The sequence below is a fragment of the Lysobacter sp. A289 genome (assembly GCF_054072675.1).
The window spans coordinates 625,780-682,058 of the sequence record NZ_JBSVRN010000001.1 but is presented as its reverse complement, the minus strand read 5'-3'; the positions used below and the strand labels follow the sequence as shown (position 1 = coordinate 682,058).

Genomic DNA, 56,279 nt, shown 5'->3' with positions numbered 1-56,279 from the left:
ATCAATGGTGATGTGCAACAGCAGCAGCGCGAACGGACCATCCAGAATCTCAAGGACGGCAAGATCGACGTGCTGGTCGCCACCGACGTCGCCGCGCGTGGCCTGGACGTGGAGCGGATCAGCCACGTGCTGAACTACGACATTCCCTACGACACTGAAAGCTATGTCCACCGCATCGGCCGCACCGGTCGCGCGGGGCGCAAGGGTGAGGCGATCCTGTTCGTCGCCCCGCGCGAGCGCGGCATGCTGCGCTCGATCGAGCGAGCCACCCGGCAACCGATCGAGCAGATGGAATTGCCGACCATCGAGACGGTCAACGAGCAGCGCGTCTCCAAATTTCTCGACCGCATCACCGACACCCTGGCCGACAATGACCTGGGGATGTTCCGCGAGCTGATCGAGCGCTACGAACGTGAGCAGAATGTGCCTGCGGTGGAGATCGCTGCGGCCCTGGCCAAGCTGTTCCAGGGTGACCATCCTCTGCTGCTGGCCCCGCCGCCGCCGCGCGCGAAGTATGAGCCGCGCCCGGATCCGCGCGGAGCCAGTCCCCGCGATGTTGGCCATCGGGGCCAGCCGCCGCGCCCGCCGCGTCAGCAACGCACGGATCGCGATGCCGCCCCGCGCAGCTTCGACGAGCGCCACGTGGCGCCACCGGCTCGTGAGCCCCGCGAACCACGCGACTTCGGCAACCCGCCGGCAGCGTCCAGCCACAGTCCGCGTTCCAGCGCTCCGCTCCCCGATCGCAACCCGTCGATCAACGCCGCGGAGGCCATGTTCTCGGAGAACGCCGCGCCGCCGCATCGCGCCGGCTCACGCCCAGAGCCGCGCCCGGAGCCGCGCAACACCGAGCGCCGTCCGCCGGAACGCAACGCACCGCGTACGGAAGACATCGGCATGGAAACCTTCCGCATCGAGGTCGGTCACGATCACGGCGTGCAACCGGGCAACATCGTTGGCGCGATTGCCAATGAAGCGGACCTGGAAAGCCGTTACATCGGCCGTATCGACATCCGCGACGACTACAGCCTGGTCGATCTGCCCCAGGGCATGCCGCACGAACTGATGGAGCACCTCAAGCGCGTCTACGTCGCTGGCCAGCCATTGCGCATCCGCCATGCCGACGCTGGCGACGCCGGAGGCGGTCGCAGTGGCCCGCGTGCCAACGTCGCCGCGCGCGCCCCGGGCCCACGCGGACCGCGACCGCCGCATGCCGGAAAGCCGCATCCCGGAAAGCCACACTCGGGGCCCGCGGGCCGGTCGTCCGGTCCCAGGGATGGAAAACCTGCCGGCTTCGCGCCACGCAAGCCATTCAAGCCGCGCTGACCGGCGCGCCAGCCTCTGACAATGTCCGCTGGCTTTCAAAGCTCCGCTGGCGCCCGGTCAGCGGATCGACGAAAGCCAGCGATCTGGCCAGCAATTTCAGTGGGCGCGAGTAGTCATCTGCCGCGTAGTCACGCAGTACCGGGTAGAGGCCATCGTTGGTGATGGGGGCACCCAGTGCGGCCATGTGCACGCGCAACTGATGCTTCTTGCCGGTGACCGGCTCCAATTCGTAGCGCCATGACGTCGCCGACTGTGCGATTACCTCGATACGGCTTTCGCTATTGGGTTCGCCCTCGATTTCAGCCATCCGGAAGAACGGATCACCCGTGGCCAGGCAACTGCGCCTGCGCAACGGGAACGCCGTGTCCGGCAGTGGCGGCGCCAGTGCCTGGTAGCGTTTGTTGATCCGGCGCTCCCGAAACAGCGCCTGGTAGGTGCCGCGGCTCCCGGGATTGGTCGACAGCAGCACCAGGCCAGCCGTCGCGCGGTCAATGCGGTGCAACGGCACCAGATCCCTTATCCCCGTGCGCTGCATCAGCCGTGCCAGCAGGGTCTCTGCGACGAATCTACCGGCCGGCGTGACCGGCAGGAAATGGGGCTTGTCAGCGACCAGGATATGCTCATCGAGATGGACGATGGTCTCCTGGAACGGGATGCGTGGCTCATCAACCACTTCCCGGAAGTATTGGATCACCGCTCCCGTGCGATGCCTGGCAGCGGCCATCAGCGGTGTCCCGTCAGCATCCAGCACCAAGCCGCGCTGAAAGCGCTGCAACCATGCGTCCCGACCAATGGCCGGGAACCTGGCGCACAGCGCGTCCAGTACCGTCGGCCAGGGGCCGGCGGTCAATTGCAGCCGGCTGGCTGCCACGCCATCAGCATTGAATGGTGCCGTCTTCATCCGCTCAGCTTAGCCGGCGACCACAACCGGCAGCGGCAGGATCTTCGCGTGGCCTTCACGCCGCGTGCTGCCGGTTCATCTAGATTCAGGGTCGCAGGTGAGTCATCTCCGCGCATCTGGCGCGGTTCGACAACCGTTGGAGGTACGACCATGCCCAGGAAGCTTTCCTTCGCCATTGCCGCAGCCCTCGCAGTTGCAACATCAGGATGCATGCAATCCGATACCGATAATCCACGCTCGTCCACGGCGAGCACTACCGACACCGCCACGCCGCAAACGGCCGCCACGCCCGGTGAGACATTGGCCTGGCTCATCGCGATCGACCAGTACGAAATTACGGCCGCATCCCAGGCCATTGAAAAGCAGGTCGATGACGAGGTCGGCGCATACGCCGATGCAATGCATATCGAGCATCGTCGCAACCTCAGCCAGACACGGGCCTTGGCAGACTCCTCGGGCGTGGACATCACCGATTCGGAGCCCTTGAAAACCTACCGTGGGGAAACCGAACAAACGTTGACGCAACTGGGCACGCTGGAGGGCGAGCAGTACGCGGCCGCCTACCTTGCGGCGATGGTGGACAGCCACACCGATGCGCTGGCATTGATTGATGAGCACCTGGAGACCATGGCCGAAGGTGCAATCCGGGAGCACCTGCAGGCGACGCGCGATATCGTCGCCGCGCATCGCGAACACGCGCAGCAATTGCAGGGCGACGGCTGAGGCGGTTGTCCCGACGGCGCCTGCAGCGCCTAGAATGGCGATCCCCTTCGTCAGGCAGTCCATGTCCCCATGGCGCTCAAATCCACCGTCGTAAAGGCCGAATTGCAGATCAGCGACATGGATCGCAATTACTACGCCACCCACAACCTCACCCTCGCCCAACATCCGTCCGAGACCGACGAGCGGCTGATGGTGCGGGTGCTCGCCTTTGCGCTGCATGCCGACGAACGGCTGGAGTTTGGACGCGGCCTCAGCGACGAGGAGGAGCCGGGTTTGTCGCGGCGCAGCTATACCGGCGAGATCGAGTTGTGGATCGACCTAGGCCATCCCGACGAATCGCGGATCAAGAAAGCCTGCGGACGGGCCCAGCAAGTGGTCGTGGTCAACTACGGCGGACGCGCGTCGGATATCTGGTGGGACAAGACCGCCAGCTCGCTGACGCGCTTGAAGAACCTCACCGTGATCGACATCCCGGCCGAGGTGGTGGACGCATTGCCGGCAATCGGCGAGCGTGGCATGCGCCTGAACGTGCTGATCCAGGATGGTGAGCTGCAACTGATGGGCGAGCGCGGCAGCACGTCGTTGCGGCCCACGGTGCGGATGGCGCCGCGCTAAGCCGGGAGCGCGCGACGCGATGGAGCACTACGACGTCCTGGTCATCGGTGGCGGTGCCGCCGGGCTGATGTGCGCGATCACTGCCGGCCGGCGCGGCCGGCGAGTGCTGGTTATCGAACATGCCAACCGGGTCGGCAAGAAGATCCTGATGTCCGGCGGCGGCCGCTGCAACTTCACCAATACCGGCACCACCGCCGACAATTTCCTGTCGGGCAACCCACATTTCTGCAAGTCCGCCCTCGCCCGCTACACGCCGTGGCATTTCATCGAGATGGTCGAGCACCACGGCATCGCGTACCACGAGAAGGAGCTCGGTCAACTGTTTTGCGACGTGTCGTCCAAGCTGATCGTGAAGATGCTGCTGGACGAGTGCAGCAACGCTGGGGTGCGGATCGAGACCTCATGCGGTATTGACCGCGTGGTGCGTGGCGGGGATGGCGTGTCCGAGGAAGCCACGTTCCGGCTGCACACCGCTCGCGGGACATTCGCCGCACCGGCACTGGTGGTCGCTTGCGGAGGCCTGTCGATCCCGAGCATGGGCGCCAGCGGCTTCGGTTACGAATTGGCGCGGCAGTTTGGCCACGCCGTCCTTCCCACCCGCGCCGGCTTGGTGCCGCTGACCCTCAGCGGCAAGCACCAGGAACGCCTGGCCGACCTCAGCGGCGTCGCGCTGCCGGTTACCGCCAGTTGCAACGGGCAGGACTTCAACAACTTCATGCTGGTCACCCACCGCGGCATCAGCGGGCCATCGATCCTGCAGATCTCGTCCTACTGGCAGCCAAGCGACGAGCTCCAGCTGGATCTGCTGCCCGGGCGCGACGCACTGGCAACCTTGCAGCAGCTGCAGGCCGAGCGCCCGGCGGCCGAACTCAAGACCGTGCTGGGTGATTTGCTGCCCAAACGATTCGCCCAGCGGCTGTGCGAGATCTGGCTGGCGCACCTGCAACCGGCGCGACCGATGAAGCAGTTCAACCTGCCGCAGCTGCGCGAGGTCGCATCGCTACTGGAGCGATGGCCGTTGGTTGCCAGCGGCACCGAAGGCTACCGCACCGCCGAGGTGACCCTCGGCGGCGTGGATACCGACGGGGTCTCTTCCAGCACGATGCAGTCCCGGCATGTCGCGGGGCTGTACTTTGTCGGCGAGGTGCTCGACGTCACCGGCTGGCTGGGAGGCTACAACTTCCAGTGGGCCTGGGCCTCGGGTCACGCGGCGGGCAGCGCGGTCTAACCACGGCCAAGATTCAGGGCCGACGGTCAGTCGGCCTCGGCGGCGGCTTCGCGTCCCTGCTGGCGGATCAAAGCCTCTTCGCGGGCATCGCGGATCGCCAGTTGCACGCTGTCCAGGTCGGCGGTGGACTCGTCGAATTCAAACTCGCCGGTGAGCTCGCTGTCGGGCCGCAATTTGCCTTTCTCGTACAAGGCCCACATTTCTTCCGCGTAGTGGGTAGACAGCAATTCGGGGGCGATCTTGCCCAGGCACAAAGTGAGGTTGTTGACGTCGCGCTGCAGCATCTGGCGGGCGGCATTGTTGCCCGAAGCGCTGACCACCTGCGGGAAATCGATCAGCACCGGGCCTTCCGGGCCGACCAGGACGTTGTACTCGGACAGGTCGCCGTGGATCAGGTCGATGCACAGCATCTTCACGACCTGGCGGACCAGGTACCGGTGGAAACCGCGCGCCTGGTCCGGCGCCAGCTCGACCTCGCCCAGCCGCGCTGCCGAATGGCCGTCGGCATCGGTTACCAGTTCCATCACCAGCACGCCGTTGAAATAGCCTTTCGGGTGCGGGACCCGCACCCCGGCGTCGACCAGCCGGTACAGCGCATCGACCTCGGTATTCTTCCAGGCGGCCTCCTGTTCCTTGCGGCCGAACTTGGTCGCCTTGCCGATCGCGCGCGCCTGCCGGCTGCCGCGGACCTTGCGGCCCTCCTGATACTGCACGCGTTGCTGGAAACTGCGCTGCGCCATGTCCTTGTAGACCTTGGCGCACAGGATCTCGTGGCCGGACCGGACCACGTAGACCGATGCTTCCTTGCCACTCTTGAGCGGGCGCAGCACCTCGTCGATCACACCTTCATCGATCAACGGCTGCAAGCCGGCGGGAGTCTTCATTATTGACGTTCGGCCTTCGGAGGACCAAGCAGTATGGGCGATTTTCCCCTCCGGTTTAACCGCCGCCCCAAACCGACCCCGGTCGCGGCCGCACGCCCAGCAGATCGGCTAGGCTCCGGGTTCCGCTTTTTCAGTCTCCCACCCATGCGCCGAATGATTCCCCGCCTCGCCATCTTCACCATGATCATCGCGATGCTGGCCGCCTGCACACCGCCCCAGCCACCCGCTGGAGGAAGCGTGGACGAGTTGCAACGCATCGACCTGAAGACCGGCGGCGGAGAGGTGGCCGCTCCCGGAGACACCGTCGACGTCCACTACACCGGATGGCTGTATGACCAGGACGCTCCCGACCAGCAAGGAAAACAGTTCGACAGTTCACGCGAACGCGGCGAGCCGATCACCTTCCTGCTTGGTGCCGGCCGGGTGATCCGCGGCTGGGACGAAGGCGTGGCCGGCATGCGGGTCGGTGGGCAGCGGACATTGCTGATCCCGGCGGCCTATGGCTATGGACGCAAGGGCGCCGGCGGGGTGATCCCGCCGGGCGCATCGCTGGTATTCGAGGTCGAGCTGATGGCTGTGCAAAAGCAGGATTGACCGGGGATCGCAACCCGCCACTGCCATTACCGCCCGGTCAAATCGATCGCATGACCTCGGCGGCGATCTCGAACGAGCGTACCCGCGCCGCATGGTCGAAGATGTTGGCGGTCAACAACAGCTCATCGGGACGGTGGCGGTCAATGAAAGCCGAGATCCCCTGCTTCAGCGTCTCGGCATTGCCGACCACCGAGCAGGACAGCGCGCTTTCCACCCCCAACTTCTCCTGCGGACTCCACCACGAATCTATGTCATCGATCGGCGGTGGGACCAGTCCGATGTCGCCGCGGCGCAGTCTCACGAACGACTGCTGCTGACTGGTGAACAGCCGCCGTGCCTCCGCATCGGTCTCCGCCCCCACGACGTTGAGGGCGAGCATGGCGTGGGGCTTCGACAAGTGCGCCGACGGGGTGAAGTCGCGGTGATACAGCGCCAACGCCTCATCCATCGAGCCGGGCGCAAAGTGCGATGCAAAGGCGAATGGCAGGCCCATCGCCGCAGAAAGCCTCGCGCTGAACAGGCTTGAGCCCAGCAGCCACACCGGCACCTCGACCCCGGCGCCTGGCACAGCGCGCACCGGCTGGCCAGGCTTCGCCGGACGGAAGTAGCCCAGCAGTTCGGCTACATCATGTGGAAATGCATCGGCACCCTCGTGGTAACGGCGCAAGGCACGCACAGTCGCCTGGTCGGTGCCGGGTGCACGCCCCAGTCCCAGGTCGATCCGGTCGGGATACAGCGACGCCAGTGTTCCGAATTGTTCGGCCACCTGCAGCGGCGAATGGTTGGGCAACATGATGCCGCCTGCGCCCACCCGGATCGTCGACGTGCCGCCCGCCACGTAGCCGATCAACACCGCGGTCGCGGCGCTGGCGATACCGGGCATGTTGTGGTGCTCGGCGAGCCAGTAGCGGTTATAGCCAAGGCGCTCCGCGTTGCGCGCCAGATCCAGGGTGTTTGCGAATGCCTGGCGGATGTCGCTGCCTTCGGTAACGGGCGCCAGGTCGAGCAATGAATAGGGAGTCATTTGAAGACCAAGCTGAGGATGAACTTCAGATATGGGGCCTTGCAACGGATTCTCCATGCAGGGCTGCGGCGATTCGTGGATAATAACGATTCTCATTTACTACCATTCGAGGTGCTCACCGTGCGATTGCTGTCCTTGTCCGTCGCTATCCTGGTTTCCATGGCGGCGTGCTCCGCCGATCAATCGCCATCCACTGTCTCTGGCACCGACGCCGACGCCGGAGATGCGGCACCGGCGGAGCTGGTGGTCTACACCTCCCGCAACGAGCAATTGCTCAAACCGTTGTTCGACCAGTACACCGAGCAGACCGGCGTCAAGATCACCTACCTGACCGACAAGGCACCGCCGCTGATGGAGCGACTGAAGGCGGAAGGCAGTCGCAGTCCCGCCGATGTGTTCATCACCGTGGACGCCGGCAACCTGTGGCAGGCGACCAATCTGGATCTGCTACAGCCGATCACGTCGACGCGGCTGGAGCAGAACATCCCGTCGAACCTGCGCGACCCGGACAATCGCTGGTTCGGCCTGTCGGTGCGTGCACGCACGATCATCCACAACCCTGCGGCCGCCCCGGCCGACACGCTGTCGACTTATGAAGACCTGGCCGATCCGAAGTGGAAAGGCAAGTTGTGCCTTCGCACCAGCAACTCGGTCTACAACCAGAGCCTGGTCGCCACCATGATGGCCAGCCTGGGTGCGGAGAAAACCGAGCAGGTCGTGAAGGGCTGGGTCGCCAACCTGGCCGCGGCACCGATGGCCAGCGACAACGAGGTGATCGACGCGATTGCTGCCGGGCGCTGCGCGGTGGGCATCACCAACACTTACTACCTGGGCCGCGCGCTGCGCAAGGACGCCGACCTGCCGGTCACCGTGTTCTGGCCGAACCAGGCCGAGGGCGAACGCGGTGTGCACGTCAACGTCTCCGGCGCAGGCGTGACCAGGCATGCGCCGAGCCCCGAAGCCGCCATTGCGTTTATCGAGTGGCTGTCCGATGGCCAGGCCCAGGCGCTGTTTGCGGGCGAAAACCTGGAGTACCCGGCCAATCCTGCGGTCGCCATGGATCCGCTGATCGAGGCCTGGGGCGATTATCGCCAGGATCTGATCAACGTCTCCCAGGCCGGCGCAATGCAGGCCGAAGCCGTCAAGCTCATGGACCGTGCCGGCTATCGCTGATCCGCTCCAACGTCGGCACGCTCCCGGGCGCGTCCACCAGGTGATCGGCTTGCGGGGATGGACCTGGCTCGCGGTCGCGTTGAGCTTGCCGAGCCTGATCCCGCTGGCCGCCACTCTGGCGGCATTGGCACGACCCGACGGCGACACCTTGCAGCACCTGTGGCAGTACGTACTGCCACAGGTGACCGGCAACACCCTGTGGTTGCTGCTGGGCGTAGGCGCCGGCACGGCGATAATCGGCACGGCGCTGGCGGCACTGGTCGCCTTGTGCGAATTTCCCGGCCGGCGGGTGTTCGCCTGGCTGCTGGTACTGCCCCTGGCGGTACCGGGCTACGTGCTCGCCGTGGCCTTCATCGGGCTGTTCGACTACAGCGCGCCGCTGACCACCTTCCTGCGTGAATTCGCCGGGACGCAGCTGCCGGACATCCGCTCGCGCGGTGGCCTGATCGCCGTGATGACGCTGGCGCTGTATCCCTACGTCTACCTGGTCGCCCGCGAGGCCTTCGCCAGCCAGGGCGCACGGGCGATGGAAGCGGCCCGCGCGCTGGGCATGGGGCCGTGGCGCGCGTTCTGGCACGCCAGCCTGCCAATGGCCCGACCGTGGATCGCCGGCGGCACCCTGCTGGTGCTGATGGAGACACTGGCCGACTTCGGTGCCGTGTCCGCGTTCAACTACGAGACCTTCACCACCGCGATCTACAAGGCGTGGTTCGCGTTGTTCTCCACCGATACCGCGCTGCAGATCGCCGCCGTGCTGCTGATCGGCGTGCTGGTGCTGGTCGGACTGGAGGCCGCATCGCGCAAGCGCCAATCGTTCGCCCGCGTCGGTCTGGCCGAGGCCACCCGGATTCAGCTGGGTCGCCGTGGTTGGTGGGCCACTGGTGGCTGCGCGGTGGTGCTGTTCGCGGCGCTGGTCTTGCCGCTATCTCAATTGGCTTGGGATGGCCTGGCCCATCTGGCCGACCTCGACCTGCGGTACCTCGCCAGCCTGCGCAATGCGTTGTCGCTGTCGGCGATGGCCGCCGCGCTGACCACCGCCGCCGCGTTCGCGATCGCACTGGCGGCACGCGAGCAACCCGGCCTGCTCACCACCGCCATCACCCGCATCACCACCCTCGGTTACGGCTTGCCGGGGGCGTTGTTGGCCATTGGTCTGTACGTGCCGGTCGCGCAATTTTCGACCTGGCTGATGGAAACCCGCGGCTGGGATGTCCCGCTGGAGGGCGGCCTGCTGCTGTTGTTGGTCGCCTATGGCATCCGCTTCCTGGCCGTGGCCCACACTCCGGTAGCCGGCGGCCTGCTGCGGATCCGCCCGCAACTGCTGGAAGCCAGCCGCAGCCTCGGCGTGACCGGCGCGCGTCAGCTGCAGCAGGTGCACTGGCCGTTGTTGCGCGGCAGTTTCGCCACCGCCGCACTGCTGGTATTCGTGGACACGATGAAGGAAATGCCAATTACCCTGATGATGCGGCCGTTCGGCTGGGACACCCTGGCCACGCGGGTATTTGAGTTGACCAACGAAGGCGAATACGCCCGCGCTGCCCTGCCCTCGCTGGCGATTGCCCTGGCCGGCCTGATCCCGGTGATCGCACTGACACGGCGGAGCCGTCATGCAACTTGATATCGACGACGCTGCAGTCGGCTACGACGGCCGCATCGTGCTGGAAGGCGCCAGCCTGACCCTGGCCGATGGCGAGATCGGCTGCCTGCTCGGCCCTTCGGGCGCCGGCAAGACTACCTTGCTGCGCGCGGTGGCCGGCTTCGAGCCACTGATGCGGGGCCGCATCCGCGCCGATGGCCAACTGCTGGTCGGCGACGGCGTGCGACTGCCACCGGAGCAACGCCAGATCGGCATGGTGTTCCAGGACCACGCGTTGTTGCCGCACCTGAGCGTGCTCGACAACGTGCGATTCGGGTTGTTCCGCTGGCCGCGCGCGAAAGCGATCGCACGCGCCCGCGAGATGCTCGATCTGGTCGGCCTGGCCGACACTGCCAAGCGCCAGCCGCACCAATTGTCGGGCGGTCAGCAACAACGTGTTGCCGTCGCCCGCGCCCTCGCCCCGCAACCACGGCTGGTGTTGCTGGACGAACCGTTTTCCAGTCTCGATCCCGACCTGCGCGAGCGCCTGGCCCTGCAGGTGCGCGAGGCCCTGAAGGCAACTGGTATCGGCGCGCTGCTGGTCACCCACTCGCAGGCCGAGGCGTTCGCGATGGCCGACCGGGTCGGCGTGATCGGCCACGGCCGGCTGCAGCAATGGACCAGCGCCTACGACCTCTACCACCGCCCCGCCAACCGCTTTGTCGCCGGCTTCGTCGGCGAGGGCGTGCTGCTGCCCGCACGGGTCGTCGACGACGGCCATGTCGCCACCGAATTCGGCGTGCTCACCGCCGACCATCAACTGCTCGACCCGCCCGGCACCGACGTGGAAATGCTGCTGCGCCCCGACGACGTCATCCATGACGACGACGCACCGCTGCAGGCACGGATCGTGCGCCGTCATTTCCGCGGCGCGGACTTCCTCTACACCCTGCAACTCGACGGCGGCGGACTGGTGCAAGCACTGGTGCCCTCGCACCACGACCACGCCATCGGCCAGGCCATCGGCATACGACTGGATCTGGAACACGTGGTGGTGTTCGAGCAGCCGGAAAACGGCACGGGCAACGGCCTCCTGTCACCAGCGTAAAAGTGTTTCTGTGCGTCTGAACGAGCAAAGATCGAGTTGTTCGGGCTCCTTAGCCCGGTGACGGCTTGTCCTTCTCCACCGGTGCCAGTCGCAGATGGTGGAAATCGAAGCTGAAATCGGTCGCCGGTGAAATCGCTTCCATCCGCGCCTCGCGGATTTTCCCATCGGGATCCAGCGTGAAACTCAGGAAGGCGTCGGCATTCAACCAGCGCTCGTCCCAACGCACCACGAAGGTGTCGTTCTGCCACGGCTCCAGGCTGCCCACCAACGCCGCGGTATGGATGAAGCGGATCCGCAGCTTGCCGTCGTCCTGGCTGATCACCACGTCGCCATACCAGGGATCGCGGTAGGTATCGGCATAATCCGCCAATGGCAGCGAGGGTTTGGATTCCGCGTCACGCGCATCCAGGTGGGCTTGCCAGTCCTTGGCGGCCTTGTCCTGCGAGCTGCCCTGGGCAGCGATGTAGGCCGCCGTCCAGTCCGTTTTCGACGCGCCCAGGTAGGCATCCAGCGCGCGCATGGTCACCGCCTGGAACGCGCCACCGGCCTCGGCACTGGTCAACACGATGATGCCCAGCTCCTGTTCGGGGACCATGGTGATGCGCGAGACATACCCCGGCCAGCCGCCGGTGTGCCAAGCCAGCTTCTCGCCACGGTAGTCGGACAACGACCAGCCCTCGCCATAGCCCATGAAGTTGGGCGTGGCGGCGGCCAGTTCGGGAACCGAAGGCTCGCGGACCCGGATCGGTGTGAGCACCGACCACATTTCCTGCTGGCGCTTCTCGCTGAACAGCCGGGCAGGCTTCTGGCCGTCTTGACCAGCGCCATCGGCCGCTGCAATCACACCCTGGTCGAGCTGCACCTGCACCCACTTGGTCAGATCGTGGACGCTGGAGTACAGGCCGCCCGCTCCGGAAACATTGCCCCAGGACAGCTTTGGCGCTTCCACCAGCGTCGTGAAGTCGGCCTTTGAGTAGCCTGTGGCGACGTTGTCACCGGGCTTCAAATAGTCGCTGTTGAAACGTGTCTCATCCATGCCCAGCGGCTTGAAGATGCGCGTTTGCAGGAAGTCCTTGTAGCTTTGCCTGCTGGCCGCCTCGACCACCAGTTGTGCAACCCCGAACAGGATGTTGTCGTAGGCATACTGGGCGCGAAAGCTGGCATCCAGCGGCACATCCTTGAGCCGGCGCGCGACCTCCTCGGTGCTGTAATCGGTGCCCGGCCAGTACAGCAGGTCGCCGGCCCCCAGACCCAGTCCGCTGCGGTGCGCGAGCAGGTCGCGGATCCGCATCTCGGCGGTCACGTACGCGTCGGACATACGGAACCAGGGCAGGTGCTCGATCACCCGATCATCCATCTCCAGCTTGCCGTCATCGGCCAGCATCGACAGCGAGGCGGCGGTGAACGCCTTGGTGTTGGAGGCGATCGCGAACATCGTGTGCTCGTCTACCGGCTGCGTGCCATCCAGTTGGCGCATGCCGTAACCACGTTCAAGCACGACCTTTCCGTCTTTCACGATGGCCACCGCCATCGCCGGCACGTCGAACTGTTGGCGCACGTCCTCGATATACGCGTCGAAGTCCTGCAACTGCGCGGGCAACGCCGCGGTCGAGTTGGTCGCCGACGTCACTTCGCCCACGTGCGACGCGGTAGCCGCTTGTGCGTACGCGACAACAGGCGCGGTCATGGCCACGGCAAACATCACCGCAACCGCCAGTCCCCGGCGTGGGATGGTGTCAATCTGCATGCTGCCCCTGCTCCCGTTCGATGCGAAACGCCGACGATACCGCACCGATGCACTGCCCGGCAGTCTCTGCCGGACACGGCATAATGCGGGCCGGGCATCACACTGGATCCCCCGACACTTTTCACTGCGCACCTTGTCCCCGCGCGAGCACTTCACTGACGTGAGCATGCCCAAACAAACTGCCCTGCCCGGCCTGGTCATCATTGGCGGCGGCCCCGCCGGCCTGATGGCGGCCGAGGTCGCGCGCGCGGCCGGCATCGAGGTCGACCTGTTCGAGGCCAAGGGCTCGGTCGGGCGCAAGTTCCTGATCGCCGGCAAGGGCGGACTGAACCTTACCCACGACGAGCCGCGACCGGGCTTTGACGCGCGTTATCGCGAGCGCCGTGGCACGGTGGCCAACTGGCTGGACGACTTCGACGCCGACGCCGTGCGCAACTGGGCACGTGGTCTGGGCGTGGAGACCTACGTCGGCAGTTCGGGGCGCGTATTTCCACTTGACCGCAAGGCGGCGCCCTTGCTGCGCGGCTGGGTACGACGGCTGCGCGAGGACGGCGTGCGCTTCCATGTGCAACACCGCTGGCTAGGATGGACAGAAGACGGCGCGCTGCGTTTCCAGGCCGCAGACGGTGAGCGCCAGATCCACGCATCGGCGACGCTGCTGGCACTGGGCGGTGGCAGCTGGCCGCAGTTGGGCTCGGATGGTGCTTGGCAACCCTGGCTGCTCAATCGCGGCGTGGATGTCGCGCCTCTGGCACCGGCCAACTGCGGATTCGACATCGACTGGAGCGGACACTTTTCCAGCCGTCATGCGGGCGCGCCGTTGAAGCCGGTCGTCGCCCATTGGCGCGAAGCCGATGGCGAGCACGCGCTGCAGGGCGAATGCGTGGTCACCGAAACGGGGATCGAAGGCAGCCTGGTGTACGCCCTGTCTGCACAACTACGCGAGGCGATCGCGCGCGACGGCGAGACCACACTGACACTCGACCTGGCCCCCGGCCGCACGCTGGAACGGCTGCAGATCGACCTTGGCAAGCCACGCAACGGCCGCAGCGTCAGCGACCACCTGCGCCGCCAGACCAGGCTCGCTGGTGCCAAGGTGGCGTTGTTGTACGAGGTGCTGGGAAAGGAGCGCATCAGCGACGACGCCTTGCTGGCGCAGACAATCAAACGACTACCCTTGACCTTGCGCCGTGCGCGGCCCATCGCCGAGGTCATCAGCAGCGCCGGCGGGGTGCGGCTGGAAGCGATGGACGAGGCCCTGATGCTCACCCGACTGCCCGGCGTTTTCTGCGCTGGCGAGATGCTGGACTGGGAGGCCCCCACCGGCGGCTACCTGCTGACCGCATGCTTCGCCAGCGGCCGACGCGCAGGCTTGGGTGCCGTGGAGTGGCTACGTGCGAACCAAGCCCATTCAACCCACGCCGCTCCAATGTAGGAGCGGCTTCAGCCGCGAACAGGTAGCGATACGAGCGCCTGCACAGCTTGATTCACGCGTCACCGGCCAGGTCGTCGAGGATCGGGCAGTCCGGCCGGTCATCGCCGTGGCAGCGACGTGCCAGTTGTTCCAGCGTGCGCTGCATGGCCTGCATCTCCTCGACCTTCTTCGCCAGCTCGGCGGCGTGCGCCAGCGCCAGTTGTTTCACCTCGCCACTGGCTCGCGCACGGTCGTCCCACAGCGCGAGCAGGTTTTCGATTTGCTTGATCGGAAATCCCAGCGAGCGGGAACGATGGATGAAGCGCAGACGGTGCAGCGCGATTTCATCGTAGATCCGGTAGCCGGCCTGGGTGCGTGCCACTGCCGGCAGCAGTCCGATCGCTTCGTAGTGGCGGATCATCTTCGCCGACACACCACTGAGCGCGGCGGCCTGGCCGATGTTGTGCAGGCCGTCGGCAAGGGCATCGGCCAGTTCGGGCTTTGGCGCGCGTGGCGACGCTGAGCGGGGCTGGGCGATGCTGCTCATTGGTGCCTCCCTGGGGCGGCTGCCAGCGCCGGCCCGGCTTGCGGATGGAGTTCGCGATCGGTCTTGGCCATGTCAATCCTGCTCCTGAAGCGCAACCGCCGACTGCGGCTTCCAGCGCCGCAGCAGCAGGGTATTGCCCACCACGCTGACACTGGAGAACGCCATCGCCGCGCCGGCCACCACCGGGTCGAGCAGGCCCGCCGCCGCCAACGGAATCCCGACCACGTTGTAGATGAAGGCCCAGAACAGGTTCTGCCGGATCTTCGCACTGGTGCGGCGCGAGACCGAGATCGCGTCGGCGACCAGCCGCGGGTCGGAGCGCATCAGGGTGATCCCGGCCGCGTGCATGGCGACATCGCTGCCGCCGCCCATTGCAATGCCGACATCGGCCGCCGACAGCGCCGGAGCGTCGTTGATGCCATCGCCGACCATCGCCACCGGGCCGTGCGAGCGCAGTTCCAGCACCGCCTCGGCCTTGTCGCCGGGCAGCACGTTGGCACGCACGTCATCGATGCCAAGCGCGTCGGCGACGGCCTGTGCCGCGCCCCGGTTGTCGCCGGAGATCATCGCGGTGCGCAGGCCGAGCCGATGCAGGGTGGCGATCGCGGCACGTGCCTGCGGACGCGGCTCATCGCGGAACGCGAGCAGCCCGAGCAGGCGAACCTCACCCACATGCCGCTCGGCCAGCCACGACACGCTATGGCCGTGTGCCGCCAACTCATCGCCGCGCGCCTGCAAGGCACCGATATCGACGCCGGACTCCTGCATCAGCCGGGAGTTGCCAAGCAGCAGGTCGCGGCCTTCGACATCGCCCTCCAGCCCGCGCCCGGCCAACGCCCTCACCCCGCTCGCCTGCGGGAAGCCGGCCGGCTGTGCGGCCTCGACCACTGCGTTCGCCAGCGGATGCTCGCTGCCCGACTGCAACGCGCCCGCCAGTCGCAGCAGGGCGGCGTGGTCGCCATCGACCGCTACGTGTTCGGCCAGGGTCGGCCGCCCTTCGGTCAGGGTGCCGGTCTTGTCGAAGGCGATCACCTGCAACGAGCGCGCGGTTTCCAGCACTTCGGCGTCCTTGATCAGGATGCCGGCGCGAGCGGCGACGCCGGTGCCGGCCATGATCGCGGTCGGCGTGGCCAACCCAAGCGCACACGGACAGGCGATCACCAGCACGGCGACCGCATTGAGGATCGCCACGTTCCAGTCGCCACCCAGCACGCCCCAGCCCAGCAAGGTCAACACGGCAACGCCGACCACCACGGGCACGAACACCGCGCTGACCTTGTCGACCATGCGCTGGATCGGCGCCTTCTTCGCCTGCGCGTCCTCGACCAGCCGGATGATCCGGGCCAGCGCGGTCTCCGCGCCGACCGCGAGCGTGCGCAGCCGCAGCCGGCCCTCGCCGTTCACCGCACCACCGGTCACCCGGTCACCGGGCTGCTTGGCGACCGGCAGCGACTCGCCGGTGATCAGCGACTCGTCGGCGTGGCTGCGGCCTTCGATGATCTCGGCATCGACCGGAATGCGCTCGCCGGGTAACACGCTGACCTCATCGCCGACGACCACCTCAGCCAACGGCAGCTGATGCTCCACGCCGTCGCGCAGCACCCGCGCGGTGGCCGGGCGCAGCGCCTGCAGTGCACGGATCGCCTCGGTGGTCTGACGTTTGGCCCGCGCTTCCAGCCACTTGCCCAGCAGGACCAGGGTGATGACCACCGCCGAGGCCTCGAAATACAGATGACCGCCGCCGTGTCCCGCGTCGGCCAGCAGATGGAACACGCTCAGTCCATAACCCGCGCTGGTACCGAGCGCAACCAGCAGATCCATGTTGCCGGTGCGTGCCTTCAGCGCCCCCCAACTGGCGCGGTAGAAGCGCGCACCCAGCCAGAACTGCACCGGCGTCGCCAGGGCGAACTGCAGCCAGCCCGGCAGCATCCAGTCGCGGCCGAACGGCATCGCCAACATCGGCAACATCAACGGCGCCGACAGCACGATCGCGATGATGAGGTGGCGCAGCTCGCGCGAGCGACGCGGGTTCGCTGCCGCCGTCTCGCCCGATGTCGAAGTGGTGGTGTCGCCTGTCGACTCGTCCTGCGACAACCTCGCGGCGTAGCCGGCCCGGGTGACTGCGGCGATCAACGCGGCCGGATCGGTGCCGCCTACCGTACGCACGGTGGCGCGCTCGGTCGCCAGGTTGACGTTGGCCTCCAGCACGCCGGACGCCGCCGCGAGTGCCTTCTCGATCCGGCTGGCGCACGATGCGCAGGTCATGCCTTCGATCGCCAGATCGAGCGATTTATCCGCGACTTCGTAACCGGCGGCGCGTACTGCGGCGACAAGAGTCGATATCGGCACGTCCTCACCAGCCAGGATCTCCACGCTTTCGGTGGCCAGGTTGACGCTGGCCGCCTGCACGCCCGGCACCTTGGCCAGCGCCTTCTCGACCCGGCCCACGCAGGACGCACACGACATCCCGAGGACGTCGAAGCGCACGGTGCGCGGGTTGTTTGCATCGATGGCAGGGGTTGACATGCGGACTCCGAAGCTTGGCTTACGGACTATTCTGCAGCTTCCCATGGTGGGAAGGTCAACTGCATCACTCTCCGCCGCCAACTCGACGGACTTGTATCGCCTGTAATCGGCCGGGCCAGGCCGGGCCAAACCAGCCCGGTCAGATCAACGGTTTGAAGTCCATGGATGACCAGCCCTTTGGGCTGTTGTGGAGCGCTTCCCGGCTTCGCGGGAATGACGATAACTCCCTACCCTGCAGGCCCCGGTTCGAGCAACGGCTGCAACGCCGGATCCAGCGCAACCCGCTCATCGAACACGAAGCAGTGGCCGTCATAGCCCACCGCGCCCACCTGCTCGAAGTAGCCCAGGATGCCGCCGTCGAGTTGCAGCAGGTTATCCATGCCATCGGCACGCAGCCACAGCGCGGCCTTCTCGCAGCGGATACCGCCGGTACAGAAGCTGACCACGGTGGCGTCGCTCAACCCGTCTCGATGCGGCTCAAGGGCTTCGGGCAGCTCGGTAAAGTTGTCGATCGGCAGCGTCAGTGCGCCGGAAAATGTCCCGTAACCCACCTCTTCGCGGTTGCGGGTATCCAGCAACACCAGCCGCTTGCCGGCATCGTCGGTGCCCTGCTCGATCCAGCGCGCGAGGTCTGACGGCGCCACCACCGGCGCGCGGCCGGTCGCCAACGGCGAGGCGTTGTCGCGACGGAAGCTGATGATTTCCGGCTTGAGCTTCACCTTCAGCCGCGCAAATGGCTGTGCGTGGCTGCGACTGGACTTCACGACCATGTCCGCAAAGCGCGGGTCTTCGCGCAGCTTTGCCAAAAAAGACTGCACCGAAGCTTCCGCGCCGGCCAGGAACAGGTTGATCCCCTCGGGCGCGACCAGCACCGTGCCGCGCAGGTTGCCGTCCTCGGCCCGGGTACGCAGCTCGTCGACCAGGGTGTCGGGCTGGGCAACGACGGTGAAATGGTAGGCGGCGACATTCAGGATCATCCGCCAATTTTAACCGCGACCACGCTGTAAGCGCATGGCGGTCGGATCCCTTCTCATCCTGTAAATGTTGCCATCACTAACGTGTCCATAGGCCTGCGCGTTTGCATTCCGCGCGCACGACATCCCCAACCCACCGGAGACTACCGAATGAAGATCCAGCTCAATACCGACAGCAACATCCAGGGCGATGATGCCCTCGCCGCCCACGTCGAGGGGGTCGTCACCGATGCCTTGGGGCGGTTCAGCACCCAGGTCACGCGGGTCGAGGTCCACCTGAGCGATCTCAATGCCGCCAAGGGCGGCGGCGGCGACAAGCAATGCATGATGGAGGCGCGACTGGAAGGCCGCCAGCCGATGGCCGTCACCCACCAGGCCGGCACCATGCGTGCGGCCATCACCGGGGCGACCGGCAAGCTGCAACGGCTGCTGGCCAGCTCCCTGGGCAAGCTGGCCGCGCCGGAGCGCCAAGGCCGCCACGCTGCCCAGGCGGACGACCTGCAGTTGGCCGACGCCCCCTCCGGCGAGTCGATGTAGGTTTTCTGCAGAACCCATCGACCCGGTCCCGGCGGCGTAACCCGGTCATTGCGGCCGGACCGTTCTACACTGGCCCGCCGAATGCAGGTTCCATCGATGTCCGATCCATCCCAGGGCGACGCCCCACCGTCATCCGAGCGTTTATCGCGCAGGGTCTCGGCGTTGGCGGCATGTTCACGCGCGCAAGCCGAGCAGTACATCGCCGGGGGTTGGGTTCGGGTGGACGGCGAGGTGGTCGAGTCACCGCAATTCATGGTTGCCGGGCAATGCGTGGAGCTGGATCCCGACGCAGAGCTGGAAGCCGCCGAGCCGGCGACGATGCTGCTGCACAAACCGGCGGGCGTTGCATTTGAAGACAGCGCCCCATTGATCATCGAATCCAGCCGAGTCGAGGGTGACCACCGCCGCGGCATTCGCGTATTGCAGCGCCATTTCTCGCACCTGACGCCATCGATGCCGCTGGACAGTGACGCCAGTGGTCTGGTGGTGCTGAGCCAGGACCCACGCGTCCTGCGGCGGTTAAAGGAAGACGGCGCGAAGCTCGAGCAGGAATTCCTGGTCGAGATCAGCGGCCAGGCCGGCCCGTACACCCTGAGCCGCCTGGCACGGGGGCTGAGCTACCAGGGACGCGTGCTGGGGCCATGCAAGGTCAGCTGGCAGAACGAGATCCGCCTGCGCTTTGCCATCAAGGACGTGCGCCCCGGGCAGCTGCGGGACATGTGCGCGCAGGTGGGCCTTGAGGTGGTGGCGATCCGCCGCTTGCGGATCGGGCGGATCGGCCTGAACAAGATGCCGGCGGGCCAGTGGCGCTACCAGCCGGTCACCGATCGCTTCTGATCACGTTTGATCGCGGGTCAGTACGCGCCCATGTAATCGCGCTTGCCAATCTCCAGTCCGTTGTGACGCAGCAGGGCGTAAGCCGTGGTCACGTGGAAGAAGAACTGCGGCAAGCCATAGGTCAGCAGGTAATCCTGGCCGGTGAAGCGACGCTCCTTCGGGGTACCGGGACGGGTCACGATCTCGCGTGTCTCACTGCCGTCAAAGCGCGCGGCATCAAAGCTGTCGACAAAGGCAATGGTGCGCTCCAGCAAGGCCCGCAGCTGCTCGATGCTTTGCTCGTTGTCGTCATAAACCGGCACCTCGGCGCCGGCCAACCGCGCGGTGACCCCCTTGGCGAAGTCGCAGGCAATCTGCACCTGGCGCACCAGCGGCAGCATGTCGGGAAACAGACGTGCCTGCAGCAGCACGGCGGGGTCGATCTTGCGCTCGGACGCGTGGGCCTCGGCCTTTTCCAGGATCGCGGCAAGACTGCCGAGCATCTGCTTGAACACGGGGACGGACGCGGCGTGCATGGAAATGGTCATCGGGATTCTCTGAAGGGACAAACCTTGATGGTAGCCGCTCTACCTCAACGTTCCATCCCTGCACACCCGGCGCTGGCCGTGGCGCTCTAGAATTGACGGCCTTGTCGTCTTTCGGTCATCCAATGCCCCGTCGCGTGCTCAAGTTGTTCCTGGGGTTGATCGCCTACGGGGTGTCGATGGTGATGATGCTCCAGTCCGACCTGGGACTGATGCCATGGGACGTGCTGCACCAGGGCATCGCGTTGCAGGGCGACTGGCCGATGGGCCGGGTCACGATTGCGGTCAGCTTCGCGACGTTGCTGATGTGGATCCCCATCCGCCAGAAGCCGGGCGTCGGCACCCTGTGCAACGCGGTGGTAATCGGATTGGTATTCGACGCCGTCAATGCTCTGATTGGCGACCGGCTGCTCGAAGCCTCCATTGCATCGCGCACGGCGTTGCTGATTGGCGGCATCGTGCTCAATGGGGCGGCGACGGCCGCCTACCTGGGGGCGCACTTCGGTCCCGGCCCGCGCGACGGGTTGATGACCGGACTGGTACGACGGACCGGCCGATCCGTTCGCCTGGTGCGCACCATCATCGAAGGCAGCGTGCTGGTATCGGGCTTCCTGCTTGGCGGCACGTTTGGCATCGGCACGGTGGCCTACATGCTGGTAATCGGGCCGTTGATCCAGCTGATGCTGCCGTGGTTCGACCCACGTCGGAACGCGGCTGCAACGCCGCAGCCCGCCGCCGAGGGGCTATCCGCGCAGCAGGATCGCCGGTAGCGCCACCAGACCGAGCAACACGATAGTCGCGACGACCGCCAACAGCACCCGGCCAGGCTCTTCGCGCAGCACGTCCTTGAACGTCTGGGCGGTGCCGTCGCGCTGCGCAGCTTCATGTTCGGCGCGCGCGTTCGCCTGCCGCTTGGCCTGATACTCCGCCATCAGCCGCTTGGCCCTGGGCAGGTCGTCGTCATGGCTCAGCCATATACCGCCATGCGAGATCCCCCAGCGACTGGGTTGGGTCTCGTAATACTCGATCCGTGCTTCATCGAGCATCGCCCGCACGTCGTCGATCTCGTCGTCCAGTACCAGGCGCAGGTTGAGCAGCAGTTTTGACATCCGGCCATCATACCGGCGGGCGGCTGTGCCGGACGGTTCATTTTACTCCCAGCACGTCCAGTGGGTCGGCAACCGGCTGATCGGGAAGCGGCTCACCAGGAAGCGGGACGGAGCGTCGGGGCAACCGGCTCCTGTACGCCTCTATCGCCTTTTTTGCATGTCGGTCGAGTATCCCGGCGGGAATCGCCTGCTCGCCAAACACCTCGATTATCTGGGCCAGCAGTGCTTCCGCCGGTTTGCGCCGCGGCTCGACCTGCGCGGCGTCAGTGGCGCGCAATCGGCGCAATGTCTCTTGCGCTATGTCCAGACCGCTGTCGATGAACAGCTCGCCGGCCTGCTGGTCCGCCGGGTCGCGGCGCAGCACTTCCTGGCAGGCCACCAGCGCCGCCTCGGGCTGCCCAGCCTGGGCCTGGAGCAGCGCAATCTGCTGCCATGGTTGCTTGCGCGCCGGGTCGGCCAAAGCCGCCTGTCGGTAGGCCTGCAATGCCTGTTCAGGCAAGTCGTCGCGAACGGCGGCATCCGCCTCGGCCATGTACTCCGGGTATCCCGCCTTGGATCCCAGCGAAACCGTTGCACAGCCAGACAGCACGACCAGAAGCGCTGCGGCGGGGAGATATCGCCACGAAGCTCGGAACCGCGTAATTATCGTCCGCGCAATCATCGTCGTCATCGTTTCGTACCCTTCGTCGTCTCGGCCCACCCCCCAATCGAAACATAGCAGTTGCACGGATCATTGTTCCCGTTGCGGGGCTACCGGCAGATGCCAGTCGTAGCGGATCGCCATGTAACGCAGCCCAAAGCACAGCACCGCGGACACGACCATCACCGGCACCACCGGCAAGCCCAGGAAATCCCCGACGACAATCACGATTGCGCCGATCATCGCCGCAACCGCATACAAATCAGACTGGAATACCACCGGCGTGCGCGCCACCATCATGTCCCGCACGATGCCCCCGCCGATGCCACTGAGCATTCCCAACAGCACCGCGCCCACCGGCCCCAGCCCGTGATCCAACGCCTTGATCGTGCCGATCACTGCAAACAGCGCCAATCCGGCTGCGTCGAACAACCGCACCGGATTGTGCAACCGTTCGATATCGGCATAACGATAGAAAGTGACGATACCCGCCAGGCAACTCACCGCCAGGTAATGCCAGTTCGCCAATGCGACCGGTGGTGTCGCACCAATCATCAGGTCGCGGGTGATGCCGCCTGCGGCGGCCGCGGCGAATGACAGCACCAGCACGCCAAACAGGTCCAGCCGGTTGCGTACCCCGAGGGTCGCGCCACTAATCGCAAACGCAAACGTGCCGACCAGGTCGATCACGGTGATGATGGAATTCAGGTCCAAGGCAGCCCGCGCTCACTGGAATGGCGCCATAGAATGCCACGCTCCCGGACACGTGAGCGATACACCCGGGCCTTGCGACTCAACCGGGGCCCGGATCACGCCCGGGGTTTCGGGCGCGCCAGGCCGCCAGCAAGGTCTCGTAGTGTTTCATCTCGTCGGCATAGATGTCCGATACACAACGCTCGCAGCCGCTGTCACAACAATCCATGGGCAGTGGACGTTCGGGCAGCAACGGCGGCGGGTCGTCGCTTTTCTGCATCGGAACCGGCGGCGGAATCAGGTTGGGAGGATGGCCAGGCACGGCGTTCAGTATGGACGGTAGCAACGTCGCAATCTAATCGGCCGGCAAAGATCGACTGCTACCGCCCTCGGTGTATTTTTCGTGCAACTCCACCGGTGCGGCCTGCTCCTTGCTGCGCCGCCGGATCCACAGGTTGATCATCTCCACGAACACCGAGAACGCCATCGCGACATAGATGTAACCCTTGGGAATGTGTTGGCCAAACCCGTCGGCGACGAGTACCAGGCCGACCATTATCAGGAAGGCCAGCGCCAGTATCTTGACCGTGGGGTGGCGCTCGACGAACTCCCCGATCGGCCGGGCAAACGCCAGCATGAAGGCAATCGAAATGACGATGGCGGTCACCATCACCCAGCGCTCGTCGACCATCCCCACCGCCGTGATGATGGAATCCAGCGAGAACACGATGTCGAGCACCATGATCTGCATGATGACCGCACCGAAGGTCGCGGTCGCCGCGCCCGTCGCCACCTGCTCGGTTGCGCCCTCCAGCTTCTGATGGATCTCATGCGTGGCCTTGGCGATCAGGAACAGGCCACCGCCGATCAAGATCATGTCCCGCCACGAGAAAACGTGATCGAACAGCGAGAACAGCGGTGCGGTCAGTCCGACGATCCATACGATCGCAAACAGCAACATCAAACGGGTCACGGCCGCCATGAGGATGCCGATGCGACGCCCCATGGCGCGCTGCTCGACGGGCAGTTTCCCGGCCAGGATCGAGATAAAGATGATGTTGTCGATGCCGAGCACGAGCTCCAGCGCCGTCAGTGTCAGCAATGCGACCCAGATTTCCGGGTTGGCGAGCAATTCCATGATGATTCCAAATGTTCCAGCGAGGTATAAAAAACCACGATCGGAAATGCATCGGATGGATGCACCTTCGCCATGGAGAGGCGAAGGTCTTGCCCGCAAACCGCTGGACGGTTTGCTGCTGCACCGGAGCAAATGCCCGTAATGACGGCGACAGCGATTGGGAGCTACTCCCCTTCGCCGGCGAGGCTATCACGCAGAACCATGAAAAAGCCAGATCCGCATCGCTGCGGACCTGGCCTGGGTTGTCGCATCCGCCTGGCGTTCAGCCATGGCGGACGCCGCGTTGGTCAGTGACCGGAGGAATGATCGATCGCTTCGTTGGATTGGAAGATCGCCGGATCCGCGTCACCCTTGACGTTCAGGAACCCGATCAGACCCTTCTCGGTCCGCGACAGCGCGTGGTCGACCAGGATGTAACGACCCGGATAATCCACCTTGAACTCGACCATCGTCGCCCCGCCCGGCGGCACGATCGTGGTCTGCACGTCGGTCAGCGGCGGGCTGGTGAACGAGGCGAGGTTGTAGACCCGATCGAAGACCTCACCGATCAGGTGGAAGCTGGAGGTCAGGTTGGGACCGCCGACGCCGAAGAACATGCGCACCGTCTCGCCCACCTCGGCTTCCATGTTGAAGGTCTTGGTCAGCGCGTCCATGCTGCCGTTGAACATCAGGTGCTCGGGTTTCTCGTCCAGCAGCTTCTCCAGGGAGAATTCCTGCAGGCCGGACGAGCCATGCTTCTGCGCGGTGTAGAGCTCGCCCTGCATCACGTAGAACTCCTTGTCGACCTCGGACAAACCGCCTTCAGGCTCGACCAGGACCATGCCGTACATGCCGTTGGAGATGTGCTGGGCAATCATCGGCGTGGCGCAGTGGTAGACAAACAATCCCGGATGCAGGGCCTTGAAAGTGAAGCTCTTGGTCTGCCCCGGAGCCACCTGGGTCACCGCCGCGCCGCCACCAGGCCCGGTCACGGAGTGGAAGTCGACCGAGTGGATGTTGATGCTGTCCTCGGCGTTCTTCAGGTTGATGGTCACCGTGTCGCCCTGACGGATGCGCAGCATCGGGCCTGGCACCGTGTTGTCGAAGGTCCAGTAGCGGTAGGTGCTGCCATCGGACAGCCGTCCTTCCACCTCGGTGGTCAGCAAATCGTAGTTGACGTGTTGCGGCGCCCGATCCCCGACCGGCTCACCGACCTGGCTCGGATCCTTGGCCACGTCCAGCGCGGTGCTGGCCACTTCCACGACATCGCCGACGATCAGCTTGCCGAACATGCCGGCCGCCCGGTGCCCCGGAATCGTGCACACGTACTCGAATGTGCCGCCCTTAGTGGCGCGGAACACGATCGTGGTCGCCGAGCCCACCCCGACCAGGTTGTCGGACTGGGCATTGAACTCGGGAACCGCGACGTCATGCATTGCGCCGTCGCCGTTGATCACGGTGAGTGCAACCACCGCGCCCTCGGCCACCTTCAAGTCGGGATTGATCTGCCCCTTGATCGAACCGGCATCGCCAACAAAGACCAACTGGCCTTCATGGATCTGTGTCTTCAGGGTGAAGGTGACATCCGCCACCGGGGTAACGGATTCATTGGCGGCGATTGCCTGGGGTACGAATCCCGCAGCTCCTGCCAGTGCAAACAACAACACAAGCTCTTTCATCGTGGACTTCCTTCCGGTTACAAAAATGCAGCTGTTGGAAGTCAACATAGGGTGCGCGCACGACTTGCTCCATGACTTGGGTCAAGCCAAACCAAACGCCACCGTATGTTCAGCTGACAGCCAGCCTTGGCAATGGTTGCGGACAATGCGAAACGCCCCTTGAAGGGGCGCCGTGAAACTCGCGTGACCTGGTGATTTGCTGCCTGCTTTGCTACTTACTCATGAGTGAGCGGCTGCAAGCCTTCGTGGTCGAACGTGGCCTGGTAGTCGTTGACGACCGCCACCAGTTGCGGCATCCCTTCCACCGAAGCCGGATCGGTCTTCAATGCGCCGGTCGCGCCCATCATCCGCCCGATCAAGACATGCAGTGCCGCATCCGGCTCGGGGTCAAGCTCGCAGTTGGCGACCATGTAATCGATATCGTTCCCGACTCCGATCGCGAGCGCGTCGGCGTCTTCCACTTGCAGGCGGCCCTCGTGGTAGGCGGGCAAGTTATCCGCGACGGTATCGCGGATCCGGGTCATCGCTGCCCGCAGCGGCGCATCGGTTGCCCAGCGCTGCCCTTCGGCCAGCACCGGCGCGGCTTGATCGTGGTCGGCGTGGTCGGCCGCTTGCTCGTGGGCAGGTGTCGCATCCGGCGTGGCGCTGGCACCAACCTCGTCGGCAGTGGCGTGCGCCGACGGATCGACGTCGGCGTCGTCGCTGCAACCGGCGCTGCCAAGCAGCAGGGAAACGACCGCCACTGCGACGGCAAAGTCTCGAATATTCATGATGGGTACTCCTGGATGATTGCCAACACGTTAGCGAGTCTCCCGGCCAATACCCTGATTCATGTCAAGCGCGCACATGTCAAGTGCGGACATCAACGGTATCCGCGGCGGCCCGGCACGCTGCCGCTGTAAACAGCACGTCGGTGGATGAGTTCAATGCCGTCTCCGCCGAGTCCTGAACCACACCGACGATGAAGCCGATCGCGACCACCTGCATCGCGATATCCGTGGATATCCCGAACAACCCGCAGGCCAGCGGAATCAGCAGCAGCGAGCCACCTGGCACGCCGGAGGCACCACACGCGGCAATCGCCGCCACCACGCTGAGCAACAACGCGGTAGGCAGGTCCAGAGAAATGCCCAAAGTGTGCACCGCAGCCATCGTCAGCACGGTAATGGTGATGGCCGCGCCGGCCATGTTGATGGTCGCCCCGATCGGGATCGATACCGAATAGGTCTCCTTGTGCAGCCCCAGCTTGCGGCACAGTTCCATGTTGATCGGGATATTGGCCGCCGAGCTGCGGGTGAAGAACCCGGTGATCCCGCTTTCGCGCAGGCAGGTGAACACCAGCGGATACGGATTGCGCCGGGTGGTCACGAACACGATCAGCGGGTTGGCGACCAGGGCGACGAACAACATGCAACCGATCAACACCGCCAACAGATGCAGATAGTCCAGCAATACCGAAAGCCCGGCCTCGGCAAGCGTCGATGCCACCAGTCCGAAGATGCCCAGCGGTGCCAGCCGGATCACCAGCCGGACCAGCCAGGTAACCGCGTTGGACAGGTCCCCGACCATCTGCCGGGTACTGTCGGCCGCATGGCGCAGGGCAATGCCCAGACCGACCGCCCAGGCCAGGATGCCGATGAAATTGCCGGTCACCAACGCGTTGACCGGGTTGTCGACGATCTGCAACAACAGGGTCTTGAGTACTTCCACGATACCATCGGGTGGGCTCAGTCCGGTCATCTCGACGACGGCGAGCTGGAGGGTGGTGGGAAACAGGAAGCTCGCCACCACCGCCACCAGCGCCGCGGCCAACGTGCCCACCAGGTACAGCACCAGGATCGGCTTGATGTGGGTGCGCTGGCCCTGGCGATGGTTGGCGATTGACGCCGCCACCAACACCAGCACCAAGACCGGCGCCACGGCCTTCAGGGCAGCGATGAAGATCGTCCCCAACAGGCCCGCCGATGCCGCCGCCGCTGGAGATACCAGCGCCAGCAGGGTTCCGGCGACCAGGCCGATAACGATCTGGGTGACCAAACTGAGGGACAGCAGCGAGACGAAAAAAGTTCGGAACCTGGAATTTGGCATGGGTACCTGGTCGGTCGACGGAAATGGAAATCATCGCGCGACCGAAGCCCCGCAGCGGTTGCGTCCGATAACGGCGCAACTGCTGATTGTCGCCGAGACCGGGGCAGGATGCGCGTGTGGCGGATCCATGCCGCCCTGACCCATGTCATTGTCAGCAGCCCGCACAACCCCAACCATGTATACCGACATGGTCGTCACCGACGACCGGACCAATCCAAGGGAGCCAACTCACATGCATGGCGAATACAAAGTGCCCGGCGGCAAGCTGGTGGTAGTAGACCTGGAGACCACCGGCGGTCGCCTCGCCGAGGTCCAGGTCAGCGGCGACTTCTTCCTGGAGCCCGACTCCGCGCTGGAATCGATCAACATCGCGCTGCGCGGCTTGCCCGACGATACCGACATCGCCGCGCTCGCCGCCGCGGTAAACGCCGCGCTGGGCGATGGCGTCAGCCTTTACGGGATCACGCCCGAGGGCGTGGCGATCGCCGTGACCCGGGCATTGGGCAGCGGAGACCATTCGTGAGCCGCTCGTCCTGGCGCGAGCACGACTGGCAGCTGATCCATACCGACGCGCAGTCGCCCGGCATGCACATGGCCCTGGACGAAGTGCTGACCACGGAAGTTTCCGCCGGCCGTCGCCCACCGACCCTGCGGGTGTGGGAGTGGGCGAGCCCGGCGGTGGTCATCGGCCGCTTCCAGTCGCTGCGCAACGAGGTCGACGCCGAGGCTGCTGGCCGTCATGGCATCGAGGTGGTTCGCCGGATCAGTGGCGGCGGTGCGATGTTCATCGAACCAGGCAACACCATCACCTACTCGATCTGCGCGCCGTTGACGCTGGTGGAAGGGCTGTCGTTCCAGCAGTCCTACCAGCTCATGGACTCCTGGGTCATCGAGGCACTCGGCGAGCTCGGCATCCGCGCCAGCTACCAGCCACTCAACGACATCACCTCGCCCGGCGGCAAGATCGCCGGCGCCGCCCAGGCGCGTCGCGGCAATGCGGTGCTCCACCACGTCACCATGGCTTACAACATCGATGCGGCCAAGATGCTGGAAGTGCTGCGGATCGGCCGCGAGAAGCTGTCCGACAAGGGCACCGCGAGCGCGGCCAAGCGGGTCGACCCGCTGCGCAGCCAGACCGGCCTGAGCCGCGAGGCGGTGATCGAACGGATGGTCCAGACCTTCCAGCGCAGCCATGGATTGCGCCCGGACACCCTGACCGCCGACGAGCTGGACCGCGCCGCCGTCCTTGCCAGGGACAAGTTCGCGTCCGTCGACTGGACGGCTGTGGTCCCCTGAGACGCGTGGTTTCAGGCGATCGCAGCGGCCGGCATTCACGCCCCCATCCGGGCTGGGTGCTAGCGTCGACAGCAACCCACACCAGTGAAGGCGCACCGTGAAGAAACGCTTCCAGCGCACCGCTCGCGGGCTGGCTGTCGCGCTTGCCCTGTTTACCCTGGTCGCCTGTTCCACCGGGCCCCGGGTGCGGACCGACCTTGATCCGGAAGCCAACTTCGCCGCCTACCAGACGTACGCATTCTACGAACCGCTGGCAATGGAGGCCTCTGGCTACAGCTCCTATCTGTCTGCGCAGATCAAGACCAGCATCCGCCGCGAGATGGAAGCGCGTGGTTATCGCTTCGACCCGGCAGACCCCGACCTGCGGGTGAATTTCCAGGGAGTGATCCGCGAGCGCACTTCGGTATACGACGTCCCCCGCTCTGATGTGCGCTGGTTCTACAGCTACCGCGCGCGCTCCTACGTGGCCGTGCCGGTGTGGTACGACGAGACCCGGGTCAACCAATACACCGAGGGCACGCTGACGGTCGACCTCGTGGACGCCGACCAGAACCGGCTGGTCTGGACCGGCGACGCCATCGGCAGGGTGACGCAGAAAACCGCACCCGAACGCATCATGGCCGCCGACCGTGCGATCAACGCCATCTTCGCCCAGTTCCCGTATTACGCGTCCGGAACTGCCGCTCCAATGCCATCGCCGTGACGGGCGCTGCATCAACGAACTAGGCGTTGGCCATCCACACGCTGGCTGATTACTTGCCGCCCCCGCTCCGCCAGATCGACAACACCAGCCAGGCACCGGCAACCGCCGCACCGAGAAAACCCAGCAACCCGAATGCCGGCAGCCCGAGCAAAGTGGGGCCCGCATCCACGGTCAGCGCGATCGACGAGCCGATGATCAATGCCGCCAGAACCACCCCCACGGTCAGCCGGTTGGCGGAATGGTCGATCTGGGTGCCGAACCGCTGCAGGTGATCGACATCCAGCCTCAGCTTGAGATTGCCGCCGCGCGCGGTACGCAGCAGGCGGCGAAGATCACGCGGCAGCACCGACAGGATGCCGGCAGTATCGGACAACACCCGCAACCCGTCGCGTGCGACCGCGCCCGGTGCGTAGCGCGCCAGCATCGCCCGACGCAGGAAGGGTTCTGCCTCACCGGCCATGTCGAAATCCGGATCCAGTTTGCGCCCCAGCCCTTCCAGGGTGACAAACACCTTGATCATCAACGCCAGGTCGGCCGGCAACACCAACTGGTTGGCGCGCAACAACGCTGTGACCTCCATCAGCATCGCCACCAGGTCAAGCTGCCCCAGCGGTACGCCGTGGTAATGGTCAACCAGCCCGTCAATATCCTGGGCCAACTGGGCCTCATCCACCTGCACTGCGCTGCTCCACTCCAGCAACATGTCGGTCACCCGCTCCGAGTCACGCCGAACCAGCGCATCCAGCAACCCGACCACCTGCGCGCGCCTGGAGTCGGATAACCGCCCAACCATGCCGTAGTCAATCAGCCCAATGCGGTTGCCGGGCAGCACGAACACGTTGCCGGCATGCGGGTCGGCATGAAAGAAGCCGTCCTCGAACATCATCTTCAGTACCGCCTGGGCGCCGCGACGGGCGATCAAGCCGCAATCCAGGCCCGCAGCGTCCAACATCACCAGATCCGAGACTGGGATGCCGTCGACGAAATCCTGCACGTTCATCCGCGGGCCGGTGTAGTCCCAATGCACTCGCGGCACCACGATCTGGTCGTTATCAATGAAGCTGGCCGCAATCCGTTCGGCGTGACGGCACTCGGCGGCCAGGTCCAGCTCGCGAGTCAGCGATGCCTTGAACTGACGGACCATCCCGGTCGGCTGGAACTGGCGCAGCTCCGGGAATCGCGCCTCGATCGCCTGCGCGGCGCGCTGCAGCAAACGCAGGTCGGCCTCGACCGTCGGGCGAATGCCCGGTCGACGTACCTTGACCACCACCTCGGTGCCGTCATGCAGGCGCGCACGATGAACCTGGGCGATCGACGCGGCGGCCAACGGGGCTGGATCGAACTGCAGGAACACCTCTTCCGGCGGCGCACCAAGGTCTTCCAACAGCTGTTTGCGGATCGCCTCCGGCGCCGCCGCCGGTGCCTGGCTCTGGAGCTTGCCGAACTCGGCAATCCATTCCGGGGCGAATAGATCCACGCGGGTAGCCAGGATCTGGCCCATCTTGACGAAGCTCGGACCCATTTCCTCCAGCGCGCGCCGCACCCGAACCGGCGCAGGCAGCGCCACCGACGCCTCGATGTGACCCAGCGGAAGCACCCTGCCCGCGCCAGCCAGCAACTTTGCCAGCCCGAGCCGGCGCACCATGTCGCCAAAGCCGTAACGGACCAGGATAGAGGCGAGTTCATACACCCGGCCCAGGTCCCGCGTTGCGGTCAATCCTTCCCAAAGCATCGTGGGTCTCCGGTTCGGCAGCGCGCCGTGACGGCGCCAGCCCAGACTACGTGTCGCTCAGACTACGTGGGCCATTACCGCGACGTAGTGACACAGGCTGCCACCGAGCACGAACATGTGCCAGATCGCATGCGAGTAGCGCAGCGTCGGGCGATGGTAAAAGAACGTGCCGGCGGTGTAGGAAATGCCGCCGGCCAGCAACCAGCCCAGCGTCCAGCCGTCCAGGGCATTCCACATCGGCTTGGCCGCCACCACGACCAGCCAGCCCATGCCGATGTAGATCATCGTGGACAGGCGCTTGAAGCGGCCGGTGAAGAACAACTTGAACACCACGCCGGCGATGGCCAGCGTCCAGATGGTGGCAAACATCCACCAGCCCCAGGGTCCGCGCAGGCCAATCAGGGTGAATGGCGTATAGGTGCCGGCAATCAGCAGGTAGATCGCACAGTGGTCGACGACCTTCAACCGCGACTTGAGCACCGGATGGCGCACCGAGTGGTACAGGGTCGAGGCCACGTACAGCAGCAGCAACGAGATGCCGAACACGATCGCACTGGCCAGTTGCCAGCGACTGCCGTGCAACGCGGCCAAAGTGATCAGAACCGCTCCACCGGCAAGCGCCGCCGTCGCACCCAGGCCGTGGGTCAGCGCGTTGGCGAGCTCCTCCGACGCACTCGTTCCATCCGGGCCCGGGTCTGGGGAGCGAGGATATCCGGATCGGCCATGGCTGCGCATGACCGCAATGCTAGCGCGATTTTGGCGTCAGGCTTTCTTCAGGAAGCAGGTTTTCAACACCAGGCCCTTGATCTTGTCGGAGCTGCCTTCGATGTTTTCGGCATCGCCTTCCACCAGTCGGATGTTGCGGATGACGGTGCCCTGCTTGAGCGGGATCGACGAACCCTTCACCTTCAAGTCCTTGATCACCGTCACCGTATCGCCCTGGCTGAGGACATTGCCGTTGGCATCCCTGACCACGGCGGCCTCGTCGGCTGCGGCACCACCGGCAATCGGCCATTCATGGGCGCAATCGGCGCAGACGTAGTTGTCACCATCGGGATAGGTGTTTTCCAGGCCACATTGGCTGCACGCGGGAATATCGGGCATGAGTCCGTCCAGGAGAGTCGTTGAGCGGGCACCGGATTATAGGCCGTCGCGGATGGCCACCAACGGGTGCGGCGCCGCCCTGCCGGCGGTTCCATCGCTGAACCGGAACCCCGACCGACGGCGTGCCATGCGCTGTTGCCCCCACCAACGCGTAGCATGTCCCGGTACGTCCTCGTCAATAGCTCCTCTCGCGGCCCGTTCCAATCCCCGGACCGCCCCTCCATGCGCCATCACCCAGTTTCAGCGGTGACGCTTTTCCCGGAGGTTTCCGATGCCCGGCTATACCACTCGCCAGCAGCACCTGCGCTTGGGTGCGCATGACTATCGCATCCGCTCACTCAGCGATCGCCAGCAGTTCTCGGATCCGGATGGCCGCGCCGAAAGGCTTGGCATCTCGTCGGCCCAATGGTGCCTGTTCGGTCAGATCTGGCCCGCGGGCCGATTGCTGGCCAACGCGATGAGCGATTTCGACATCGAAGGCAAACGCATTCTCGAGATCGGCTGTGGACTTGGCCTGGCAAGCCTGGTGCTGCAAAGACGCGGCGCGGATGTCGTCGCCAGCGATATCCACCCATTGGCAGAGCCCTTCCTGGCGTACAACTCCGCCCTCAACGCATTGCCCTCCGTCCCGTACCGAAAACTGCGCTGGGCCGTGCCGTTGCCCACCCTGGGCCGGTTCGACCTGATCATCGGCAGCGACGTGCTTTACGAGCGCACCCACGCTGAACTGCTGGCGGCCCTGGTCGGGCGCCACGCCAATGAGCAGGCCGAGGTCCTGATCACCGACCCCGGCCGCGGCAACAGCGCACCATTCACCCGCGCCTTGGCGGTACAGGGCTTCGTGGTGACCGAGACCCGCGGACCGATGAACGACGACGACCTGCCGCCATTCCGTGGTCGCCTGCTGCATTACCACCGCGGCGCGGTACCCGCCTTCCACCCGATCCCCGCCTCTACCGTGAGCAGGCAATGAGTTTCCCGCTCCACACCGACGGTCAACCCGACGCCCACGATGACGACCACGTGGTCGACCCGACGGTCTCCTGCGAGCAGTGCGACGCCGTGTGCTGCCGATTGACGGTCGTGGTCATGCCCGAGGACAACGTGCCTCGCCACCTGGTTGAGCGCACCGAGCGTGGCCTGGAAGTCATGGCCCGCGACGAGGACGGCTGGTGCGTCGCGGTCGACCAGAACCGCATGTGCTGCAGCATCTATGAGCAACGTCCGGCCATCTGCCGCAAGTTCACCATGGGCAGTGGCTACTGCCGCAGCGAACGGAAGGCCTACGCGCACCGCTACGACCGCGAAATCCCGTTGACCGTCATCGACACGGTCTGATCCGGGAGCCGGTAGCGATGCTCAGTCCTTGACCAGCCCGCCGTCGACGACAAGGTTCTGACCGGTCACCGCACGCGACCACGGGGATGCGAAAAACAGAATTGTGCTGAACGCACCCGCCGGGCAACCCATGCACACGGCCTGCAAGTCGCCCGTCGTACGCTGGCGACGACGCGACCTGCGCGATCCCTACGATCCCATTCCATGGACCTGAAAAGTGGCTATCCGTTCTGGGCGATCAAGAACGGCTTGATGCACGCCTTCCCACAGCTGCAGCACGACCGGCGTTGCGATGTCGCGGTGGTAGGCGGCGGCATCACCGGCGCACTGATCGCCAACGAGTTGGCCAGTCACGGTCACGAGGTCGTGGTGGTGGAGCGCCGGGACGTTGGTTGGGGCAGTACTTCGGCCAGCACGGCGCTGCTGCAGTACGAGATCGACACTCTGCTGATCGATCTTGCCGGCCAATACGGCGAACACGATGCCGCCCTCGCCTACCGTGCGTGCGGCGAGGCGATCCCGATGCTGCAGGCGCTGGCAAGCGACCTGCGCGATGTCGGTTTCGCCCGCAACCGCAGTCTGTATTACGCCAGCGCGAAGGGCGACGTGCCGGTCATGCAGGAGGAACTGGGCCTGCGAAAAAAACACGGCTTCCAGGTCGACTGGCTCGATCGCGCGACCGTGCTGGACGAGTTCGGCATCCGCTCGCACGGCGCAATCCTCAGTCAACTCGCCGCACGTGTGGACCCATACCGTTTCGCCTACCGCTTGCTCGCTCGGCTGGAAAGGCGCGGAACTGGCGTCTTTGACCGTACCCAGGTCGACCGGCTGGAACCCACTTCGCGCGGCATCACCCTGCACACCAGCCACGGCATCAAGCTGCGCGCCGCCCATGTGGTGATGGCCGCCGGATACGAGAGCCAGCAGTGGCTGAAGCAACGCGTCGCCCGCAACCGCAGCACCTACGCATTCATCACCGACCCGCTGGATGCCCAGACCCTGGGCCGGTTTGCAGACACGATGGCCTGGGAGTCCGCACGCCCGTACCTGTACATGCGTGGCACGGCCGATGGCCGCTTGCTGGTCGGCGGCGAGGACGACAATAGAGACATCCCCGCCCGCCGCGATACCCAGGTGGGCCGCAAGGCCGGCAAGTTGGTGAAGAAGATCCACGCCGCGATCCCGAGATTGCAGCCGATACCGTCGTTTGCCTGGGCAGGCACGTTCGCTGAAACCGCCGATGGCCTGCCGCTGTTTGGCCCGCACGCACAGTACGGTTCGCGGCTGCATTTCGCGATGGCTTACGGCGGCAACGGCATCACCTACAGCATGATCGGCGCCGGCCTGCTGCGCGCGTTGATCGAGCGGCGTAAACACCCGCTGGCGAGTCTGTTCTCCTTCCAGCGGCTGCAGCGTTGAAGATGCGGCGGAAACAGCCGGCGACTACTCGCGCTTCAGCAACGACTTGAGGTTGGCAAACGGATTACCGGTGGCGGCTGGCAGCTTTTCCTCGGCATCCAGCGCACTGCCGCCGGTGTAGTCCACGTAGCGCGAATGTTCGTTGTCGTGGCAATAGACGCACAGCAACTCCCAGTTGCTGCCGTCGGGCGGGTTGAAGTCGTGGTCGTGGTTGCGATGGTGCACCGTCAGTTCCGACAGGTTGGTGCGGGTGAACTCCCGCGCGCAGCGTCCGCAAATCCACGGGTACATCTTCAACGCCCGCTCGCGATAGCCCTTGCCGCGCTGTTCCGCGTCGCGGCGAGCCTGGGCAACGATGCGGTCGAGTGCCTCGCTGGAAGCGTTGGCTTTGTTGTTCGACATCGGGATCCACATAGGCAATCGGTGCCCGACTTTAGCGCAAAGACTGCCGTATCGTGCCAGCCATGACCACGCTGAAATACCTGACCGGCTACAACGAGAACGTGCTTTCGCAAGTGCGCGAGCTGATCGCCCGTGACCGTCTGGGCGGGTGGTTGCGTGACAAGTACGGCCAACTACACGACGTGCGCAACGACAAGGCGCTGTACGAGTACACCGTCGCCATGAAGGAGCGTTACCTGCGCAAGACCGAACCGCTCAACAAAGTCATGTACGACAACAAATTGCAGGTAGTACGACACGCGCTGGGCACCCACACCACGGTGTCACGGGTGCAGGGGAGCAAACTCAAAGCCAGCCGTGAGATCCGCATCGCGACGGTGTTCCGCGACGCGCCCGCGGAGTTCCTCAAGATGATCGTGGTGCACGAGCTGGCGCACCTGAAAGAGCGCGACCACAACAAGCCCTTCTACCAGCTGTGCACCCACATGGCGCCGGACTACCACCAGCTCGAATTCGACCTGCGCTTGTACCTGACCCACCTCGATTGCGTGCGAGTCAAGCCACCGCCGGCCCGCAACGCCGGATAGTTGCCTCGTCGGTCACTCGGCCTTTCCAATCGGCGTATCCGCCCCTTTCCGGTCTTCATGCGCCAACCACCGCCGCAGTGCGTGGCGGAACGCGAGTTCCTCGGACTCAAACCGATCCTCCTCCTCACGCAGTGCACGGATCAGCGAGAAGCACACCAGTAGCAGGATGACGGCAAACGGGACGGCGGTGATCACCGCCATCGATTGCAGGCCTTGCAGCCCCCCGGCAACCACCAGTACCGCCGCTACCGCCGCCATCAACACGCCCCAGGCGAGTTTTTTCCACATCGGGGGCTCTTGCATGCCGCCGGAGGTCATCATTGCCAGCACCAGTGTCGCCGAATCGGCCGAGGTGACGAAGAAAGTGAGCAACAGTACGGTCGTCAACAGGGCCAGGAAGCCGGCACCGGGAAGAAAATCGAGCACCTGGAACAGCACCTGCTCAGGCGCCTGCTGCAAAGCTCCCACAAGGTCCACACCATCAAACATCTGCAAGTGCAACGCGGTGCCCCCCAGTGCGGAAAACCACACAAAGCTCACCAGTGTCGGTACAGCAAGTACGCCGACGACAAACTGGCGCACGGTGCGTCCGCGCGATACCGCGGCGATGAACGACCCCACGAACGGCGCCCAGCTGATCCACCAGGCCCAGTAGAAGATCGTCCAGTCCGCCACCCAGGTGCCTTCAGTGAACGGCGTCATGTGCAAGCTCATGGCAGGTAGCTGGTTGAGGTAACCACCCAGCGTGTTGGTGAAATCCTCGAACAGGAATCCGGTGGGCCCGAAACACAGGAACGCCAGCAACACCGTCCCGGCCAACACCATGTTGAGATTGGAAAGCCACTTGATCCCGCGATGCAGCCCTGTCGTCGACGACAGCAAGTAGAGCACCATTGCCGCGCCGATGATGCTCAACTGGGTGGCGGCAGTGCGCGGCACACCGAAGACGTGGTGGAGGCCTGCACCGATCTGCAGCGCGCCGAAACCCAACGACGTGGCAACACCAACAGCGGTTGCGATGACGGCCAGAATGTCCACGACATAACCCAGGGTTCCGTCCACCAGCCGACCGAAGATGGGCCTCAACAGCTCACTGATCAGCCCGCGGGCATTGCGATTGAACTTGAACCACGCCATGGCTAGGCCGAGCACCGCGTAGATCGCCCACGGGTGCAGGCCCCAGTGGAAGAACGAGTACTGCAGTGCAGCCCTCGCCGCCTGGTTGCTCATCGGCTCCAGGCCGGCGGGTGGCATTGCCAGATGTGAAATGGGTTCGGCCGCACCCCAGAACACCAGCCCGATGCCCATGCCCGCCGAGAACAGCATCGCGAACCACGTCGTCAGGGAAAAATCCGGCGTCGCATCCTCGCCGCCGATACGCAGCCGTGCGAACCGGCTGCAAGCGAGGTAGATCAGGAAGGTGACCAGGAAGAACACGACCAGCAGATAGAGCCAGCCGGCGCCGCCGACGGTGACATCCAGCGCTTGTTGGGTCAGCACTTCCAGCTGATCGGGTGCCAGCGCACCCACCAGCACCAGCAGGCCCAACAGTACTAGCGAAATCCAGAAAACCATGATGGAGGATCCTTTTGATCAACGTAGCTGACTGTCTTTGCTGCCGCGCCGGTTGTATCCGGCGCCAGACTGCTCCTGATCCAGCGCTTGCTGGCACGTTATGCACAGACGCACGCCCGGAACCGCCATCCGCCGCGCCTCGGGGATGACGCAATCGCATTCCTCGCAATGGATCAAGCCCGGCCCCGTTGCCAGCTTGCTGCGCGCCCGCTTGACGGCATCTTCGACGGTCGCGTCGATCTGATCCTGCACGGCGCCATCGCCAGCCCATCCGGTTGCCATGGGAGCCTCCAAACCGTGGTGCACGAAAGTAGCGGCGATCATATCGCGCTCCGGTGGAGGTCTGCGTGACCCCGCAGCAAGGTAAGGCAAGACCGTCGAGTGCTCCCACATGGGTTCGACGCGGAAACGCCGGGCAACGCCGATGCCGGCATGGCGTCATCCATCCACAGGTATGATTCACCGAAACCGAGGCTCGGGGGGGCGACGTCTTGAATGGTTTATCTATCACGCACGCACAGCCGCGACACCGCATTCGCCACGGCTACCGCGCGGGGCATATAGGCGCCCGATGACGAACCACGCAACGCCCCGACGGGCATTGCTGGCCCGGCGCATATACCCCTTCCGGATACTGGGCATGGGGCTGGGCGGGCTGGCTGCGGCGGCTGTGCTCCACCAACTGAATGCGTCGCCGGGTGCTTGGGCATTCGTGGCATTCAGCTCGCTGCTGTGGCCGCACCTGGCCTACCGGATGGCCGTGTCCAGCGCCGACCCCCACCGCGCCGAGACGCGCAACCTGCTGATCGATTCCGCCATCGCCGGGACACTGGCACCGCTGATGCACTTCAACCTGCTACCCAGCGTGCTGATCATCACCCTTGCCACGGTCGATAAAATCAGCACCGGGATCCCGGGCCTGTGGATCCGCTCGATGCCCGGATTGCTGCTGGCGCTGGCGGCCACCACCGCACTCACTGGCGCCGCGTTTGCGCCGACCACCACCATGAGCGTGCTTGTCGCCTGCTTGCCGGTGTTGTTGATCCACACCATCGCGGTCAGTTGGGGCAGCAACAAACTGATCCGCAAGATCAGCCAACAAAACGCCGTCCTGGACCAGATACGGCGCATCGACACACTCACTGGCCTGTCACGGCGCGGCGATTGGGAGGAGCAGGCGGAACGGTTGCTGTCCAGCCACCCGGCAACCGACGGGCACGCCTGCATTCTGTTGATCGACATCGACCACTTCAAGCAAGTCAACGACCTGCACGGCCATGGTGCCGGCGACGAGGTCCTACGCCAGGTGTCAGGCCAGTTGCGCCAGACGCTACGTCCCCACGACCGCGTTGGCCGAATCGGAGGCGACGAGTTCGCGGTATTGTTGCCCAATACCTCAGAGCACGAAGCTAGGCAGGTTGCCGAGCGCTTTCGCGTCGCCGTTGAAGCCTTGCAACTGCACGACTACCCCGACCTGCGGCCGACCATCAGCATCGGTCTGGCCCCCTTCCCCATCGTGGATGCAGACCTGCGTGCCTGGCTCAACTCCGCTGACAACGCGCTGTATCGAGCCAAGAACCAGGGCCGCAACTGCGTAAGTAACTGAATACGGCCGACCATGTCGGCGGTTTGAGGAAGCGGGTAACCGACCCCATATCGCCAATTCAGCATCCGCCTGGACAACGCCCCCTTGCCTCCATCCATACCTCCCTCCTCCGACACCAGCGCCAGCGATCTGACCAGCAGCTTCCTCGGTGTGTTCCGTTTCAGCGGGCGCGCCCTGGAGCTGGTCTGGAGTACCAGTCGCCTGCTGACCGTGGCGCTGGGCCTGCTGACCCTGGTCGCCGGCCTGCTGCCTGCCGCCGTGGCCTATGTCGGCGCGCTGATCATCGATGCTGTGGTCGCCGCCAGCGGCGCGGTATCTGCCGGGGAGCCGTTGGTACTGGAGCCGGTGTTCGTGCTGATCGCCGTGGAAGCCGCCCTGGTGATGGCCCTGACCGGGACCCAGCGAGGCTTGTCGTTGGCGCAGTCGTTGTTGCGTGCGCAACTGGGCCAACGGGTCAACGTGATGATCCTGGAGAAGGCGCTGACCCTGCAGCTGGCGCATTTCGAGGACTCGGAGTTCTACGACAAGCTGACCCGTGCCCGTCGCGAAGCCTCGTCGCGGCCGCTGTCACTGGTGACCCGAACCTTCGGACTGGTCCAGAACGCCATCTCGCTGGTCAGCTATGGCGTCCTGCTCGCAGCCTTTTCGCCATGGGCGGTATTGGTGCTGCTGCTGGCAGGCCTTCCGGCGTTCCTGGCCGAGACGCGGTTCTCCGGTGACGCCTTCAGGCTGTTCCGCTGGCGCTCGCCGGAAACCCGGATGCAGATGTACCTGGAGACCGTGCTTGCGCGGGAGGACCATGCCAAGGAGGTCAAGCTTTACGGCCTCGGCCCGTTGCTGCTGGATCGCTATCGCAGCATCTTCCGCACCCTCTACAGTGCCGACCGGGATCTCGCCATCCGCCGCGACGGCTGGGGGTTCGTGCTGGGCCTGATCGGCACCGCGACGCTGTACGCCGCATACGGCTGGATCGCGATGACCACGATTGTCGGGCGCATCACTTTGGGCCAGATGACGATGTACCTGATGCTGTTCCGCCAGGGTCAGGCGGCGGTGTCGGCAAGCCTGTCGGCCATCGGCGGCATGTACGAGGACAACCTGTACCTGTCGACGCTGTACGAGTACCTGGAGACTCCGGTTCCGACCACCCAGGGCGCCGCCCAGGAAGGGCCAGAACCGACCGACGGCATCCGCTTCGAGAACGTCGGCTTCACCTACCCCGGCTCCGACACGCCGGCGCTGCAGGACATCAACCTGCACATCCGTCCCGGCGAGTCGCTGGCGCTGGTTGGCCAGAACGGATCGGGCAAGACCACCCTGATCAAGCTGCTCACCCGGCTGTACTCGCCCGACACCGGGCGCATCCTGCTCGACGGGCGCGACCTGCAGGAGTGGGACGAGACCACGTTGCTGCAACGCGTCGGCGTGATCTTCCAGGACTTCGCGCGCTACCAGATGCGCGTCGGCGAGAACGTCGGCGCCGGCGACGTCGAGCACTTCGAGAACCGCGAGCGCTGGCAGGAAGCCGCCGACATGGGCATGGCCACGCCTTTCATCGAGACGTTGCCGGCCGGCTTCGATACCCAACTCGGCAAGTGGTTCCGCGAGGGCCGCGAGCTGTCCGGCGGGCAATGGCAGAAGATCGCCCTGGCCCGCGCCTTCATGCGCTCGCGCGCCGACATCCTGGTGCTGGACGAGCCCACCTCGGCGATGGACGCGGCTGCCGAGGCGACCATCTTCGAGCACTTCCGCAAGCTGACGAAAAACCGCATCGCGATCCTGATCTCGCACCGCTTCTCGACCGTGCGCATGGCCGACCAGATCATCGTCATCCAGGACGGCCGCATCATCGAGCGTGGCAACCACGAGCAGTTGATCGCCGCCGACGGCCACTACGCCCACCTGTTTTCGCTGCAGGCGCAGGGCTACCGTTAAAACCCCATCACCCACTCCCCGCCGGCCGCCACCCGGGGTAGGATGGATCCGATGCCCAAAACGGCGCGTTCGAGGGGGTCGAATGGAATCACTGTCCAGGCGAAGTCACGGAAGCGCGACGATGGCGACGCGGGTGGCCATGCTCGCCCTGTCCACGTGCCTGCTCGCGGGAGTGACGGCCGCCGCCTCCACCGACACGCACGACCGCGCGCCCATCCCCGCGCAGCCCTCGGCACCGACCGTCATCGTCGGTGGTGACCAGGACTACCCGCCGTTCCAGTTCCTCGACGACCAAGGCGATGCACATGGGTTCGACGTCGAATTGATCCGTGCAGCGCTCGAACCTCAGGGGCTGACGGTCCGCGTCGAGCTGGGCGAGTGGGACATCGCACTGGAGCGTCTCGATCGCGGCGAAGTCGACGTGGTGCCGATGTTCACATCGCCGGAGCGCGCCAAACGCTTTCTGTTCACCAAGCCGTACATGCTGCGCTACCACGTCGTGTTCGGCCATCGCGATTCTCCGCTCATCCTGTCGCTGCAGGAGCTGTCCGGACACCGCGTCGCTGTACAGCACGCCAGTCTTGCCCTGGAAGCCCTGAGTGCACTCCCGCTCACTGATGTGGAGATCATCCAGGTCGATGTCGAAGCTGACGCCCTGGCCGCGGTGAAACGAGGCGAAGCCGACTACGCCCTTGTGCCCACCGGGATCGGGCTGTACGCCACCGCACACGGCGGCATGACCGACATCATCGCGCTCGGCCCACCCCTGCTCGAGCGCAGATACGTCTTCGCGGTCCGACCCGGCCGGGCAGAGCTGGTGCCCATCATCGACGCCGGGCTGGACCGGGTCCGCGCAAGTGGCGAGCGGGAACGACTGTACGAAGCCGCGACCCTGGGTCGACACGTCACCGAAAACGCCGACAAGTCGTGGGTGCTCGCGGTGCTGGTGCTGTCCGGCCTATGCTTGGTGTTACTCATTCCCGCACTGTCCTGGTGGCGATCATCGGGTGGTGTCATGCCCTGGCCTGGCCAGACCAATGGACGCCGCGACCTGGTGGCGTGGCTCGGACGCCGCATCCGCCGCCGGCCGGGTGCGAGCTTTGCATTGGCGGAAATCCGGCTGCTGGGCCTGGATCTGATCGAGAATATCGCGGGGGAAGCCGCGAGTCAGCGCATCTGGCGCAGCAGCGAGTCGCGGCTGCGGGAGGTATCGGGTGTCGAGCATGTCTCCGTGCTGGGATTCGGCAACTTCGGGGTGGTCGTCGACGGCGTTTCCGACCAGGCGGCCGTCACCCGGATGATTGACCGGCTGACCGCGTGCCTGGCCGCACGGCTCGAGGTTGGTGACCTGCCGGTGGAGTTGCGCACCCGGATCGGTACCGCCTTGTATCCCACCGATGCCACCGACGCTACCGGTTTGACCCGAGCCGCCCGGATCGCCTGTGAAGCCGCGGGGAAGCAGATCACGGTCGGCACCTATTATCACGCGGGACTGGAGCCCGATCCTCGCCAGCTGACGCTGCTGTCAGAGCTTCGCGAAGCCATCGCCGACGGGCAGTTGGGGTATGCGCTACAACCAAAACTCGACCTCGACAATCACCGCTGGATCGGCGTCGAACTGCTGGTCCGCTGGCATCACCCACGGCATGGTCCGCTGGCACCGGACGACTTCATACCGCTGGCCGAACATGCCGGCATGACCGGCGAGCTGACCCTGTACATGGTGGGCTGTGCGCTCAAGCACTGTCGCCAATGGCGCGAGCAAGGCCATCCGCTCACGATCGCCGTCAATGTGTCCGCCAACGACCTGGCCGACCCGGCACTGGTCTCGTCAGTCATTGCCGCCACCGGGGACCTCGGCTCGCAGTTGTTGTTGGAGCTCACGGAAACCGACGTCATGCGGGATCCGGACAAGGTTGTCGACGCAATTGCCCGGCTGCGCCCATACGACATCCGCATCTCGATCGATGATTTCGGCACCGGCCACTCCTCGCTCACCAACCTGCGTTTGCTGGACGCCGACGAACTGAAGATCGACCGCACCTTCGTGACGCGATTGCTGCAGTCGCCTTCCGACCAGGCGATCGTGCATGCGACGATCCATCTCGCCCACGATCTCGGCGTGCAGGTCACCGCTGAAGGGGTGGAAGACGAGGCGACGCTGGCCTGGCTGGCCGACGCCGGTTGTGACCGCGCGCAGGGCTTCGCAATAGCCCATCCGATGAGTCCGGAAGCCTTCGCCGTGATGCTGGAACGAGGCGGCACCGGCCGGCTACCGGTGCCGCACTGATCGACGGCCCGACTGCGCCCGCTGTACCGGTCAGTTGGGCGTCTGGTTGGCGACCGCCGACATCCGGTTGTCGACCCCGGTGACGCCCTGCATCGATTCCAGCGCCGCCGTCAGCGCGTCGATCTCGGCCGCCGAGGCGCGCCCACGCAGCACGACGTGGCCCTCGTTCACCTCGATATTGACCTCACCGGGTTGCGCGAGCAGGCGCCCGAGCCGGGTGCTGATGCGACCGTGCAGTTGGCCATCCTCCACCGGCGCATTGGACAGTCCGGCCCGTGCCCGCGCCACTACGCCGTGCGCACGATCGATCACGCGTTTGGTCTTGCCTCGCGCGAAATGTTCTGCGTCATGGCCGACCGACACCCCACGATCGCGCGCCAAGGCACGCCGCCGCCGTCCTGTCGCCGGGTCCAGGAAGTACATGAGGGCCGCCCCGGCACCCAATGCGGCGGCAAGTCTGGCTAAGGTATTCATGAATGGCACTCCGTTGAAAACAGGTGCTGCCATGCTGGCATCGCGACCGCGAAGCGAGCGCGAAGGCGTCGCCGGATCCCCCGATTCCCCGCCAGAATCCGACGGCTACGTAGCGGGCGTCACCCCGTCGTCCCGCAGCGTGCGATCAAACAGCGCGACCGTGCGGCGCCACGCCTCACGCGCGGCGTCTTCGTCGTAACGCGGCGTGGTGTCGTTGTTGAAACCATGCCCGGTGCCGGCGGGCTGGTACAGGGTGTAGTCCACGTCGGCTTCCTTGAGCGCGGCCTCGTAGCCTGGCCAGGTGGCGTTGACGCGCTCGTCGGCGGCGGCGAGTACCACCAGCAGCTCGGCGTTGATCGCCTCCACGTCCTCCAGCGGCGGTGCGCTGCCATAGAACGGCACAGCGGCGGCGAGACCCGGCAAGCGCGTGGCGAGGAAGTTGGCCATGCCACCGCCGTAGCAGAAGCCGACCACGCCCATCCTGCCGTTACCGCCCTCGACCTTGCCAAGCATGTCGGCGGCGGCGAGGAAATCCTGATGGGTCTTGCGCTGGTCAAGCTTGCCAAACAGCGCACGGGCCGCGTCCTCATCGCCCGGATAGCCGCCCAGCGGGAACAGCGCGTCGGGCGCGAAGGCGATGAAGCCTTCCAGCGCCATCCGCCGCGCGATGTCCTCGATGTGCGGATTGAGGCCACGGTTCTCGTGCACCACCAGCACCAGCGGCAGCGGACCACTCGCGTCGACGGGCTTCACCAGATAACCGCGACCAGTACCGTAGCCCTCCGGAGAATCGAACTCGATGTACTCCGCCGACAGCCGCGGGTCTTCCGGCTTCACCTGCTGCGCCTGCGCGAACTGCGGGCTCAGCGCCGCCAGCAGCCCGGTCGCGGTCGCTGCCCCGACCGCAAGCCGCGCCGCCCCAGTGAGGAAGCCGCGGCGATCGATCACCCCGTGGACGTACTTGTCGAACAGTCGCAGCACCTCGGGATCGAAGTCGCTGGCCTTTGAGCGGGGTCGGTTTGACATGGGGTTCTCCGGGACTGGCGTATGCCGCAGTCCGAGCATATCGGGCCAATTGTTATCGAATGGAAAAGCCGGCCACCCTCCCCCACGTGTAGTGGATGTCCATGCCCGGCAAGGCGGTGTATTACGGCTCCGCCTAATACACCCTACATCCGGTCAACGGTCGGTCATAGGGTGCATTAACAATGCACCGCTTTTCCGCACCCGCAAAGGTCTGCATCAAGCACCCACAACCCCTGCCGCCGATGCCAGTCCTCCAGCGACTCCTCCGGGAACCCCAGGATCTTGGTCACCATCGCCGGACTCACGCCCAGGCGCGTTGCGAGATCCGAACGCGATAGTCAGCCTCGCTCAAGCAGCTTCGCCAGGGTCAGCGCGAACCCGGGCCGCCCGGAGAATGCTGGCGAGTCCGACGCCCCATGCTTTCCGCGTTATCCCGGGCACATTCCTGTGGAGCGCGCCGATGAAAACAACGGCCTCGATCCTGGCTGTCCTGCTGCTGGCGTGCACGCCGCCGGCACACGCGCAGCACTACACCGGCCCGGTGATCGACGTGCACTTGCATGTCGGCGCGGCCGCGCCCGGCGCGCCGAACCCGGCCACCGGCCAGCCGACCACGGCCAACACCGATGCCGAGCGCGAGCGGCTGACACTGGAGCAACTGCGGCAGCACAACGTGGTGCTGGGCCTGGTTAGCGGGCCCGATGGCGCGATGAAAAGCATGCGCGACGCCGGCGGCGAGCGGATCTGGGCGGGTGCGTTCCTCGACGATGGCGGCCACCCGCTGCCACCGCCCGAGGTGCTGCGCGCTGCATTCGCCTCCGGTGAACTGAAGGTGCTCGGCGAAATCGGCGCGCAGTACCACGGGCTGGACCCGAGCGACGAATGGTTCGAACCCTACCTGGCACTGGCCGAGGAGTTCGATATCCCGGTCGGCATCCACACCGGCCTCGCCCCGCCCGGCGCCGCCTACGGGTGCTGCCCGGACTTCAGCATCGGCCTCGGCAACCCCGCGATCCTGGAGCCGATGCTCAAGCGCCACCCGAAGCTGCGCGTGTGGCTGATGCACGCCGGCTGGCCGTACCTGCAGGAGACCAAGGCGATCCTCTACATGTACCCGCAGGTCTACGCCGATGTCGCGGTGATCGACTGGATCATCCCGCGCGCCGAGTTCCACCAGTACCTGCAGGCGCTGGTCACTGCGGGCTTTGGCGACCGGCTGATGTTTGGCTCCGACCAGATGGTCTGGCCCGAAGCGATCGGCCAAGCCTTCGAGGGCGTCGACAGCGCTCCGTTCCTGGATGCGGCGCAGAAGCGCGCGATCTTCCACGACAACGCCGCACGTTTCCTGCGGTTGGAGCGGTAACCAGCCTTCGGGGGGGCCTCGATGTATCCGGCGCCTGCCCCGACACGCTCACCTTTGCACAGCTTGGCGGGCCGGTGCGCCGATTGCGCCGGCCGGGCGTCTTGTCACGTGCGTGAAGCATCGCAGTGGCCGAATCATCACATTCCTCGGCCCGCCACGGGCGGCGGCACCAGACACGGGTAATTTGATGAAACTGATTGGAAATATTTCCTCCGCCCGACCGCTCCAGGCGGCGCTGGCCATTGCCTTGCTGGGCGCCACGCTCGCATCGCAGGCTCAGGCTCAGGCTGAACAGTACCGGCAGGGCGAGTGCGGCACCTTCACCATCGCCGCCATCCCCGACACCCAGAACTACATGGACTTCAGCCACCAGAAGTCCCACGGGTTCCCCATCGATGCCGCCGAACTGTACTTCGAGCAGATGCGCTACATCGCCGATAACGCCCGGAGCAACGGCGGCGACATCGTGTTCGCCACCCACCTGGGCGACATCTGGCAGAACCGCGTCGAGCGTATCGACCCGGGGCACGCCGCGCGTGGCTTCAAGGCCCTGCCCGACTCGGTGACTGGCGGCAAGCCGGGCCTCTACCCCGAGGAAGTGCCGAACCACGAGATCCCGACGGCGGTCAAGGGATTCGAGATCATCGCCAACGCCCTACCGTTCTCGGTGGTTCCGGGCAACCACGACTACGATGCCGTCTGGACCGACCCGGCCCATCCGCCGCAGGCCGAGTCCGACCCCATGGCACCGGAGATCCGCCACTTCGGCGGACTGACCGGCTTCCTGTCGGCCTTCTCCGAGCAGTCGAACTTCTTCCGGGACCAGCCCTGGTACATAGCCTCGAATGACGGTGGCGCCGACAGTGCCCAGGTGTTTACCGCAGGCGAGTGCAAGTTCCTGCACCTCGGCCTGCAGTACGACGCCCCGGATTCCTCGCTGGCATGGGCGCGACGCGTGATCAATCAGAACCCCGGCCTGCCGACCATCGTCACCACCCACAAGTACACGGGGCGCGACGGCAGGCATGCGGTCGGCGGGACGCTGGACATGAGCCTGATCGACCGGCAGGACAACAACCCGCAGATGGTCTGGGACGAGTTCATCAGCCAGCACGACCAGATCTTCCTGGTGCTCAGCGGCCACATCGGCGGCCAAGGTCACGGCATCGACTACAACGACAATGGCCACGAAGTGCACCAGATGCTGTCCGATTACCAGCCGCGGGCACACGTGGCAAAGACGAGGGACCCGGAAAACCGGTATCCGGACAACACCCAGACAGGCGACGGCTGGCTGCGCCTGCTGACCTTCAACCTCGACAGCCCGCAACCCAGCGTCCACGTGCGGACCTATTCCACGCACTACGGAAAGTTCAGCTCGGAAATCCCCGAATACGCCGCTTGGTACAAGGCCGGTGAGAGGCAAGCCGACACCCCGGATGCCGAGTTCATGGAGCGCGACGACTTCGTGGTCGAGCTGACCGGTTTCCACGAACGATTCGATAACGCACGCCCGTAATGCCTTAGGCCGCGCGCCCGGCACGCGAAATTTCGCGTCTTCCCCACTGCCCGACCGACCGTGGCGGTCGCAGCTTGCCTGCGACCGCCACGGTCAGAACATGGATTTGCCAAAAATGTCCCCCGTCACCGCATCGACCCTTCATCGCAACCAGCGCGGCCTGCCGCAACACCGCGTCCTGGCGCTGGCCCTGTCCGCAGCCATTACCGCCGTGGCGTTCCCGGCCTTCGCCCAGGACATGCACACCGCCGCCCTCGCCGCTGATGAGGCGGCACCCGAGGCCAACATCGAGATCACTCTGGATGTCGCCAACCTGGATGCGGTGGTCGTCTCCGGCTCGCGGCTGCAGGCCAGGTCGGAGATCGAGGCCAGGCGTGAAGCACCCGCGATCGTGGACACGCTGTCCAGCGACGAGATCGGCGCCATGCCCGACCTCACCATCGCCGAGTCCCTGCGACGCATCACCGGCGTGACCACGGTCTACAACGACGACATCGGCCAGTTCGCGTCGATTCGCGGCTCCCACCCCGACTTCGTCCCGGTCACCATCAACGGCCTTACGATCGCGACCACCGGCGACCACGGCGAAGGCACCCGCAAGGTCAACCTGCAGGTGATCCCGTCCAGTGCCGTGCATCAGCTGCAGGCCTACAAGTCGCTGTCCCCCGAGCTCGACGCCGGTGCGGTCGCCGGCCTGATCAACATCGTGCCAACCAGCGCGTTCGACATGGGGCAGCCGTTGTTCAGCTTCAACCTGGGCACCAGCTACTCGACCTACATGGACGTACCCGACGACAACAGCTTCGGCCGTGATTCCAAGGACTCTCCGTGGGGCCGCTCGGGCCAGTTCTCGTGGGCGCCTACCTTCGCCAACGACACCATCGGCCTGATGGTGACCGGCATCTACGAGCAGCGCCCCCGCACCCAGTCCAACGCCGCGATCCCCAACCGCCTCTACTACAACGATGACGGCACCCTGACCACTCCGGAATCGGAGGGCTGGAATGGCTTCGCAGCCCCCGACGGGTTCGTCGCGCACAACTACACCAACATGTTCACCAAGCACGGCGGCACCGCGAAGCTGGACTTCCGTCCGAATGAACGCTTCCAGGCGTCCCTGTTCGGTTACGCGTACTTCTCCGACGAGCAGGAGACCCGCAACACCAACCGCGTCTACAGCCTGAACGAGCACCGTGACCTGACCGAGCACACCGGCACCGCCAACGTCCGCGCGATGGATTCCCAGTGGCGCTCCAACGATTTCAACCGTGACCAGATGGGCATCCAGGGTCATGCCGCGTGGGACTTCCAGGACAAGGGGAACCTCAGCGTGGACCTGAGCCGGACCCGCGCCTGGTACAGCTCGGACCGCCCGTTCGTGGCCTTCCTCTACAACCCGAACACGCGAATCAACTACGACCTGTCCAACCCGGGCCAGATCTTCATTCCGGACGATGGAAATGCGTTCATCGACCCGGCCAACTTCAGCAATGGCAACACCTACCAGGACCGGCGCGAGGCGTGGTCCTACGTCTCCCAGGCCAAGGTCGACTACGGCTTGAACAACGCGGCCTCGGACCGTGGCTGGGGCTTCTCCACCGGCCTCGACTACCGGGTCATGGACATGGAGCGTGACAACACCGCCACCTACTATGAGAAGGGGCAGGTGACGATGGACGGGTTGTCCTACTTCCCGGGTTTCAACACGCCCGGCTACAGCTGGCCGGCGATGTGGCTGGAGAAGCCGGAGGCGTTCTGGAACGACGTCATCCCGGGCATCGCGATCGACGAGGACAAGTCCCTGCAGAGCTCGCTGATCAACGACTACAAGTACCGCGAAAAGATCCTGGCCGCCTACGTGAACGGCGTCTACGCCACCGACAACCTGCGTATCAGCGGTGGCCTGCGCATGGACCGTTCGGACTTCGACGCGGAAATGGCGAAGACGGTCGGCGGCGTGGTCCAGCCCGACAAGGCCCGTGCCTTGGGCGACGACACCAAGGTCCTCCCCTACCTCAACGCGATCTGGTCGCTGTCACCCGACTTCCGGATCAAGGCCTCGGCGTCAAAGACACTGGGCCGGCCCAACCCCGAGATGATCGCGACGGTCGAGAACCTCAACTACGACGACCTCACCATCTCGCGCGGCAACCCGCTGATCAAGCCACGGCAGTCGACCAACCTCGACCTGGGCATGGAGTACTACTTCAACGACGGCCTGGGCATGTTGACGCTGACCGGGTTCTACAAGGGCGTCAAGGACGACATCCTCGACGTCTCCTCGCAGGAAGTCATCGATGGCGATACCTGGACGGTCTCCGCACCGGTCAACGGTGATGACACCACGTACAAAGGCCTGGAGCTCGGCGTCGTCAACAGCAGCTTCGTGCAGATGCATCCCGCCCTGTCCCCACTGGGCGCCTCGTTCAACCTGATGTTGGTCGATGGCAAGTCATCCTACATCTACAACGGAACCCCGCACGAGCTTGACCAACTGCAATACCAGTCCGAGATCGCCGGCAACGCCGCAGTTTTCTGGACCTTCGACCGCGGGTCGGAGCTGCGCCTGTCCGTCAACCACCAGGGCGAGTACCTCGAGTCGTTTGCCGCCAACCCCTGGCAGAACATCTGGATCGAACCGTTCACCACCTTCGACCTGAGCGCCAAGTGGGTGGTCAACCCGAACCTGCAGCTTCGCCTTGAAGGACGCAACATCTTCGGCGAGGAGCGCGGACGCGCAACCGGCCCGCACAACGACCTGTTCCGTACGAACCTCGAGGTTGGCAGCACCTGGTTCGCGAGCATGAACTACCGGTTCTGACAGCACTGACAAGCGACCGTTAACGCAGCGAATAGTCTTCCGGGCAGGTCCCTGCGAACAAGCCCTTCATGCCATGGCAACGACCATGGCGGTCTGCGCAGGCGTACTGCGCGCCGACCACATGCGAGGACACCCCATGGCCAAGACATCCGGCAGCAGCAGGAAGGTTGTCATCGCCGCCCTGTTCGGCAATGGCGCGGTTGCCGTCACCAAGTTCATTGCCGCATCGGTCACGGGCAGCTCCGCGATGCTGAGCGAGGGCGTGCATTCACTGGTCGATACCTGCAACGAACTGCTGCTGTTGTACGGCCTCAAACGCGCCGCAAAACCGGCCGATGAGAGCCATCCGTATGGCTACGGGCGCGAACTGTATTTCTGGAGTTTCATCGTGGCACTGCTGGTGTTTGCGCTCGGGGGCAGCGTGTCGATCTACCAGGGCATCAGCCACCTGCAGCACCCCGAGCCGATCGTCCGGCCGCTGATCAACTATCTGGTATTCGGGGCCTCGCTGGTGTTCGAGGGCTACACGTGGTCGGTGGCGGTGAAGGAGTTCCGCGCCACCAAGGGCGACCAGGGATGGTTCCAGGCGTTCAAGTCCAGCAAGGACGCCAGCACCTTGACCGTACTGCTGGAGGACAGCGCCGCCCTGATCGGGCTGATGTTCGGCCTGGTGGGCATCACGCTGGCGCTGGTGCTGGACGACCCGGCATTCGACGGCTACGCCTCCATCGGCATCGGCCTGTTGCTGGTCGCCACCGCAACGTTGCTGGCGCGCGAGACCAAAGCGTTGTTGCTGGGCGAGTCGGCACATCCGAAGCTGCGCGAGGCAATCATGCGCATCGCCAATGAAGACCCTGCAGTGCGTTGCGCCAATGGCGTGTTGAGCACGCAGATGGGGCCCAAGAGCGTCGTCGCCGCACTCAGCGTGGAGTTCGAGGACACCCTCGCCACACCGGAGATCGAGAGCTGCATCGATCGGCTGGAGGCCACCGTGCGCACCGAGCATCCGGAGGTCGTGGCGCTGTTCGTGAAGCCACAGACACCGCAAGCATGGCAAGCGCATTACGACGCGTTGGCGGCACCGCCGTCGTAGGCGGGGTTTCAGCCGCGCCAACCACAACCTGCGGTTATGACTCACACCCGTTTTTCTATTGGCGGACTTTGGCGGCTTGTGCCTAAGCTCGGGCCGTGTCATGGACGGAAGAACCCCGTGCCCGACCACTATGTGCCGCTGTCGGGGCGCAGGTTCGCGCGCTGCTTGAACCGGTTCCATGGCCGACTGTTGGGGGGCATCCGTTGCACGGTCAAGATGATGTGACTGCTTTTGGCCGTGGTGGTTTCATGACACGTAACGCTGGGAGCACTTTGCATGAATGATCGCCTGGGTCGGAATATTCCCACTTTGTTGGCCGCGTCGGTGCTGCTTGCGCTGGCCGGTATGGCAACCGCGCAAGATCTGGAAAACGCGGACCAGACAACCACCGCCCAGGACACCAAGTCCGAAGCTGCGGCAACCGCCAAAGCCTTGGACATGGCCACGGTCATCGTGACAGGGACGCGTATCAGCGATCGCACGCAGGCCGAGTCGCTGGTACCGATCGACGTGATTCCCAGCGACGTCTTGACCCAGTCCGGCGCCATCGACCTGGGCAGCGCACTCGACCTCGTTGTTCCGTCGCTGAATTTCCCGCTCGCGTCCATGTCCGATACGTTCGCTTTCACGCGGCCCTTCCAGATGCGCGGCCTCAACAGCGACCAGGTGTTGGTACTGGTGGACGGCAAACGCTGGCACTCCAGTGCGCTGATGTTGACGCTCGGCCAGGTCGGCCAGGGCTCCCAAGGCGTGAACATCAGCACGATCCCCATAGGTGCCATCGACCACATCGAGGTGCTGCGTGATGGCGCCTCGGCACAGTACGGCTCGGATGCCCTTGCGGGCGTCATCAACATCATTTTGAAGAAGGGGCCGGACGGCGGCCAAGTGCAAGCCAGCTACGGCAAGTACTCGGCTGGCGACGGTGACCGATCCCGGATCCAGGCCGACATCGGGTTTGCACTTGGTGCGGATGGATGGCTGCGGCTTTCTGCGGAGGTGGGCGATCAGCAGCCCACCAACCGTGCGGGACTGGATAACAGGCCAGGCTTTACCGAACTGGGAAAGAAGTTCCAGGTAGGCATCCCGAAATCCGAGAGCTACAACACCTTCCTCAACTGGGGATATGATTTCACGCCGAGTGTGAGTCTGTATGGCTCCGGGCATTACGGCATGCTCATGGCCGAGCCCATGGCGTTTTACCGTTATGGCGCCAATGCACCGATACCGAAAGATGACCTGATGCAGTATATCTTCCCGGATGGCGATGGCTTTCAACCGGTGGAACACGGCGAGTCGAGGGACAAGAGCTTCGTCACGGGGCTGCGTGGTTATACCGATAGCGGCTGGAGCTGGGATGTCAGTGCCAACTGGGGCGCCAACCGCGTGTCATACGGCACTTTCAATACAGTCAACTTCGCCTACTGGAACGATTTTGGCTATAGCCCCACGGATATTCACGACGGAACCCTGACTTCATCACAGTCCTCGTTTGATGTCGCCATTGCCAAGCCGCTGGGGGACAATTGGGATCTTGGCTTTGGTGTGCAGTACCTGCACCAGAGATACCAGATCGTAGAGGGTGACCTTGCCTCGTGGTACGTGGGCAATTCCGGGGTCACCGGCGCTGCCCAGGGTTTTGCCGGCTGGGGGCCACAGGACGCGAGCGACAATTCGAGAAACTCCATTGCCGAGTACGTGCAGTTGGAAGGGAATATTACGGAGCGGTTGAGTACTTCCCTTGCGGTGCGCCATGAGGATTACTCGGATTTCGGGACCAACGTGTCCTACGCGTTGTCCGGACGCTATGACTTTGACAACGGATTCGCCCTGCGCGGGACGGTTTCCACCGGGTTCCGCGCCCCGGGCTTGGGACAACAGCATGGCTCGGCAACCACCTCCGTGTCCTATCCAGAAGGCAACTCGCTGGGCCTGCCCGAGGGAATCTACCTGCGTGGACTGGTACCGGTTAATAACGAATTGGCCGTGCTGCTTGGCAGTGAGCCTCTGAAGGCGGAAACCTCGAAGAGCTTCACCATTGGTGCGGTTTGGAACCCGATCCCTGCACTCACCACAACGGTGGATCTGTACCAGATAGACCTCGATGACCGCATCCTGATGTCGAGTTCGATGTCGCTTGTGGCCGATTCGGTCCAGGACTACCTGGCGGACAACGGTGTTTCCGACCCGCAGTTTGTTGCCCTTGCCTACTTCACCAACGCTGCGCAAATGCGCATCCGGGGTATCGGCATGGTCACCAATTACTTCACGGAACTTGCCAACGGCGGGGAATTCGAGACAACCGTCAACTGGTCGTACCACAAGAACGAGGTGACCGGCGTTCGTCCGAACCCTGCGGTACTTGAGGCGCTGGGCGATGTCGGTTTCAACCGCATCACCCGCAGCCAGACAAAGGGATTACTCGCCGACCAGATGCCCCGCTCCAAGTTCATCTGGACCAATACATACAAGAAGGACCACTGGGGAATCACCGGCACCGTCCTGCGCTACGGAGGCGTAACCGAATACAGCTCTACCGACGCTTCCAACGACGACATATACCCGGCCAAATGGATTATCAACACTGCCGTTGATTATTATCGTGATCGTTGGACATTCACCCTGGGCGCCGACAACATACTCGATACCTATCCACAAAAGGCGCCCGCAGGCAGCGATTTCCACGGCATATTCCCATACCCGAGCAGCTCACCGTTCGGTTCCCAGGGTGCCTTTGTCTACGGGAAGGTCAGTTACCGCTGGTAACCGGTAGCCCTACCAAAAAGCATCATCCTTCCGCTTGCCTAGCTCCCGAAGGCAATACTCCGCGATCTCCCGGATCAAGGCTTCGGGCAGCGGCTGGCCGTAGGGAACCTTGAGGAAGTTTTTCGTGGTCTGGTGCACTTTCAGCTGCCTGCGGAAGTGCACCATCGCCGCCGCTGTCGGCGCGAAGCTGAGGTGCGCCTTGTGCGCGGAGAACGCGAACACGAACCGGGGCTCCACGAAGAACGGGGTGCCCCACTTGATCGTCTCCTCGGCCTCTGGCGCGGCACTCTTGAGGATCGTGTACAGCCGGTGCAGGTGCGGCTGGCCTTCGGGCGGCGCGGCCTTGATGTATTCGGCGATCGTGGTCGGACGCTTGCTGGTCATGTGTCACGCACCCTTGTTTTTGTCGTCCCAAAGCATCGGCTGCCAAAGTTCAACCTTGTTTCCGTCGGGATCCATGATCCATGCGAACTTGCCGTTCTCGTGCGACTGCGGACCGTCGATGACCGCGATGCCGGCGGCCTGCAGTTGAGCAAGCAGTTCGTCGAGGTCGTCGACCCGGTAATTGATCATGAAGGCGGAATCACTCGGGCTGAACCATTTGCTGTCCTTGTCCGCCAGGTTCCACACGGTCAGGCCACCGTCCTCGGCCTTGTCGTCGGGCCATTTGAGTACCGCGCCGCCCCAGGTTTCCAGCGGCAAGCCCAAGTGCTTCTGGTACCACGCGGCCAAAGCGGTGCTGTCGCCCCTGCACTTGAGGAAGACCCCGCCGATTCCGGTAACTTTTGCCATCGTATTCTCCTGATCGCGCTCTGGCGGCTTAGCCCTTTCAGGCGTTTCCGTTACGCATCGGCGCCATTGATCTTGTGGAACTTGCGCTCATTGATGATCCACATGAGAACGCCAAACAGCGCGCCCCCGATGGACCAGACAATCGCAGAAATCCAAACGAAGTTGACGCTGAGTTTGTCCCGATGCACGACGAACGTCATGACGATGAACATGATCAGTCCATAGGCCAGTACGCCGTTCACCAGCACGAACCGCAACATTCCCTTTTGTCGGGTTTCCTTCCACTTCTCGAGCTGTTCCGGTTTCATGCATCCGCCCTCAACTTTCGAACCGGACCGGCACCGGCCCGCGCTGCGTCGAGCGCACAACCACGGTGCCCGCCATTTTGTCGTGCCAGCCCTGTTTGCGCGGGTCGAACGCCACCCAGAAGAGGCCCAGGCCCAGGGGAATCGACGAGACAAAGTACCCGAGGTACCGGATGACCGCCTGGCCCGTGGTCAGGGTCGCACCGGTCTTGGCGTCCACCACCCGCGCGGACACCGCCATCTTGCCGGGGGTGGCCTGCTTGTAGAGCCAGAACAGGATGACCGCCACCGCCGGCAGCACCCAGGAGATCAAGAAGTCCGCCGGGCCTGCGATGAAGGGCGCATCCGGGTCGGTGAGGTAGCCGGTGCCATAGATTGCGAACAGAGCCGGCCAAGTGAGAAGCAGGAGGATGATGGTGTCGAGCAGTGAAGCGCCGACCCGGGGCCAGAACCCCACGTATTCAAGGCTGTTGTCCGTCATTGGATTCCCCAAAAAACACTGCAAAAAAGTGCGCCGACGAGGCCCACGCCTCCGGTCATCAATCCGGTCAT

General features: G+C 64.7%; 55 protein-coding genes (1 of these 55 running past the window's edge). 27 read left to right on the top strand and 28 right to left on the bottom strand.

Going from position 1 to position 56,279, the window contains the following annotated elements:
* A protein-coding gene (locus ACW5DN_RS03205) for a DEAD/DEAH box helicase (RefSeq protein ID WP_456961314.1) crosses the window boundary here: on the top strand, window positions 1-1,323 show its 3' portion. Its footprint begins 855 nt before the window's first position; 1,323 of the gene's 2,178 nt are visible here — the last part of the coding sequence; its start codon lies off the left edge, out of view; it ends in the stop codon at window positions 1,321-1,323.
* Here the strand turns inward: ACW5DN_RS03205 and ACW5DN_RS03200 are convergent.
* Window positions 1,310-2,224: an RluA family pseudouridine synthase gene (locus ACW5DN_RS03200; protein WP_456961313.1), complete on the bottom strand. Its 915-nt coding sequence runs from the start codon at window positions 2,222-2,224 to the stop codon at window positions 1,310-1,312. The two genes, ACW5DN_RS03205 and ACW5DN_RS03200, sit on opposite strands and share 14 nt — an antisense overlap.
* 210 nt (window positions 2,225-2,434) lie before the next feature.
* Here ACW5DN_RS03200 and ACW5DN_RS03195 point away from each other — a divergent pair, with 210 nt between their 5' ends.
* The 3 genes from ACW5DN_RS03195 (at window position 2,435) to ACW5DN_RS03185 (ending at window position 4,790) form a co-directional block, all read left to right on the top strand.
* A complete protein-coding gene (locus ACW5DN_RS03195) occupies window positions 2,435-2,947 on the top strand; it encodes a DUF4142 domain-containing protein (RefSeq protein ID WP_456961312.1) in 513 nt (170 codons plus the stop codon).
* Between the two features lie 69 nt (window positions 2,948-3,016).
* Complete coding sequence (locus tag ACW5DN_RS03190) at window positions 3,017-3,562, top strand: YaeQ family protein (RefSeq protein ID WP_456961311.1); 546 nt, start codon at window positions 3,017-3,019, stop codon at window positions 3,560-3,562.
* Window positions 3,563-3,581: 19 nt separating this feature from the next.
* Window positions 3,582-4,790: an NAD(P)/FAD-dependent oxidoreductase gene (locus ACW5DN_RS03185; RefSeq protein ID WP_456961310.1), complete on the top strand. Its 1,209-nt coding sequence runs from the start codon at window positions 3,582-3,584 to the stop codon at window positions 4,788-4,790.
* 26 nt (window positions 4,791-4,816) lie between these two features.
* Here the strand turns inward: ACW5DN_RS03185 and ACW5DN_RS03180 are convergent, their stop codons facing one another.
* On the bottom strand, window positions 4,817-5,674 hold the full coding sequence (locus ACW5DN_RS03180; protein WP_456961309.1) for a PA4780 family RIO1-like protein kinase: 858 nt from the start codon (window positions 5,672-5,674) through the stop codon (window positions 4,817-4,819).
* A 144-nt stretch (window positions 5,675-5,818) separates the two neighbouring features.
* Here ACW5DN_RS03180 and ACW5DN_RS03175 point away from each other — a divergent pair, with 144 nt between their 5' ends.
* Window positions 5,819-6,268, top strand: coding sequence for an FKBP-type peptidyl-prolyl cis-trans isomerase (locus ACW5DN_RS03175; protein ID WP_456961308.1), 450 nt, complete (start codon window positions 5,819-5,821; stop codon window positions 6,266-6,268).
* A gap of 37 nt (window positions 6,269-6,305) precedes the next feature.
* Here the strand turns inward: ACW5DN_RS03175 and ACW5DN_RS03170 are convergent, their stop codons facing one another.
* A complete protein-coding gene (locus ACW5DN_RS03170; protein WP_456961307.1) occupies window positions 6,306-7,292 on the bottom strand; it encodes an LLM class flavin-dependent oxidoreductase in 987 nt (328 codons plus the stop codon).
* A gap of 120 nt (window positions 7,293-7,412) precedes the next feature.
* On the opposite strand from ACW5DN_RS03170, the gene ACW5DN_RS03165 reads away from it, so the two are divergent.
* Genes ACW5DN_RS03165 through ACW5DN_RS03155 form a run of 3 tightly spaced genes read left to right on the top strand, consistent with a single transcriptional unit; the run spans window position 7,413 to window position 11,149 of the window.
* Window positions 7,413-8,465 carry an extracellular solute-binding protein gene (locus ACW5DN_RS03165; RefSeq protein ID WP_456961306.1) on the top strand — a complete coding sequence of 351 codons (1,053 nt, stop codon included), beginning with the start codon at window positions 7,413-7,415 and terminating at the stop codon, window positions 8,463-8,465.
* Between the two features lie 49 nt (window positions 8,466-8,514).
* The gene (locus ACW5DN_RS03160) at window positions 8,515-10,083 is read left to right on the top strand and encodes an ABC transporter permease (protein WP_456961305.1); all 1,569 of its coding nucleotides are present in this window, start codon (window positions 8,515-8,517) and stop codon (window positions 10,081-10,083) included.
* Window positions 10,073-11,149, top strand: coding sequence for an ABC transporter ATP-binding protein (locus ACW5DN_RS03155; RefSeq protein ID WP_456961304.1), 1,077 nt, complete (start codon window positions 10,073-10,075; stop codon window positions 11,147-11,149). Before ACW5DN_RS03160 ends, ACW5DN_RS03155 begins: the two co-directional genes overlap by 11 nt.
* 49 nt (window positions 11,150-11,198) lie before the next feature.
* Here the strand turns inward: ACW5DN_RS03155 and ACW5DN_RS03150 are convergent, their stop codons facing one another.
* On the bottom strand, window positions 11,199-12,896 hold the full coding sequence (locus tag ACW5DN_RS03150) for a serine hydrolase (protein WP_456961303.1): 1,698 nt from the start codon (window positions 12,894-12,896) through the stop codon (window positions 11,199-11,201).
* 166 nt (window positions 12,897-13,062) lie between these two features.
* Between ACW5DN_RS03150 and ACW5DN_RS03145 the strand changes: the two genes are divergently transcribed.
* On the top strand, window positions 13,063-14,331 hold the full coding sequence (locus tag ACW5DN_RS03145) for a TIGR03862 family flavoprotein (protein ID WP_456961302.1): 1,269 nt from the start codon (window positions 13,063-13,065) through the stop codon (window positions 14,329-14,331).
* Window positions 14,332-14,383: 52 nt separating this feature from the next.
* Here ACW5DN_RS03145 and cueR read toward each other — a convergent pair whose 3' ends face one another.
* From cueR to ACW5DN_RS03130, 3 genes are all read right to left on the bottom strand, one after another.
* Window positions 14,384-14,857: a Cu(I)-responsive transcriptional regulator gene (gene cueR, locus ACW5DN_RS03140; protein WP_456961301.1), complete on the bottom strand. Its 474-nt coding sequence runs from the start codon at window positions 14,855-14,857 to the stop codon at window positions 14,384-14,386.
* A 72-nt stretch (window positions 14,858-14,929) separates the two neighbouring features.
* Complete coding sequence (locus ACW5DN_RS03135) at window positions 14,930-17,383, bottom strand: heavy metal translocating P-type ATPase (protein WP_456961300.1); 2,454 nt, start codon at window positions 17,381-17,383, stop codon at window positions 14,930-14,932.
* Window positions 17,384-17,610: 227 nt separating this feature from the next.
* Window positions 17,611-18,360, bottom strand: coding sequence for a sulfurtransferase (locus ACW5DN_RS03130; protein ID WP_456961299.1), 750 nt, complete (start codon window positions 18,358-18,360; stop codon window positions 17,611-17,613).
* Between the two features lie 147 nt (window positions 18,361-18,507).
* Between ACW5DN_RS03130 and ACW5DN_RS03125 the strand changes: the two genes are divergently transcribed.
* Window positions 18,508-18,894 carry an HPF/RaiA family ribosome-associated protein gene (locus ACW5DN_RS03125; RefSeq protein WP_456961298.1) on the top strand — a complete coding sequence of 129 codons (387 nt, stop codon included), beginning with the start codon at window positions 18,508-18,510 and terminating at the stop codon, window positions 18,892-18,894.
* A gap of 96 nt (window positions 18,895-18,990) precedes the next feature.
* Complete coding sequence (locus ACW5DN_RS03120) at window positions 18,991-19,731, top strand: rRNA pseudouridine synthase (RefSeq protein WP_456961297.1); 741 nt, start codon at window positions 18,991-18,993, stop codon at window positions 19,729-19,731.
* A gap of 17 nt (window positions 19,732-19,748) precedes the next feature.
* Here ACW5DN_RS03120 and ACW5DN_RS03115 read toward each other — a convergent pair whose 3' ends face one another.
* Complete coding sequence (locus ACW5DN_RS03115; protein WP_456961296.1) at window positions 19,749-20,258, bottom strand: DUF1993 domain-containing protein; 510 nt, start codon at window positions 20,256-20,258, stop codon at window positions 19,749-19,751.
* A 122-nt stretch (window positions 20,259-20,380) separates the two neighbouring features.
* Between ACW5DN_RS03115 and yczE the strand changes: the two genes are divergently transcribed.
* Window positions 20,381-21,025 (top strand): membrane protein YczE, encoded by a 645-nt coding sequence (gene yczE, locus ACW5DN_RS03110; RefSeq protein WP_456961295.1) that lies wholly within the window; start codon window positions 20,381-20,383, stop codon window positions 21,023-21,025.
* On the opposite strand, the gene ACW5DN_RS03105 is transcribed toward yczE, so the two are convergent.
* The 8 genes from ACW5DN_RS03105 to sstT form a co-directional block, all read right to left on the bottom strand.
* Window positions 20,999-21,364, bottom strand: coding sequence for a DUF6164 family protein (locus ACW5DN_RS03105; protein ID WP_456961294.1), 366 nt, complete (start codon window positions 21,362-21,364; stop codon window positions 20,999-21,001). The two genes, yczE and ACW5DN_RS03105, sit on opposite strands and share 27 nt — an antisense overlap.
* 37 nt (window positions 21,365-21,401) lie before the next feature.
* Window positions 21,402-21,896: a hypothetical protein gene (locus tag ACW5DN_RS03100; RefSeq protein WP_456961293.1), complete on the bottom strand. Its 495-nt coding sequence runs from the start codon at window positions 21,894-21,896 to the stop codon at window positions 21,402-21,404.
* A gap of 198 nt (window positions 21,897-22,094) precedes the next feature.
* Window positions 22,095-22,712 (bottom strand): trimeric intracellular cation channel family protein, encoded by a 618-nt coding sequence (locus tag ACW5DN_RS03095; RefSeq protein ID WP_456962941.1) that lies wholly within the window; start codon window positions 22,710-22,712, stop codon window positions 22,095-22,097.
* Between the two features lie 85 nt (window positions 22,713-22,797).
* A complete protein-coding gene (locus tag ACW5DN_RS03090) occupies window positions 22,798-23,019 on the bottom strand; it encodes an oxidoreductase-like domain-containing protein (RefSeq protein ID WP_456961292.1) in 222 nt (73 codons plus the stop codon).
* Between the two features lie 33 nt (window positions 23,020-23,052).
* Window positions 23,053-23,835: a TerC family protein gene (locus tag ACW5DN_RS03085; protein ID WP_456961291.1), complete on the bottom strand. Its 783-nt coding sequence runs from the start codon at window positions 23,833-23,835 to the stop codon at window positions 23,053-23,055.
* Window positions 23,836-24,122: 287 nt separating this feature from the next.
* Window positions 24,123-25,493, bottom strand: coding sequence for a copper-containing nitrite reductase (nirK, locus tag ACW5DN_RS03080; protein ID WP_456961290.1), 1,371 nt, complete (start codon window positions 25,491-25,493; stop codon window positions 24,123-24,125).
* A 215-nt stretch (window positions 25,494-25,708) separates the two neighbouring features.
* Window positions 25,709-26,263, bottom strand: a complete 555-nt coding sequence (locus ACW5DN_RS03075; RefSeq protein ID WP_456961289.1) for a hypothetical protein — start codon at window positions 26,261-26,263, stop codon at window positions 25,709-25,711.
* A gap of 79 nt (window positions 26,264-26,342) precedes the next feature.
* On the bottom strand, window positions 26,343-27,581 hold the full coding sequence (gene sstT, locus ACW5DN_RS03070; protein WP_456961288.1) for a serine/threonine transporter SstT: 1,239 nt from the start codon (window positions 27,579-27,581) through the stop codon (window positions 26,343-26,345).
* 232 nt (window positions 27,582-27,813) lie between these two features.
* Here sstT and ACW5DN_RS03065 point away from each other — a divergent pair, with 232 nt between their 5' ends.
* The 3 genes from ACW5DN_RS03065 (at window position 27,814) to ACW5DN_RS03055 (ending at window position 29,580) form a co-directional block, all read left to right on the top strand.
* Window positions 27,814-28,104 carry a biotin--protein ligase gene (locus ACW5DN_RS03065; protein WP_456961287.1) on the top strand — a complete coding sequence of 97 codons (291 nt, stop codon included), beginning with the start codon at window positions 27,814-27,816 and terminating at the stop codon, window positions 28,102-28,104.
* Window positions 28,101-28,877 carry a lipoate--protein ligase family protein gene (locus ACW5DN_RS03060; RefSeq protein WP_456961286.1) on the top strand — a complete coding sequence of 259 codons (777 nt, stop codon included), beginning with the start codon at window positions 28,101-28,103 and terminating at the stop codon, window positions 28,875-28,877. The genes ACW5DN_RS03065 and ACW5DN_RS03060 overlap by 4 nt, the downstream gene beginning before the upstream one ends.
* A gap of 97 nt (window positions 28,878-28,974) precedes the next feature.
* Entirely contained in the window at window positions 28,975-29,580 is a 606-nt protein-coding gene (locus tag ACW5DN_RS03055) for a DUF4136 domain-containing protein (protein ID WP_456961285.1), read from the top strand.
* 49 nt (window positions 29,581-29,629) lie between these two features.
* Here the strand turns inward: ACW5DN_RS03055 and ACW5DN_RS03050 are convergent, their stop codons facing one another.
* The 3 genes from ACW5DN_RS03050 to ACW5DN_RS03040 are packed head-to-tail and all read right to left on the bottom strand — an operon-like array spanning window position 29,630 to window position 32,416.
* Entirely contained in the window at window positions 29,630-31,312 is a 1,683-nt protein-coding gene (locus tag ACW5DN_RS03050) for an ABC1 kinase family protein (protein ID WP_456961284.1), read from the bottom strand.
* 57 nt (window positions 31,313-31,369) lie between these two features.
* The gene (gene trhA / locus ACW5DN_RS03045; RefSeq protein ID WP_456961283.1) at window positions 31,370-32,047 is read right to left on the bottom strand and encodes a PAQR family membrane homeostasis protein TrhA; all 678 of its coding nucleotides are present in this window, start codon (window positions 32,045-32,047) and stop codon (window positions 31,370-31,372) included.
* Window positions 32,048-32,074: 27 nt separating this feature from the next.
* On the bottom strand, window positions 32,075-32,416 hold the full coding sequence (locus ACW5DN_RS03040; RefSeq protein WP_456961282.1) for a zinc ribbon domain-containing protein YjdM: 342 nt from the start codon (window positions 32,414-32,416) through the stop codon (window positions 32,075-32,077).
* Window positions 32,417-32,687: 271 nt separating this feature from the next.
* Between ACW5DN_RS03040 and ACW5DN_RS03035 the strand changes: the two genes are divergently transcribed.
* From ACW5DN_RS03035 to ACW5DN_RS03025, 3 genes are all read left to right on the top strand, one after another.
* Window positions 32,688-33,389 carry a class I SAM-dependent methyltransferase gene (locus ACW5DN_RS03035; RefSeq protein ID WP_456961281.1) on the top strand — a complete coding sequence of 234 codons (702 nt, stop codon included), beginning with the start codon at window positions 32,688-32,690 and terminating at the stop codon, window positions 33,387-33,389.
* Window positions 33,386-33,754 carry a YkgJ family cysteine cluster protein gene (locus ACW5DN_RS03030; RefSeq protein WP_456961280.1) on the top strand — a complete coding sequence of 123 codons (369 nt, stop codon included), beginning with the start codon at window positions 33,386-33,388 and terminating at the stop codon, window positions 33,752-33,754. Before ACW5DN_RS03035 ends, ACW5DN_RS03030 begins: the two co-directional genes overlap by 4 nt.
* A 204-nt stretch (window positions 33,755-33,958) precedes the next feature.
* Window positions 33,959-35,173 (top strand): NAD(P)/FAD-dependent oxidoreductase, encoded by a 1,215-nt coding sequence (locus tag ACW5DN_RS03025; RefSeq protein ID WP_456961279.1) that lies wholly within the window; start codon window positions 33,959-33,961, stop codon window positions 35,171-35,173.
* Between the two features lie 24 nt (window positions 35,174-35,197).
* Here ACW5DN_RS03025 and ACW5DN_RS03020 read toward each other — a convergent pair whose 3' ends face one another.
* Complete coding sequence (locus tag ACW5DN_RS03020; protein WP_456961278.1) at window positions 35,198-35,575, bottom strand: YajD family HNH nuclease; 378 nt, start codon at window positions 35,573-35,575, stop codon at window positions 35,198-35,200.
* Between the two features lie 62 nt (window positions 35,576-35,637).
* Here ACW5DN_RS03020 and ACW5DN_RS03015 point away from each other — a divergent pair, with 62 nt between their 5' ends.
* Complete coding sequence (locus ACW5DN_RS03015; RefSeq protein WP_456961277.1) at window positions 35,638-36,162, top strand: YgjP-like metallopeptidase domain-containing protein; 525 nt, start codon at window positions 35,638-35,640, stop codon at window positions 36,160-36,162.
* A 12-nt stretch (window positions 36,163-36,174) separates the two neighbouring features.
* On the opposite strand, the gene ACW5DN_RS03010 is transcribed toward ACW5DN_RS03015, so the two are convergent.
* Window positions 36,175-37,737 (bottom strand): BCCT family transporter, encoded by a 1,563-nt coding sequence (locus ACW5DN_RS03010; RefSeq protein ID WP_456961276.1) that lies wholly within the window; start codon window positions 37,735-37,737, stop codon window positions 36,175-36,177.
* 18 nt (window positions 37,738-37,755) lie between these two features.
* Window positions 37,756-38,019 carry a DksA/TraR family C4-type zinc finger protein gene (locus ACW5DN_RS03005; protein WP_456961275.1) on the bottom strand — a complete coding sequence of 88 codons (264 nt, stop codon included), beginning with the start codon at window positions 38,017-38,019 and terminating at the stop codon, window positions 37,756-37,758.
* 289 nt (window positions 38,020-38,308) lie between these two features.
* On the opposite strand from ACW5DN_RS03005, the gene ACW5DN_RS03000 reads away from it, so the two are divergent.
* The 3 genes from ACW5DN_RS03000 to ACW5DN_RS02990 all read left to right on the top strand — a co-directional run bounded on the left by ACW5DN_RS03000 (window position 38,309) and on the right by ACW5DN_RS02990 (window position 43,568).
* Window positions 38,309-39,343, top strand: a complete 1,035-nt coding sequence (locus ACW5DN_RS03000) for a diguanylate cyclase (protein WP_456961274.1) — start codon at window positions 38,309-38,311, stop codon at window positions 39,341-39,343.
* Window positions 39,344-39,427: 84 nt separating this feature from the next.
* Window positions 39,428-41,278 (top strand): ABC transporter ATP-binding protein, encoded by a 1,851-nt coding sequence (locus tag ACW5DN_RS02995; protein WP_456961273.1) that lies wholly within the window; start codon window positions 39,428-39,430, stop codon window positions 41,276-41,278.
* A 121-nt stretch (window positions 41,279-41,399) separates the two neighbouring features.
* Window positions 41,400-43,568 carry an EAL domain-containing protein gene (locus ACW5DN_RS02990; RefSeq protein ID WP_456961272.1) on the top strand — a complete coding sequence of 723 codons (2,169 nt, stop codon included), beginning with the start codon at window positions 41,400-41,402 and terminating at the stop codon, window positions 43,566-43,568.
* A gap of 30 nt (window positions 43,569-43,598) precedes the next feature.
* Here the strand turns inward: ACW5DN_RS02990 and ACW5DN_RS02985 are convergent, their stop codons facing one another.
* Complete coding sequence (locus tag ACW5DN_RS02985) at window positions 43,599-44,042, bottom strand: BON domain-containing protein (RefSeq protein WP_456961271.1); 444 nt, start codon at window positions 44,040-44,042, stop codon at window positions 43,599-43,601.
* Window positions 44,043-44,147: 105 nt separating this feature from the next.
* A complete protein-coding gene (locus tag ACW5DN_RS02980; protein ID WP_456961270.1) occupies window positions 44,148-45,068 on the bottom strand; it encodes a dienelactone hydrolase family protein in 921 nt (306 codons plus the stop codon).
* A gap of 460 nt (window positions 45,069-45,528) precedes the next feature.
* Here ACW5DN_RS02980 and ACW5DN_RS02975 point away from each other — a divergent pair, with 460 nt between their 5' ends.
* From ACW5DN_RS02975 to ACW5DN_RS02955, 5 genes are all read left to right on the top strand, one after another.
* A complete protein-coding gene (locus ACW5DN_RS02975) occupies window positions 45,529-46,431 on the top strand; it encodes an amidohydrolase family protein (protein WP_456961269.1) in 903 nt (300 codons plus the stop codon).
* A gap of 187 nt (window positions 46,432-46,618) precedes the next feature.
* Window positions 46,619-47,950, top strand: coding sequence for a hypothetical protein (locus ACW5DN_RS02970; protein ID WP_456961268.1), 1,332 nt, complete (start codon window positions 46,619-46,621; stop codon window positions 47,948-47,950).
* A 115-nt stretch (window positions 47,951-48,065) separates the two neighbouring features.
* Entirely contained in the window at window positions 48,066-50,771 is a 2,706-nt protein-coding gene (locus tag ACW5DN_RS02965) for a TonB-dependent receptor (protein ID WP_456961267.1), read from the top strand.
* 121 nt (window positions 50,772-50,892) lie between these two features.
* Window positions 50,893-51,864, top strand: a complete 972-nt coding sequence (locus tag ACW5DN_RS02960; protein WP_456962940.1) for a cation diffusion facilitator family transporter — start codon at window positions 50,893-50,895, stop codon at window positions 51,862-51,864.
* A 276-nt stretch (window positions 51,865-52,140) separates the two neighbouring features.
* On the top strand, window positions 52,141-54,630 hold the full coding sequence (locus tag ACW5DN_RS02955) for a TonB-dependent receptor plug domain-containing protein (protein WP_456961266.1): 2,490 nt from the start codon (window positions 52,141-52,143) through the stop codon (window positions 54,628-54,630).
* A gap of 9 nt (window positions 54,631-54,639) precedes the next feature.
* Here ACW5DN_RS02955 and ACW5DN_RS02950 read toward each other — a convergent pair whose 3' ends face one another.
* The 4 genes from ACW5DN_RS02950 to ACW5DN_RS02935 are packed head-to-tail and all read right to left on the bottom strand — an operon-like array spanning window position 54,640 to window position 56,208.
* Complete coding sequence (locus ACW5DN_RS02950; protein ID WP_456961265.1) at window positions 54,640-55,014, bottom strand: iron chaperone; 375 nt, start codon at window positions 55,012-55,014, stop codon at window positions 54,640-54,642.
* 3 nt (window positions 55,015-55,017) lie between these two features.
* Complete coding sequence (locus tag ACW5DN_RS02945) at window positions 55,018-55,422, bottom strand: VOC family protein (RefSeq protein ID WP_456961264.1); 405 nt, start codon at window positions 55,420-55,422, stop codon at window positions 55,018-55,020.
* A 50-nt stretch (window positions 55,423-55,472) separates the two neighbouring features.
* A complete protein-coding gene (locus tag ACW5DN_RS02940) occupies window positions 55,473-55,730 on the bottom strand; it encodes a hypothetical protein (protein ID WP_456961263.1) in 258 nt (85 codons plus the stop codon).
* 10 nt (window positions 55,731-55,740) lie between these two features.
* Entirely contained in the window at window positions 55,741-56,208 is a 468-nt protein-coding gene (locus ACW5DN_RS02935; protein WP_456961262.1) for an RDD family protein, read from the bottom strand.
* Window positions 56,209-56,279: the final 71 nt, after the last annotated feature.

Coding starts and splice junctions, on each gene's coding strand:
- ACW5DN_RS03200 (WP_456961313.1), bottom strand. CDS start 2,224: ATGAAGACGGCACCATTCAATGCTGATGGCGTGGCAGCCAGCCGGCTG.
- ACW5DN_RS03195 (WP_456961312.1), top strand. CDS start 2,435: ATGCAATCCGATACCGATAATCCACGCTCGTCCACGGCGAGCACTACC.
- ACW5DN_RS03190 (WP_456961311.1), top strand. CDS start 3,017: ATGGCGCTCAAATCCACCGTCGTAAAGGCCGAATTGCAGATCAGCGAC.
- ACW5DN_RS03185 (WP_456961310.1), top strand. CDS start 3,582: ATGGAGCACTACGACGTCCTGGTCATCGGTGGCGGTGCCGCCGGGCTG.
- ACW5DN_RS03180 (WP_456961309.1), bottom strand. CDS start 5,674: ATGAAGACTCCCGCCGGCTTGCAGCCGTTGATCGATGAAGGTGTGATC.
- ACW5DN_RS03175 (WP_456961308.1), top strand. CDS start 5,819: ATGCGCCGAATGATTCCCCGCCTCGCCATCTTCACCATGATCATCGCG.
- ACW5DN_RS03170 (WP_456961307.1), bottom strand. CDS start 7,292: ATGACTCCCTATTCATTGCTCGACCTGGCGCCCGTTACCGAAGGCAGC.
- ACW5DN_RS03155 (WP_456961304.1), top strand. CDS start 10,073: ATGCAACTTGATATCGACGACGCTGCAGTCGGCTACGACGGCCGCATC.
- ACW5DN_RS03150 (WP_456961303.1), bottom strand. CDS start 12,896: ATGCAGATTGACACCATCCCACGCCGGGGACTGGCGGTTGCGGTGATG.
- ACW5DN_RS03145 (WP_456961302.1), top strand. CDS start 13,063: ATGCCCAAACAAACTGCCCTGCCCGGCCTGGTCATCATTGGCGGCGGC.
- cueR (WP_456961301.1), bottom strand. CDS start 14,857: ATGAGCAGCATCGCCCAGCCCCGCTCAGCGTCGCCACGCGCGCCAAAG.
- ACW5DN_RS03135 (WP_456961300.1), bottom strand. CDS start 17,383: ATGTCAACCCCTGCCATCGATGCAAACAACCCGCGCACCGTGCGCTTC.
- ACW5DN_RS03130 (WP_456961299.1), bottom strand. CDS start 18,360: ATGATCCTGAATGTCGCCGCCTACCATTTCACCGTCGTTGCCCAGCCC.
- ACW5DN_RS03125 (WP_456961298.1), top strand. CDS start 18,508: ATGAAGATCCAGCTCAATACCGACAGCAACATCCAGGGCGATGATGCC.
- ACW5DN_RS03120 (WP_456961297.1), top strand. CDS start 18,991: ATGTCCGATCCATCCCAGGGCGACGCCCCACCGTCATCCGAGCGTTTA.
- ACW5DN_RS03115 (WP_456961296.1), bottom strand. CDS start 20,258: ATGACCATTTCCATGCACGCCGCGTCCGTCCCCGTGTTCAAGCAGATG.
- yczE (WP_456961295.1), top strand. CDS start 20,381: ATGCCCCGTCGCGTGCTCAAGTTGTTCCTGGGGTTGATCGCCTACGGG.
- ACW5DN_RS03105 (WP_456961294.1), bottom strand. CDS start 21,364: ATGTCAAAACTGCTGCTCAACCTGCGCCTGGTACTGGACGACGAGATC.
- ACW5DN_RS03100 (WP_456961293.1), bottom strand. CDS start 21,896: ATGGCCGAGGCGGATGCCGCCGTTCGCGACGACTTGCCTGAACAGGCA.
- ACW5DN_RS03085 (WP_456961291.1), bottom strand. CDS start 23,835: ATGGAATTGCTCGCCAACCCGGAAATCTGGGTCGCATTGCTGACACTG.
- nirK (WP_456961290.1), bottom strand. CDS start 25,493: ATGAAAGAGCTTGTGTTGTTGTTTGCACTGGCAGGAGCTGCGGGATTC.
- ACW5DN_RS03075 (WP_456961289.1), bottom strand. CDS start 26,263: ATGAATATTCGAGACTTTGCCGTCGCAGTGGCGGTCGTTTCCCTGCTG.
- sstT (WP_456961288.1), bottom strand. CDS start 27,581: ATGCCAAATTCCAGGTTCCGAACTTTTTTCGTCTCGCTGCTGTCCCTC.
- ACW5DN_RS03065 (WP_456961287.1), top strand. CDS start 27,814: ATGCATGGCGAATACAAAGTGCCCGGCGGCAAGCTGGTGGTAGTAGAC.
- ACW5DN_RS03050 (WP_456961284.1), bottom strand. CDS start 31,312: ATGCTTTGGGAAGGATTGACCGCAACGCGGGACCTGGGCCGGGTGTAT.
- trhA (WP_456961283.1), bottom strand. CDS start 32,047: ATGCGCAGCCATGGCCGATCCGGATATCCTCGCTCCCCAGACCCGGGC.
- ACW5DN_RS03040 (WP_456961282.1), bottom strand. CDS start 32,416: ATGCCCGATATTCCCGCGTGCAGCCAATGTGGCCTGGAAAACACCTAT.
- ACW5DN_RS03035 (WP_456961281.1), top strand. CDS start 32,688: ATGCCCGGCTATACCACTCGCCAGCAGCACCTGCGCTTGGGTGCGCAT.
- ACW5DN_RS03030 (WP_456961280.1), top strand. CDS start 33,386: ATGAGTTTCCCGCTCCACACCGACGGTCAACCCGACGCCCACGATGAC.
- ACW5DN_RS03025 (WP_456961279.1), top strand. CDS start 33,959: ATGGACCTGAAAAGTGGCTATCCGTTCTGGGCGATCAAGAACGGCTTG.
- ACW5DN_RS03020 (WP_456961278.1), bottom strand. CDS start 35,575: ATGTCGAACAACAAAGCCAACGCTTCCAGCGAGGCACTCGACCGCATC.
- ACW5DN_RS03015 (WP_456961277.1), top strand. CDS start 35,638: ATGACCACGCTGAAATACCTGACCGGCTACAACGAGAACGTGCTTTCG.
- ACW5DN_RS03010 (WP_456961276.1), bottom strand. CDS start 37,737: ATGGTTTTCTGGATTTCGCTAGTACTGTTGGGCCTGCTGGTGCTGGTG.
- ACW5DN_RS03005 (WP_456961275.1), bottom strand. CDS start 38,019: ATGGCAACCGGATGGGCTGGCGATGGCGCCGTGCAGGATCAGATCGAC.
- ACW5DN_RS03000 (WP_456961274.1), top strand. CDS start 38,309: ATGACGAACCACGCAACGCCCCGACGGGCATTGCTGGCCCGGCGCATA.
- ACW5DN_RS02990 (WP_456961272.1), top strand. CDS start 41,400: ATGGCGACGCGGGTGGCCATGCTCGCCCTGTCCACGTGCCTGCTCGCG.
- ACW5DN_RS02985 (WP_456961271.1), bottom strand. CDS start 44,042: ATGAATACCTTAGCCAGACTTGCCGCCGCATTGGGTGCCGGGGCGGCC.
- ACW5DN_RS02980 (WP_456961270.1), bottom strand. CDS start 45,068: ATGTCAAACCGACCCCGCTCAAAGGCCAGCGACTTCGATCCCGAGGTG.
- ACW5DN_RS02975 (WP_456961269.1), top strand. CDS start 45,529: ATGAAAACAACGGCCTCGATCCTGGCTGTCCTGCTGCTGGCGTGCACG.
- ACW5DN_RS02970 (WP_456961268.1), top strand. CDS start 46,619: ATGAAACTGATTGGAAATATTTCCTCCGCCCGACCGCTCCAGGCGGCG.
- ACW5DN_RS02965 (WP_456961267.1), top strand. CDS start 48,066: ATGTCCCCCGTCACCGCATCGACCCTTCATCGCAACCAGCGCGGCCTG.
- ACW5DN_RS02960 (WP_456962940.1), top strand. CDS start 50,893: ATGCGAGGACACCCCATGGCCAAGACATCCGGCAGCAGCAGGAAGGTT.
- ACW5DN_RS02955 (WP_456961266.1), top strand. CDS start 52,141: ATGAATGATCGCCTGGGTCGGAATATTCCCACTTTGTTGGCCGCGTCG.
- ACW5DN_RS02950 (WP_456961265.1), bottom strand. CDS start 55,014: ATGACCAGCAAGCGTCCGACCACGATCGCCGAATACATCAAGGCCGCG.
- ACW5DN_RS02945 (WP_456961264.1), bottom strand. CDS start 55,422: ATGGCAAAAGTTACCGGAATCGGCGGGGTCTTCCTCAAGTGCAGGGGC.
- ACW5DN_RS02940 (WP_456961263.1), bottom strand. CDS start 55,730: ATGAAACCGGAACAGCTCGAGAAGTGGAAGGAAACCCGACAAAAGGGA.
- ACW5DN_RS02935 (WP_456961262.1), bottom strand. CDS start 56,208: ATGACGGACAACAGCCTTGAATACGTGGGGTTCTGGCCCCGGGTCGGC.